Origin of the sequence: Streptomyces sp. NPDC088725 (assembly GCF_044751305.1) — a bacterium.
Taxonomy (GTDB): domain Bacteria; phylum Actinomycetota; class Actinomycetes; order Streptomycetales; family Streptomycetaceae; genus Streptomyces.
On record NZ_JBIVLO010000002.1, the window covers coordinates 529,238 to 571,974 of the forward strand.

37 protein-coding genes, 1 tRNA gene and 3 pseudogenes (1 of these 41 cut by a window edge) are annotated in these 42,737 nt (G+C 69.5%); 20 read left to right on the forward strand and 21 right to left on the reverse strand.

Annotation, left to right across the window (positions count from 1 at the left end; genetic code table 11):
- A pseudogene (locus ACIP6N_RS06220) lies at window positions 1-129 on the reverse strand (helix-turn-helix domain-containing protein) (its annotated part extends 171 nt beyond the left edge of the window); the annotation flags it as partial.
- Between the two features lie 350 nt (window positions 130-479).
- Here ACIP6N_RS06220 and ACIP6N_RS06225 point away from each other — a divergent pair.
- The 5 genes from ACIP6N_RS06225 to ACIP6N_RS06245 all read left to right on the forward strand — a co-directional run bounded on the left by ACIP6N_RS06225 (window position 480) and on the right by ACIP6N_RS06245 (window position 6,525).
- Window positions 480-1,154 (forward strand): HNH endonuclease family protein, encoded by a 675-nt coding sequence (locus ACIP6N_RS06225; RefSeq protein ID WP_401813289.1) that lies wholly within the window; start codon window positions 480-482, stop codon window positions 1,152-1,154.
- Between the two features lie 66 nt (window positions 1,155-1,220).
- Window positions 1,221-2,873, forward strand: a complete 1,653-nt coding sequence (locus ACIP6N_RS06230) for an alkaline phosphatase D family protein (RefSeq protein ID WP_401813291.1) — start codon at window positions 1,221-1,223, stop codon at window positions 2,871-2,873.
- A 118-nt stretch (window positions 2,874-2,991) separates the two neighbouring features.
- Window positions 2,992-5,076 carry an FAD/NAD(P)-binding protein gene (locus ACIP6N_RS06235; RefSeq protein ID WP_401813516.1) on the forward strand — a complete coding sequence of 695 codons (2,085 nt, stop codon included), beginning with the start codon at window positions 2,992-2,994 and terminating at the stop codon, window positions 5,074-5,076.
- 63 nt (window positions 5,077-5,139) lie between these two features.
- Complete coding sequence (locus ACIP6N_RS06240) at window positions 5,140-5,604, forward strand: DoxX family protein (protein ID WP_401813292.1); 465 nt, start codon at window positions 5,140-5,142, stop codon at window positions 5,602-5,604.
- Between the two features lie 258 nt (window positions 5,605-5,862).
- Window positions 5,863-6,525: a DedA family protein gene (locus ACIP6N_RS06245; RefSeq protein WP_401813294.1), complete on the forward strand. Its 663-nt coding sequence runs from the start codon at window positions 5,863-5,865 to the stop codon at window positions 6,523-6,525.
- Window positions 6,526-6,590: 65 nt separating this feature from the next.
- On the opposite strand, the gene ACIP6N_RS06250 is transcribed toward ACIP6N_RS06245, so the two are convergent.
- Together ACIP6N_RS06250 and ACIP6N_RS06255 are read right to left on the reverse strand one after the other, a co-directional pair.
- Window positions 6,591-6,818 (reverse strand): DUF2277 domain-containing protein, encoded by a 228-nt coding sequence (locus tag ACIP6N_RS06250; protein ID WP_401813295.1) that lies wholly within the window; start codon window positions 6,816-6,818, stop codon window positions 6,591-6,593.
- A gap of 32 nt (window positions 6,819-6,850) precedes the next feature.
- Entirely contained in the window at window positions 6,851-7,948 is a 1,098-nt protein-coding gene (locus tag ACIP6N_RS06255) for a LacI family DNA-binding transcriptional regulator (protein ID WP_401813297.1), read from the reverse strand.
- 140 nt (window positions 7,949-8,088) lie between these two features.
- Between ACIP6N_RS06255 and ACIP6N_RS06260 the strand changes: the two genes are divergently transcribed.
- From ACIP6N_RS06260 to ACIP6N_RS06275, 4 genes are read left to right on the forward strand one after another with little or no spacing between them, the layout of a single operon-like run.
- Window positions 8,089-9,399, forward strand: coding sequence for an ABC transporter substrate-binding protein (locus ACIP6N_RS06260; RefSeq protein WP_401813298.1), 1,311 nt, complete (start codon window positions 8,089-8,091; stop codon window positions 9,397-9,399).
- A gap of 14 nt (window positions 9,400-9,413) precedes the next feature.
- The gene (locus ACIP6N_RS06265) at window positions 9,414-10,403 is read left to right on the forward strand and encodes a carbohydrate ABC transporter permease (RefSeq protein WP_401813299.1); all 990 of its coding nucleotides are present in this window, start codon (window positions 9,414-9,416) and stop codon (window positions 10,401-10,403) included.
- A complete protein-coding gene (locus ACIP6N_RS06270) occupies window positions 10,403-11,221 on the forward strand; it encodes a carbohydrate ABC transporter permease (RefSeq protein WP_401813300.1) in 819 nt (272 codons plus the stop codon). Before ACIP6N_RS06265 ends, ACIP6N_RS06270 begins: the two co-directional genes overlap by 1 nt.
- A gap of 8 nt (window positions 11,222-11,229) precedes the next feature.
- The gene (locus tag ACIP6N_RS06275; protein ID WP_401813302.1) at window positions 11,230-13,668 is read left to right on the forward strand and encodes a beta-glucosidase; all 2,439 of its coding nucleotides are present in this window, start codon (window positions 11,230-11,232) and stop codon (window positions 13,666-13,668) included.
- Between the two features lie 46 nt (window positions 13,669-13,714).
- On the opposite strand, the gene ACIP6N_RS06280 is transcribed toward ACIP6N_RS06275, so the two are convergent.
- Entirely contained in the window at window positions 13,715-13,984 is a 270-nt protein-coding gene (locus tag ACIP6N_RS06280; protein ID WP_401813303.1) for a DUF4873 domain-containing protein, read from the reverse strand.
- Between the two features lie 49 nt (window positions 13,985-14,033).
- On the opposite strand from ACIP6N_RS06280, the gene ACIP6N_RS06285 reads away from it, so the two are divergent.
- The 3 genes from ACIP6N_RS06285 to ACIP6N_RS06295 are packed head-to-tail and all read left to right on the forward strand — an operon-like array spanning window position 14,034 to window position 15,480.
- A complete protein-coding gene (locus ACIP6N_RS06285) occupies window positions 14,034-14,891 on the forward strand; it encodes a phosphotransferase family protein (protein ID WP_401813304.1) in 858 nt (285 codons plus the stop codon).
- A 50-nt stretch (window positions 14,892-14,941) separates the two neighbouring features.
- On the forward strand, window positions 14,942-15,085 hold the full coding sequence (locus ACIP6N_RS06290) for a hypothetical protein (protein ID WP_401813305.1): 144 nt from the start codon (window positions 14,942-14,944) through the stop codon (window positions 15,083-15,085).
- On the forward strand, window positions 15,082-15,480 hold the full coding sequence (locus tag ACIP6N_RS06295; RefSeq protein ID WP_401813307.1) for a DUF6221 family protein: 399 nt from the start codon (window positions 15,082-15,084) through the stop codon (window positions 15,478-15,480). Before ACIP6N_RS06290 ends, ACIP6N_RS06295 begins: the two co-directional genes overlap by 4 nt.
- On the opposite strand, the pseudogene ACIP6N_RS06300 reads toward ACIP6N_RS06295, so the two are convergent.
- From ACIP6N_RS06300 to ACIP6N_RS06320, 5 genes and pseudogenes are all read right to left on the reverse strand, one after another.
- Window positions 15,470-15,667, reverse strand: a pseudogene (locus ACIP6N_RS06300) (helix-turn-helix domain-containing protein); the annotation flags it as partial. The gene ACIP6N_RS06295 and the pseudogene ACIP6N_RS06300 sit on opposite strands and share 11 nt — an antisense overlap.
- A 221-nt stretch (window positions 15,668-15,888) precedes the next feature.
- On the reverse strand, window positions 15,889-16,632 hold the full coding sequence (locus tag ACIP6N_RS06305) for an ATP-binding cassette domain-containing protein (protein ID WP_401813308.1): 744 nt from the start codon (window positions 16,630-16,632) through the stop codon (window positions 15,889-15,891).
- On the reverse strand, window positions 16,629-17,207 hold the full coding sequence (locus ACIP6N_RS06310) for a hypothetical protein (protein ID WP_401813310.1): 579 nt from the start codon (window positions 17,205-17,207) through the stop codon (window positions 16,629-16,631). The genes ACIP6N_RS06305 and ACIP6N_RS06310 overlap by 4 nt, the downstream gene beginning before the upstream one ends.
- Entirely contained in the window at window positions 17,204-18,484 is a 1,281-nt protein-coding gene (locus ACIP6N_RS06315; protein ID WP_401813312.1) for a hypothetical protein, read from the reverse strand. The genes ACIP6N_RS06310 and ACIP6N_RS06315 overlap by 4 nt, the downstream gene beginning before the upstream one ends.
- 74 nt (window positions 18,485-18,558) lie before the next feature.
- Entirely contained in the window at window positions 18,559-18,981 is a 423-nt protein-coding gene (locus ACIP6N_RS06320) for a hypothetical protein (RefSeq protein WP_401813314.1), read from the reverse strand.
- A 358-nt stretch (window positions 18,982-19,339) separates the two neighbouring features.
- Here ACIP6N_RS06320 and ACIP6N_RS06325 point away from each other — a divergent pair, with 358 nt between their 5' ends.
- Together ACIP6N_RS06325 and ACIP6N_RS06330 are read left to right on the forward strand one after the other, a co-directional pair.
- Window positions 19,340-20,191 (forward strand): transposase family protein, encoded by an 852-nt coding sequence (locus tag ACIP6N_RS06325; protein WP_401813517.1) that lies wholly within the window; start codon window positions 19,340-19,342, stop codon window positions 20,189-20,191.
- 169 nt (window positions 20,192-20,360) lie between these two features.
- Window positions 20,361-21,560 (forward strand): annotated as a pseudogene (locus ACIP6N_RS06330) (transposase family protein).
- A 166-nt stretch (window positions 21,561-21,726) separates the two neighbouring features.
- Here the strand turns inward: ACIP6N_RS06330 and ACIP6N_RS06335 are convergent.
- Window positions 21,727-21,801 (reverse strand) — tRNA-Val (locus ACIP6N_RS06335).
- Window positions 21,802-22,007: 206 nt separating this feature from the next.
- On the opposite strand from ACIP6N_RS06335, the gene ACIP6N_RS06340 reads away from it, so the two are divergent.
- From ACIP6N_RS06340 to ACIP6N_RS06350, 3 genes are all read left to right on the forward strand, one after another.
- Window positions 22,008-22,841 (forward strand): DUF4097 family beta strand repeat-containing protein, encoded by an 834-nt coding sequence (locus ACIP6N_RS06340; RefSeq protein WP_401813315.1) that lies wholly within the window; start codon window positions 22,008-22,010, stop codon window positions 22,839-22,841.
- 71 nt (window positions 22,842-22,912) lie between these two features.
- The gene (locus ACIP6N_RS06345; protein WP_401813316.1) at window positions 22,913-24,286 is read left to right on the forward strand and encodes a hypothetical protein; all 1,374 of its coding nucleotides are present in this window, start codon (window positions 22,913-22,915) and stop codon (window positions 24,284-24,286) included.
- Window positions 24,287-24,345: 59 nt separating this feature from the next.
- Window positions 24,346-24,570, forward strand: coding sequence for a zinc ribbon domain-containing protein (locus ACIP6N_RS06350; RefSeq protein ID WP_401813317.1), 225 nt, complete (start codon window positions 24,346-24,348; stop codon window positions 24,568-24,570).
- Window positions 24,571-24,761: 191 nt separating this feature from the next.
- Here ACIP6N_RS06350 and ACIP6N_RS06355 read toward each other — a convergent pair whose 3' ends face one another.
- The 3 genes from ACIP6N_RS06355 to ACIP6N_RS06365 all read right to left on the reverse strand — a co-directional run bounded on the left by ACIP6N_RS06355 (window position 24,762) and on the right by ACIP6N_RS06365 (window position 29,457).
- On the reverse strand, window positions 24,762-25,616 hold the full coding sequence (locus ACIP6N_RS06355) for an HAD family hydrolase (RefSeq protein ID WP_401813319.1): 855 nt from the start codon (window positions 25,614-25,616) through the stop codon (window positions 24,762-24,764).
- Complete coding sequence (locus ACIP6N_RS06360; protein WP_401813320.1) at window positions 25,613-28,147, reverse strand: phosphoribosyltransferase; 2,535 nt, start codon at window positions 28,145-28,147, stop codon at window positions 25,613-25,615. Before ACIP6N_RS06360 ends, ACIP6N_RS06355 begins: the two co-directional genes overlap by 4 nt.
- Window positions 28,148-28,287: 140 nt before the next feature.
- Window positions 28,288-29,457 carry an HpcH/HpaI aldolase/citrate lyase family protein gene (locus ACIP6N_RS06365; protein ID WP_401813321.1) on the reverse strand — a complete coding sequence of 390 codons (1,170 nt, stop codon included), beginning with the start codon at window positions 29,455-29,457 and terminating at the stop codon, window positions 28,288-28,290.
- Window positions 29,458-29,655: 198 nt separating this feature from the next.
- Here ACIP6N_RS06365 and ACIP6N_RS06370 point away from each other — a divergent pair, with 198 nt between their 5' ends.
- Window positions 29,656-30,612: a TerD family protein gene (locus ACIP6N_RS06370; RefSeq protein WP_401813323.1), complete on the forward strand. Its 957-nt coding sequence runs from the start codon at window positions 29,656-29,658 to the stop codon at window positions 30,610-30,612.
- Window positions 30,613-30,686: 74 nt separating this feature from the next.
- Here ACIP6N_RS06370 and ACIP6N_RS06375 read toward each other — a convergent pair whose 3' ends face one another.
- From ACIP6N_RS06375 to ACIP6N_RS06400, 6 genes are all read right to left on the reverse strand, one after another.
- Window positions 30,687-31,424 carry a Tellurium resistance gene (locus tag ACIP6N_RS06375; protein WP_401813324.1) on the reverse strand — a complete coding sequence of 246 codons (738 nt, stop codon included), beginning with the start codon at window positions 31,422-31,424 and terminating at the stop codon, window positions 30,687-30,689.
- Between the two features lie 287 nt (window positions 31,425-31,711).
- Window positions 31,712-32,857: a DUF475 domain-containing protein gene (locus ACIP6N_RS06380; protein ID WP_401813326.1), complete on the reverse strand. Its 1,146-nt coding sequence runs from the start codon at window positions 32,855-32,857 to the stop codon at window positions 31,712-31,714.
- Between the two features lie 53 nt (window positions 32,858-32,910).
- A complete protein-coding gene (locus tag ACIP6N_RS06385; protein WP_401813328.1) occupies window positions 32,911-33,486 on the reverse strand; it encodes a TerD family protein in 576 nt (191 codons plus the stop codon).
- 142 nt (window positions 33,487-33,628) lie between these two features.
- A complete protein-coding gene (locus ACIP6N_RS06390) occupies window positions 33,629-34,204 on the reverse strand; it encodes a TerD family protein (protein WP_401813330.1) in 576 nt (191 codons plus the stop codon).
- A gap of 178 nt (window positions 34,205-34,382) precedes the next feature.
- Window positions 34,383-34,898 carry a peroxiredoxin gene (locus ACIP6N_RS06395; RefSeq protein ID WP_401813332.1) on the reverse strand — a complete coding sequence of 172 codons (516 nt, stop codon included), beginning with the start codon at window positions 34,896-34,898 and terminating at the stop codon, window positions 34,383-34,385.
- Window positions 34,899-35,051: 153 nt separating this feature from the next.
- On the reverse strand, window positions 35,052-35,495 hold the full coding sequence (locus tag ACIP6N_RS06400) for a DUF3052 domain-containing protein (RefSeq protein ID WP_401813334.1): 444 nt from the start codon (window positions 35,493-35,495) through the stop codon (window positions 35,052-35,054).
- A 482-nt stretch (window positions 35,496-35,977) separates the two neighbouring features.
- Here ACIP6N_RS06400 and aceE point away from each other — a divergent pair, with 482 nt between their 5' ends.
- Window positions 35,978-38,710, forward strand: a complete 2,733-nt coding sequence (gene aceE / locus ACIP6N_RS06405; RefSeq protein ID WP_401813335.1) for a pyruvate dehydrogenase (acetyl-transferring), homodimeric type — start codon at window positions 35,978-35,980, stop codon at window positions 38,708-38,710.
- A 231-nt stretch (window positions 38,711-38,941) separates the two neighbouring features.
- Here the strand turns inward: aceE and ACIP6N_RS06410 are convergent, their stop codons facing one another.
- Both ACIP6N_RS06410 and ACIP6N_RS06415 read right to left on the reverse strand, forming a co-directional pair.
- On the reverse strand, window positions 38,942-39,307 hold the full coding sequence (locus ACIP6N_RS06410; protein ID WP_401813519.1) for a peptidase inhibitor family I36 protein: 366 nt from the start codon (window positions 39,305-39,307) through the stop codon (window positions 38,942-38,944).
- A gap of 286 nt (window positions 39,308-39,593) precedes the next feature.
- Window positions 39,594-41,201, reverse strand: coding sequence for an MFS transporter (locus ACIP6N_RS06415; RefSeq protein ID WP_401813336.1), 1,608 nt, complete (start codon window positions 41,199-41,201; stop codon window positions 39,594-39,596).
- A gap of 116 nt (window positions 41,202-41,317) precedes the next feature.
- Here ACIP6N_RS06415 and ACIP6N_RS06420 point away from each other — a divergent pair, with 116 nt between their 5' ends.
- Window positions 41,318-42,028 carry a TetR/AcrR family transcriptional regulator gene (locus ACIP6N_RS06420; RefSeq protein ID WP_401813337.1) on the forward strand — a complete coding sequence of 237 codons (711 nt, stop codon included), beginning with the start codon at window positions 41,318-41,320 and terminating at the stop codon, window positions 42,026-42,028.
- Window positions 42,029-42,737: the final 709 nt, after the last annotated feature.

The window sequence follows — 42,737 nt, forward strand, 5'->3', positions numbered from 1 at the left end:
CCCGGCCTCGGCGCGGGCCGGGTACTCCTCGGCGGGCTCACCCAGGAGCTTCTCGGTCCGGCGGGTCTTCCACTGGGAGCGATCCACGGCCGTCCCTCCTCGTTCCGGCTCGATCGTCCCGAAATCCACCCCGCCCGCGCATCAGAGGATCCGTCCGGCCCGCGCGGACAACGGCCCCTTCTGACGCACAACTCGGCGCCGCGCCCACCGTCACGCCCCCGCGCGCACGCCGCACCGCGCGCCCCCGACCGCGCGGCGGCCGTCGCCCGGGTGGCGGGCCCGCGCCCCGCCGTACCGCGCGCCCCGGCGCGACCTCCTCGGGGAACGCTTCGAATACGCCCTCCCCGCCCCCTTGATGTGACGTGCACATGTCGCCACGCTGTTACCTGGTGCCCACCCCACGGAAACCGGTCACCACCAGGCTTGTTCGCAGGCCGACCAACGCACGGCCAACATCCCCCCACATCAAGGGAGTTCGCATGTCAGGAATCTACGCGCGTCGCACCTTTCCTTCCCCCAGGAAAGCCGCCCGCACCGCGATCGTCACCGCATCGGCCGCACTTCTCTCCCTCTCCGCCCTGGTCGGCGCCCCCGCCGCGCAGGCCGCCCCGCCCACCCCCGTGACCGCCGCCACCGCACGCACCTACCTCGGCGAGCTGACCGAGGCGGCGGAAGGTTCCACCACCGGTTACAGCCGCGACGCGTTCCCGCACTGGATCACCCAGTCCGGCACCTGCGACACGCGCGAGACCGTGCTCAAGCGCGACGGGACCAACGTCGTGACGGACGCCGGCTGCGCGGCCACCAGCGGGACATGGAAGTCCGCGTACGACGACGCCACCTGGACCGCCGCGTCCGACGTGGACATCGACCACGTCGTCCCGCTCGCCGAGGCCTGGCAGTCCGGGGCGAACAACTGGACCACCGCGCAGCGACAGGCCTTCGCGAACGACCTGACGCGCCCGCAGCTCATCGCCGTCACCGACAACGTCAACCAGTCGAAGGGCGACCGTGACCCGGCGGAGTGGATGCCTCCGCTCGCCTCGTACGACTGCATGTATGCCCGGATGTGGGTACACGTGAAGCACTACTACGACCTGACCGTCGACCCGGCGGAGAAGAGCGCCCTCCAGTCCATCCTGAACGGCTGCTGACCTCCGTCATTTCCGTGCCGTACGGTGCGACGGCGACGCCGTACGGCACGACGGAGGAGGGCACACATGACCGGGCTGCGCCTGGGACCACTGCTGCGGTACGTCGACTGGGACGCCGGAGGAACCGCGACCGTCTGGGTCGAGACCGAGCGGCCGTGCACCGCGGAGGTCCGCTGTGAGGACGGTGCGCGCGGCACGTCGCGCACGTTCCAGGTCGCGGGCCACCACTACGCGTTGATCCTGGTGACCGGTCTGACACCGGGCACCTCCACCGCGTACGAGGTACTGCTCGACGACCGGCGCGTCTGGCCGCCCGAGGACTCCCCGTTCCCGCCGAGCACCATCCGTACGCCCGAGGTCCCGGCCACCGCGGTGCGCGTCTCCTTCGGCTCCTGCCGCTGGGCCGCTCCGGGCGGTCACGAACACGACCCGGTGGGACCCGACGCGCTGGACACCCTCGCGACACGCCTCGCCACCGCTCCCGAGGCCGCGCGTCCCGACGTGCTGCTGCTGGTGGGCGACCAGGTGTACGCGGACGAGCCGTCGCAGGAGACGCGCGACTGGCTGGCGGAACGCCGGGACCTGGAACAGCCGCCGGGCGCGGAGGTGGCCGACTACGAGGAGTACACCCACCTCTACGACGAGTCCTGGCGCGACCCCGAGGTGCGCTGGCTGCTCTCCACCGTCCCCAGCTGCATGGTCTTCGACGATCACGACGTGATCGACGACTGGAACACCAGCGGCGCCTGGCTCGCCGAGATGCGCGAGACGCCCTGGTGGCAGGAGCGGCTGCTCAGCGGGCTGATGTCGTACTGGGTCTACCAGCATCTCGGCAATCTCTCCCCGGCCGAGCTGGAGAGCGACAAGCTCTACGCGGCCGTACGCGCGGAGTCCGACGGCACCGCTCAGGTGCGCGCCTTCGCGGCCGAGGCCGACCGCGACGCCACCGCCGTCCGCTGGAGTTACCGGCGCGACTTCGGCCGCACCCGGCTGCTGATGGTCGACTCGCGCGCCGCCCGCGTCCTGGACGAGCAGAACCGCTCGATGCTCGACCCGGACGAGGAGCGGTGGGTGCGCGAACAGGCCCTGGAGCAGCGGGGATCGTACGACCACCTCCTCATCGGTACGTCACTGCCGTGGCTGCTGCCGCCCGCCATCCACGACGTGGAGGGCTGGGCCAGCGCGCTCAGCGGCGGTGAACGCGGCGCGCGCTGGGCGAAGTTCGGCGAGTGGCTGCGCCGGGCCGCCGATCTGGAGCACTGGGCGGCCTTCCCGCACTCCTTCGAGACGATGGCCTCGCTGATCGCCGAGGTGGGTTCCGGGCCCGAGGCCCCCGCGTCGGTGTGCGTGCTGTCGGGTGATGTACACCACGCGTATGTCGCGCAGGCGGCCTGGCCGCACGGCGGTCCCGACGCGCGAGTCGTCCAGCTGACCTGCTCCCCGGTGCACAACTCCGTGCCCGCGTCGATGAAAATCGGCTTCCGGTTCGGCTGGAGCGGTCTGGGACGTGGCATCGGCCGTGCGCTCAAACGGCACGGCCGTACCCCACTGGCGTCCGTCAACTGGCGCAAGACGGGCGGGCCTTGGTTCGGCAATCAGCTGATGACCCTGACACTGCGCGGCCGTCGCGCCGACCTCGCGCTGGAGCAGGCCCAGGACCGGGAGGGAAGCGCGGAACTGGTGACGGTCGATACGAGAACCCTCACGTCAGGGGCATGATCCTGCACCGCGGGCTCCCGCAATCCCCCGAAATCGGCGTCCCGAAACTGGCAGTGATCCTTCCCACATGGGGTGATCCTCCGCCCTAAGGTTCGACTCTCGGTGGAGCAACGGCATGATGAGCGGACCATCCGCTTCCCGCACCCCCCATGCCCCGGGAGTCACCGTTTTGTCCGATGTACGGCAGCACCTGCCCTACTCACTCGCCGTCGTCGGCGCCGGCCCCCGCGGCACCTCGGTCCTCGAAAGACTCTGCGCGTCCGTGACCGAACTGGCCCCGGGCGTGCCCGTGACCGTGCACATGATCGACCCCTCGCCCGCGGGCCCGGGCCGGGTCTGGCGCACCGGCCAGCCCGCCGAGCTGCTGATGAACACGGTGGCCTCACAGGTCACCGTGTTCACCGATGAGAGCGTCGTGTGCGAGGGGCCCATACGCCCGGGGCCGAGTCTGTACGAGTGGGCCGCGGACCGCCCCGGGGAGCGGCTGGGCCCCGACGACTATCCGACGCGGGCCGGCTACGGCCGCTACCTCGAATGGGCCTTCCACAGAGCCGTCCAGGGCGCGCCGGACGGCATGACCGTCCAGGTCCACCGGGCCCGCGCGGTCGCCCTGGACGACGACGCGTCCGGTTCGGACCAGTCGCGCGATGCGTCCGGTTCAGGCCACTCGCGCGATGCGTCCGTTACGTCCCGCCCTACGCAGACGCTGACTCTCGACGACGGAACGTCGATTTCCGGCCTCTCCGCAGTCGTGCTCGCACAGGGGCATTTGCCTGTTGTCTCCGGTCAGGCGCAGTCTGTACTGGCCGCGTACGCGGCCCGGCACGGCCTGCGTTACGTGCCTCCGGCGAATCCGGCGGACGTCGATCTCTCCGCCGTCGCCCCCGGAGAACCGGTTCTGCTGCGCGGGCTCGGGCTCAATTTCTTCGATCACATGGCGCTGCTGACCGCCGGACGCGGCGGCAGATTCGTCCGCGGTGCCGACGGCGCTCTCGTATACCAACCGTCGGGGCGGGAACCGCGGCTGTACGCCGGTTCGCGGCGCGGGGTGCCGTATCAGGCCCGCGGCGACAACGCGAAGGGGCCGTCGGGCCGGCATCTGCCGCTGACACTGACCCCCGACGTGATCGCGGCGTTCCGCAAGCGCGCCGAGCAGGGCGACCCGCCGGACTTCCTCGGGGAGATATGGCCGCTGGTCGCCAAGGAAGTGGAGGCGGTCTACTACGGAGCCGTCCTCGCGCGCCGCGCCGGGCGGCCTCCGGAGGACCCCGGGACCGCGCGGTTCCCGCGAACCCCGGAGAGTGCCCCCGAGCGCTTCCGGGACCGGTTCCTCGCTGCGCCGCACGGCTCCGCAGAGGAGTCCGCCGTCCTGGACGAGGCCGGGTTCGGCCCGGCCGACCGCTGGTCGTGGGACCGGATGTCGCGCCCGTACGGCGGCGAGACGTTCCACGATCCCGCAGGTCACCGCGGATGGCTGCTCGCGCACCTGCGCGAGGACGCGGCCGAGGCCGCGCTCGGAAACGTCGCGGGGCCCGTCAAAGCGGCCCTGGACGTCCTGCGCGATCTCCGCAACGAGCTGCGCCAGATCGTGGACCACGCCGGTCTGGCCGGGGCGTCTCGGCGCGACCATCTCGACCACTGGTACACACCATTGAACGCGTTCCTCTCCATCGGACCGCCGCGCAGCCGCATAGAGGAGATGACGGCGCTGATCGAGGCGGGAGTGCTCGATGTGATCGGCCCGCGTACGGCAATAGTGGCCCAGGACGGTGTGTTCACCGCCGAGTCCGCCGATGTGCCGGGATCCGCCGTCAGCGCCACGACGCTGGTGGAGGCCCGGCTGCCGGAACCCGACCTCAGGCGCACCCGCGACCCTCTGCTCGCACGGCTCCTGAAGAACGGCCAGTGCCGGCCGCACACACTCGGCGGTTACGAAACCGGCGGTCTTGACGTAACACAGCGGCCGTACCGGCTGATCGACCGGCAGGGAGAGGCACACCCGCGGAGGTTCGCGTTCGGCGTGCCCACCGAAGGGGTGCACTGGGTGACCGCGGCCGGGGCGCGGCCCGGCGTCGATTCCGTGATGCTCTCGGACGCCGACGCGGTGGCCCGCGCCGGCCTGCGCGCACTCGCCGCGGACGCGGCGGGCCGCGCGGCTCGAATTGATCCACGACTGAATGTTGAACTTGCAAGCATTGATTAGGCCTGCCTAACGTGGTGGTCGCCTCATCGGTCCAGACCAATGATCGAAGGAGACCAACCCCCCATGCACACAAGGCTCAACAAAGCTCAGCCGTACACACTCGGGCTGTTCCGCATCGTCGTCGGTCTGCTCTTCGCCTGCCACGGAGCAGCGTCGCTCTTCGGCTACTTCGGCATGCACAGCACCCCTGCGGGCACGTGGCCGGGCTGGTACGCCTCCGTCATACAACTCATAGGCGGCGTACTGGTGTTCTTCGGACTCGGTACCCGGACGGCCGCGCTGGTCAGCTCCGGTTCCATGGCGTACGCGTACTTCACCGTCCACCAGCCCAACGGGCTCTTCCCGATCGAGAACGGCGGCGAACCTTCTGTCTTCTTCTGCTGGACGCTGCTCCTGATCGCCTTCACCGGTCCCGGCGCCTTCGCCCTGGACCGGCTGCTCACCTCACGCTCCCGCTCCCGTGACGACGTCGACAACGACGGCGCGGGGCGGCTCGGCCAGGACCGGCACACGGCCGTAGCGGCCTGAACACCCTCCCGACCGGTTCCGTACGACACGGCCGCCCGGACCTCCCGCCGGAGGCCCGGGCTCCGCTGTGCCGGGGCCAGGCCCTGTCCGGTCGCACCGGGCAAGGACCGTCCTGTCGAAGCCCGCGGACCGCCACATCGGCATGGCGCCGCGGTGAAGATGTGGCGTACGCTGTATGGCTGTAGGCCGCTCCTGCCGCTCCCCCCGCGACGCCGCGGCGTCGCCACCCACTGGGCACGGGATCAGGGAGTCGGATTAGTGCTGGAGAGTCTGGGACCGCTCACGGGCAGCCCATGGATATACGCGGTCGTGGTCGTCTCCGTACTCCTCGACGTGTTCCTGCCCGTACTGCCCAGCGGCGTCCTCGTGATCACGGCCGCGACAGCCGCAGCCGCCGGTTCGACCACCGTGGTGGACGCGGCGGAGAAGGTCACGCAGGTGACCCAAGTGCCGCGTGAGGTGCCCTCGTTGCTGTTGGTCATGCTCTGCGCGGCCGGTGCGTCCGTGGCCGGCGACCTCGTGGCCTTCCGGCTGGCCCGGCGCGGCGGCGACCGGCTCGCCCGGCTCATCGCCCGGTCCCGCAAACTGACCACCGCGCAGGCGCGTCTCGGTGAGGCGCTCAGCGCGGGCGGCGGCGCGCTGGTCGTCATCGCGCGCTTCGCCCCGGCGGGCCGCTCCGTGGTGTCCCTGGGCGCGGGCGCCGCACACCGCAAGGTGAAGGAGTTCCTGCCCTGGTCGGCCCTGGCGGGCGTGGCCTGGACCGTCTACAGCGCGGGCCTCGGCTACTTCGGCGGCCAGTGGCTGGGCGCGAGTTGGGTCGGTACGGTCATCTCCGTACTGGCGCTGTTCGGCGCGGGCGCGCTGGCAGCCTTCGTCGTACGCCGGCCGTCGGCGCGGCGCCAACCGCAGCCGGCCGTATAGTCGTTCAGCGTTCCGGCGACTCCCTGATCTCCGGCGCCACGGCGGCTGTTCACACACCCAGGCCGTCACGAGGCACGGGCGGCCGCGCCGCGTACCTCGATCTGCCGGAGCAGCTTCCCGGTGGCCTCCGCGATCTCGTCGACGGCCCGCTCGAACACCTCGCGGTTGTGCGCGGCCGGGGCGCGGAAGCCGGAGACCTTGCGTACGTACTGGAGCGCGGCGGCCCTGATCTCGTCCTCCGTGGCCTCTTCGGGCTGGACGGGCGGGCGGAGGGTCTTGATGTTGCGGCACATGCTTCCAGTGTGCGCCCGCGCGGGCGGTGCGGTCAGGACGCGGGAGCCGCCGTACTGTCCCTGACGACGAGCCGGGTGCCGAACTCGATGCCCGCCCCGTCCGCGCCCTGACCGCCGGGACCACCCGGACCGCCCTGCGCTTCTCCCTGACCGGAGCGGCGCAGCCGCAGCAGCATGCGCGCCGCCTCCTCCGCCATCTGTACGAGCGGCTGGTGGACGGTCGTCAGGGCGGGGCTCGACCACTGGGCGAGCGGGATGTCGTCGTACCCCACGACCGAGAGGTCAGCGGGGACCCGGAGCCCGAGCACCCGGGCCGCTTCGAGGACACCGAGCGACTGGAGGTCGCTGCCCGCGAAGATCGCGGTCGGCCGGTCGGGGCCGCTCAGCAGGTCCATGGCGTGCTGGTGGCCGGACCGTACGTTGAAGTCGCCGAACCGTACGAGCGCCGGGTCCGCCTCCAGACCCGCCATGGCCAGCGCCGAGCGGAAGCCGTCGAGCCGCGCCAGGGAGCAGAGCATGTCCTCGGGTCCCGTGATGACCGCGATCCTGCGGTGGCCGAGTTCGACCAGATGACGGGTGGCGGCAAGCCCGCCCGCCCAGTTGGCGGATCCCACGGACGGTACGTCGGGCGCGGGATCGCCCGCCGGGTCGATGATGACGAACGGGATGGCCCGGGACCACAGCTTCTTCTTCAGCTCGTCCGGGAGCGTGGAGAAGACGAGGACGACACCGAGCGGGCGCCGCCGCAGCACGCCCTCGACCCAGTCGACGCCCGGGGAGTGCCGGGTGCCCGACTCGGTGAGGACCACGCTCAGGCCGGTCTCCTTGGCGACGCTCTGCACCCCCTTGATGAGCTGCATGGACCAGGTGCTGTCCAGCTCGTGGAAGACGATCTCGATGAGCGGTGCTTCCGGCGGGGTGGGCGAGGAGCGGCGGTAGCCGTGCGCGTCGAGCAGTTCCTCGACCTTGACCCGGGTGGGAGCGGAGACATCGGGCCGGCCGTTGAGGACCTTCGAAACTGTCGACAGGGATACGCCGGCCTGCGCGGCCACGTGGGCCAGCGTCACCCTGCCCGCCCCTCGGCCCTCACCGCTGCCTTCGCGACCGCTGCCACTCCTGCCTTCGCCCATGAACCGAAGGATATGCCACCGGCGTTCGTAACGGTTTGATCGCGCGGCGACCGCACTGTTGACCGCCTTCGAGACGAGTCCTACGGTCTGCTCGCAAGAGGCTTTCGGCAATGGTGCCGATACTTTCGAGAGGTCTGGCGATGAAGACACGCGTACGGTTCGCACGGTTCACCCGGGCCGTCGCCGGCGGCACGGCGCTCGTCCTCGGCCTCGGGGCCCTGGCAGCCTGCGGCGGCGGCTCCTCCTCCGGCAGCGCCGACGAGTTCCACGTACTCGTCTACGGCGATGCCGCGAACAAGGTGGAGAAGCAGATCGTCGCGACGTTCAACAAGACCTCGAAGGTCAAGGCCGTCCTGGACACCGTTCCCGGCGCCGACTACCAGCAGAAGCTGCAGACGGTCATCAACACTCCGCAGGCCCCCGACGTCTTCTTCAACTGGGGTGGCGGTTCCATACAGCCGTTCGTCAAGGCGGACCTGCTGTTGCCGCTCGACGATCTGATCAAGAAGGACCCGGGGCTCAAGTCCAACTTCCTGCCGTCCGTCTTCAACACCGCCGTGATCGACGGCAAGGCGTACGGCGTTCCCATGCGCGGCACCCAGCCCGTCCTGCTCTTCAACAACAGCAAGGTGCTCACCGACGCCGGTGTCCAGCCGCCGAAGACGTGGGACGAACTGCTCACGGCGGTGAAGAAGTTGAAGGCCAAGGGCGTCACGCCGATCGCGCTCGGCGGCGGTGACAAATGGCCGACGCAGATGTGGTTCGAATACCTCTACGACCGGGTGGCCGGGCCGGACCTCTTCCAGAAGGCGCTGTCCGGCGACAAGAGCGCCTGGGCGAGCGCCGACAGCAAGAAGGCGCTGTCCATGCTCAAGGAGCTGATCGACGCGGGTGCGTTCGGCAGCAACTACGACTCGGTGAAGTTCACCGACGGCGGCTCCCCGGCGCTGCTGGCCGGCGGTAAGGCCGGCTTCGAGCTGATGGGTTCGTGGGAGTACTCCACGCAGCAGGACGCGAGCCCCGACTTCGCGAAGAACGACCTGGGTTACACCGCGTTCCCCGCCGTCACGGGCGGCAAGGGCGAGGCGGACGACCTCGTCGGCAACACCAACAACTTCTACTCGGTGCGCAAGTCCACGAAGCACGCCGACGACATCGCGAAGTTCCTGAAGCTCATGTACTCCGACGAGTTCGTGAAGGCGCAGCTGGCCCTCGGCAACCTGCCGACCACGACCAACACCGACGCGTTCCTGAACTCCGCCGACAATCCGGAGTACTTGAAGTACCAGTTCGATCTGGTCGACAAGGCCCCCGCGTTCCAGCTGTCGTGGGACCAGGCCTACCCGCCGGCCGACATGGAGCCCATCTACGTGGCGGTCCAGGGCTTCTTCAACGGCCAGTTGGACGCCGACGGCTTCATCAAGGCCATGCAGGCCCTGACCACCGCGTGAGGGTGACGACGTCCATGGCAAGTCACGGAACGGTCCGCCCACGGGCATCCGGGTCCGGCACGTCGGGTGCGTTGGGTGCGTCGGGCACGCCCGGCGCGTCCGGTGCCTCCGGTACGTCCGGCGCCGGGCGCTCCGGGGTGGCCCGCCCCGGTCTGGGGTGGGCCCTGCCCGCCACGCTCTTCTTCGGGCTGTTCGCGATCGTGCCGCTGGTGCTGGTCGCCGTCCTCTCCTTCACCACCTGGAGCGGCCTGGGATCACCGGAGTTCGCCGGGCTCGGCAACTGGACCAAGCTGTTCCACGACCCGGTGATGATCAAGAGTCTCTGGCTGAGTCTGCTGCTCACCGGGCTCGGTGTGGTGGTCCAGACACCGCTGAGCATCCTGCTCGGCGTCTGGGCCGCCGGGCCGCAGCGCAACAGGGCCGTGCTGTCCGCGGTCTTCTTCGTCCCGCTACTGCTGTCGGCGACCGCCGTGTCCGTGCTGTGGCGGGCGCTGCTGGAGCCGAACTTCGGCATTCCCGCGCAGGCGCACTGGCTCTTCGGCGACGGCAATCTGCTCGGTACGCGCAACGGCGCCATCGGTGTGCTCGTCCTCGTCAGCGCCTGGCAGTTCACCCCGCTGCACGCGCTGATCTACCAGGGCGCGACCCGGGCGATCCCGGTGGTCCTCTACCAGGCCGCCGCGATCGACGGCGCCGGGACCGTACGGCAGTTCTTCCACATCACGCTGCCGCAGCTGCGCAATTCGATCATCACGTCGGTGATTCTCATGGTGGTCGGCGGGCTCACCACGTTCGACACCGTCCTGATCCTCACCCAGGGCGGCCCCGGCACCGACACCACCATCACCGCCTTCTACATGTACCAAAAGGCCTTCAAGGGCTTCGACTTCGGCGCGGGCGCGGCCACCGCGCTGCTGCTCATGCTGGTGGCGACGGCGATCTCGCTCGTCGTCGTGCGGGTCTCCGGCTACGACAAGATGGCCGGCACGAAGGAAGGCCTGTGATGAGGCGCACCCCCAACTACCTCGCTGGTTTCGGTGCGTTCCTGTGGCTGTGCCTGGTCGGGCTGCCGATCTACGTGATGCTCGGCGCGACCGTCCAGTCCCGCGCGCAGTACACGGCGGGCGGTCCGCTGTCGTTCCCCGGCGGCTTCAGCCTCTCCAACTACGTGGACGACTTCAGCAACGGGTTCGGCCGCTACTTCCTCAACACCGTGATCGTCACGACAAGTGTGGTGGCGATCGTGCTGGTACTCGTACCGCCGCTGGCCTTCTCGATCGTCCGGGGCCGGGCGCGCTCGACGTCCCGGGTCTTCCGGCTCTTCCTGCTGGGGCTCGCGATCCCCGCCCAGGCGGTGATCGTGCCGATGTTCTACGTCATCAGCAAGGCGGGGCTCTACGACAACCTCATCGGCATCATCCTGCCCACCGCCGCGTTCTGCCTGCCCGTCTGCACGCTCATCCTCACCGGTTCCATGCGGGACATCACCAACGAACTCTTCGAGGCGATGGCCATCGACGGGGCCGACACCCGGCGGGTCTTCCTGCAGTTGGTCGTCCCGCTGTCCAAGAGCGGGCTGTCGACCATCGTGGTCTTCTCCGCCCTCCAGGCGTGGAACGGCTTCCTCTTCCCGCTCGTGCTGACCCAGTCCGAGAACACCAAGGTGCTCACCCTCGGGCTCTACAACTTCCAGACCCAGTACGGGATCAACATCCCCGGGCTGCTGGCCGCCGTGGTCCTGTCCACCGTGCCCGTCCTTCTCGTCTATCTGTTCGCGCGCCGCGCCCTGGTCCAGGGCCTCATGGGCGTCGGAGGAAAGTGAACGACAACATGACCACCGATACCCGCCCCCTCACTCCGGCCTTCACTCCCGAACAGCGCGCGGCGCGCGTGGAAGAACTGATTTCCGCCATGACCCTGGAGGAGAAGGCCGCCCAGCTGTACGGCCTGTGGGCCGGAGCCTCGGCCGACGGAGCCGAAGTCGCCCCGCACCAGCACGACATGGACGCGCCGCCGACGCTCGCGGAGCTTCTTCCGCACGGCCTCGGCCAGTTGACGCGCCCGTTCGGCACCGTGCCGGTCGATCCCGCGCTCGGCGCGCTGTCCCTGATGCGGACGCAGGAGCGGATCGTCGCGGCGAGCCGCTTCGCCATTCCGGCCCTGGCCCACGACGAGTGCCTGGCCGGCTTCGCCGCGTGGGGAGCCACCACGTACCCCGTCCCGCTGTCGTGGGGCGCCTCCTTCGATCCCTCGCTGGTCGGCGAGATGGCTGCGGCGATCGGCCGCGACATGCGGGCGGTCGGGGTCCACCAGGGGCTGGCCCCCGTGCTCGACGTCGTGCGTGACGCCCGCTGGGGCCGGGTCGAGGAGACCATCGGCGAGGACCCGTACCTCGTGGGCACGACCGCGACCGCGTACATCCGGGGCCTGGAGTCCGCCGGGATCGTCGCCACGCTCAAGCACTTCGTCGGGTACTCGGCCTCCCGCGCCGGACGCAACCTCGCGCCGGTCGGCATGGGGACGCGGGAGCGCGCGGACGTGATGCTGCCGCCGTTCGAGATGGCGGTACGGGAGAGCGGCGTACGGTCCGTCATGCACGCCTACACCGACACCGACGGGGTGCCGTGCGCGGCCGACGAGGAGCTGCTGACCGGGCTGCTCCGTGACACCTGGGGCTTCGAAGGCACCGTGGTGGCCGACTACTTCGGCATCGCCTTCCTCAAGACCCTGCATGGCGTGGCGGCCGACTGGGGCGGGGCCGCAGGCGCGGCGCTGAGCGCGGGAGTCGATGTCGAGCTGCCCACCGTGAAGACGTTCGGGGAGCCGCTGCGGGACGCGGTCGCCGCCGGGGAGCTGTCCGAGGACCTGATCGACCGCGCGCTGCGCCGCGTCCTGACGCAGAAGGCGCAACTGGGGCTGCTCGACCCGGACTGGAGCCCCGTACCGCCGGCGCTGGCGGACTTCGCAGGGCCGGATCTCAGCGGCCTTGAGGGCGCGGACGTCCTGGACCGGCTGCGCGGCACGGTCAGCCTGGACTCCTCCGCGCACCGGGACATCGCGCGCCGTCTCGCCGAGCGTTCCGTGATCCTGCTGAGCAACGACGGCAGCCTGCCGCTGGAGCGGCCCGCGAAAATCGCGGTCGTCGGCCCGCAGGCCGAGACGCCGATGGCCGTCCTCGGCTGCTATTCGTTCCCGGTCCACGTCGGCTCCCAGCACCCGGGCACCCCGTACGGCGTGGAACTGCCCACGCTGCGCGAGTCGTTGGTCGCGGAGTTCCCCGACAGCGAGATCGTGCACGTGCCCGGCTCGGACATCGACACCGCCGACACGCGGGGCTTCGCCGCCGCCGTATCGGCGGCCCGCGAGGCCGATGTCGTCATCGTGGCCCTCGGCGACCGGGCGGGTCTCTTCGGACGCGGTACGAGCGGCGAGGGCTGCGATGCGGAGAGCCTTGAACTGCCGGGCGTACAGCAGCAGTTGCTGGAGGCGCTGCTGGACTCCGGCACACCCGTGGTCGTGACGCTGCTGGCCGGCAAGCCGTACGCGCTCGGCAGGGCGGTGGAGGAGGCGGCCGCGATCGTGCAGTCCTTCTTCCCCGGGCAGGAAGGAACGTCGGCGGTCGCGGGCGTACTGAGCGGCCGGATCAACCCGTCGGGCCGGCTTCCGGTGAGCGTCCCGCGGCTGACCGGCGCGCAGCCCTCCACCTATCTGGCGGCCAGGCTGGGCCGGCGCAGCGAGGTCTCCGACATCGACCCGACCCCGGCCTTCGGCTTCGGGCACGGGCTCACGTACACGTCGTTCGACTGGTCGGACCTGGAAACGGACAGTACGCAAGCACCGACCGACGGCGCGGTGGACCTCTCCTTCACCGTCCGCAATACGGGCCCGCGCACGGGCGTCGAGGTCGTACAGCTGTACCTGCACGACCCGGTCGCCTCGGTCGTCCAGCCGGTGCAGCGGCTGATCGGCTACGTACGGGTCCCCCTGGAGGCGGGCGGGCTGGCGAGGGTCGCCGTGACGGTGCCGGCCGACCTCGCCTCCTTCACCGGCCGCGCGGGCCACCGGATCGTCGAACCGGGCGAGCTGGAACTGCGCCTCGCCGCGTCCAGCACCGACATCCGGCTGACGGCGGGCATCACACTGACGGGCCCGGTACGGCAGGTGGACCACACGCGCGAGCTGCACGCGCGCTTCACGGTCGCGGCGGTCGCGACGGTCGCGGCGGTCGCGGCGGTCGCGGCGGTCGGGCGGGAGGAACCGGCGATATAGGGGACGGATCGTCAGAGCGGCGTCCGGACCTCTTGGGCTCGACCTCCTAGAAGGGAATGGCGCCGCTCCCCGAGACACGCAGCCGGCCGCTGCCGATGGTGGTGTGGGTGACCGCGACCGCACCCTCCCTGCCGTCGGGCAGCCGGATCCTCACGTCGTCCTTCTCCATGGCGGCGAAGAAGTCCGCCGTCGTGCCACCGGTCTGCACACTGCCGCCCCACTGCACCGCACCGGCCCTGCTCCCGCTCAATGTCGCTTCGACTTCGATCTCGGAGTCGCCGGCGACCAGCGTCGCGGGGCCCTGGTAGTTACTCATGGCCCCAGTGTGCGCCCCCGGCGGCGCGGCCCCTGCCAGACTGGCGGTCATGACCTCCGTCCAGTGGAGCACCCACACGGTCGAGCTGCGCCGGGCCACGGTGGTCAAACGCTTCCGGCCCGGGAGCGGGGCCGAACACGCGCGTGAATGGCGCGCCCTGACCCTCCTCGCGCGCTACGCCCCGGACCTGGCCCCGGCCCCCCTGCGCTCGGAGCCCGACGCGGCGCGCCCCACCGTGGTGATGTCCCGTCTCCCGGGCACGCCGCTGCGGGGCGCTCCCATGACCGAACGGCAGACCAGAGCCCTGGCAAGGACGGTGACGGCCCTGCACGCGGCGGTCCCGCCGGAGGTCGCGACGACGCTCCCGGTCCGCCATGACCACCAGGCCGGCGTCATCGCCCGGCTCCACGCCTGGCAGGCGCCGTCCGGCATGCCCGGCGTATCCCGCACGGTGGCGGACGCGATGCGCCACGGCCTGACGTGGCTGGCCGGCTCGGGCCTGGAGAACGGCGCCCAGTCCGGTGTCCCTCAGAACATCCCGGTGATCTTCGGCCCGGGCGACGGCAACCTCGCGAACTGCCTGTGGGACGGAACGCGGGTCCGCGTCGTCGACTTCGAGGACTCCGGCCGCAGCGACCGCGCCTTCGAACTCGCGGAGATCACCGAGCACGTATCGAGCTGGCTGGACGGCACGCTGAACGTCCCGCTCTTCCTCAGCCACGTCCCGCTCACCCCGGCGGAAACCACCCGCCTCCTCGACTGCCGCCGCCTCCTCGCGCTCGTATGGCTCTTCCTGCTGGCACGAGACAACCGCGAGCCCCCAAGAAACCCTCCGACCACCCCGGCCCGCCAAGCCGCCCGCCTCCTGCGCCTCCTGGCCCCCGGCACGACACCGGACACCCACTGACCGCGACAGCTGTGCGAGCCAAGATCGCGAACGCGGCGTAGCATCCCGTCGTGGCCACCGAAGACACCGACGATCCCCTTCGCCCGGAGCACGACGTACGGGCGGGGCGCGCCACGGCCACCGGGCAGGACCGCGCGGACGTCGGGATGGAAATCCACCACATCATCCGGCACGACGAAGAGCTGAACACGTGAGTGACAACAGGGACCTCCTCGCGTTCGTGAGCGCACGCCTGGACGAAGAACAGCAGATCGCCGAGCGCGCGGGCGCCGGATCCTGGCGGTGTCCGCCGGACTTACCGGGAGAGGTCCACGAGGCCATCGGCGCAGTCGCGTTCAGCCCGAGGAACCAGGGCTTCGACCACCACATCGCCTACCAGAACCCGGCCCAGACCCTCCGCCGCATCGAGACGGCCAGGATCCTCCTCAGCGAGTACGCGGAAGTCGCCGCCCTGGACACCGACCGCCCCACGCACGACTTCCCGTCAGGCCGCGCCGTCGGCCTCGGCTTCGTCGTACGCCAGATGGCCGCCGAACACGCGGGCCACCCGGGCTTCAAGGCGGCGTGGCTGCCGAGGTTCACGCGGTAGGGGCGCCCCGGGCCCGGCTGGAAAACGACGGCACGGCCTCGGCCCGGCACGCGAGGCACCAGGCCCGTATGCCGGCGTGGGACGGCGGCGTCCGGGCGTTCTCGATGCGGCTGGACTTGGAGTGCGTCCAGCCACACCGAGCGGCCGGCTCAGAGCCGGTGATGCCGGCGCCTGCCCGGAGTTCACGAAGACACTGAGCGGCGCTCTCGCGAGCGGCCCGGGCCGACGAGGACGGTGATCCGGAACGTGACGCCCGTCGTCCGCCCGGCTTCGGCGTCCGGGCCGACCAACTCCAACGAACTCAACCAGCTTGTTGCAGAGCCGGCGGCAGCGGGCGGAAGCGGAGGGCGCCCGTCATCACCAGAGCGTACCCACCTGCAATCGCATGCCAGTTCGTTACTCAATTGATCAGGCCGCGACTCCCCGGCTCCTGAGCAGGACGGTGTAGGCCGCCTCGGCGGCGCGTCCCTCCAGAGTGCCGGGTGGTGTGTGAGTCAGGAACGTGTGGGTGTTCCCGTGGTGGAGGATCGTCCCGTCATGCACGACGGTGACGTGGTCGGCTTCCTCCGCCAGGTCGGCGACGTCGTGGGTCGAGAGCAGGACCCGTACATCGCCGGTCAGTCCCCGCAGGATGTCACGGAAGACACGGCGCTGATAGGGGTCCATGCCAGCGGTGGGTTCATCCAGAAGCAGGACCCGGGCCCCGTGGACGAGCGCCCCGGCGACGCCGACGCGCCTGAGCTGGCCGCCCGAGAGCTGGCTGGTGCGGGTGTCGGCCTTGTCGGTCAGCTGCACGCGCACCAGGGCCTTACGCGCCTGTTTCCAAGCGTCGGTGCGGTTCATGCCTTTGAGCCAGCCGATGTAGGCGACGTACTCGCGTGCCGACAGGGTGGGCATGGGCACGATGTCCTGAGGCATCCAAGCCACCGCCCGTCGGTACGCAGTGGTACCTGCCTGTTCGTCGTCCAGGGTCACGCCGCCCTTCTGGGGCCTTGTCACCGAAGCCGCCAGTTTGAGCAGAGTGGACTTGCCGGCACCATTGGGCCCTAGCAGGACGGTGAGGCCGTCCGGCAGGGCGTACGAGAAGTTCTGCAGCACCGGCTGCTTCCAGCGTCGGTAACCATAAGTGCAGTTGGTGAGTTCGAGTGTCACGCTGTTTTCCTCGATGAGCGGATCTGGGCGGCAAGGCCGACGATGAACGCCACCAGCGAGGCGGCAGCTGCGGACACGCTGTCCGGAGGGAGGGCGATGACGGTCCAGAAGTACGGCAGGTTCCCCCGGAACCCGATGAGTACCACGGTGACCAGCCAACCGACCGGAATCATCACTGCGGCCTGACCGCCCCAGGCCCGGCCGAGCAGCATCAGCCCGGTCAGGAACATAGCGTTGCGGCCGCCGGTCGTGGCCTGGGCAGAACCCTGGACGGCGGCGACGAGCACGCTGCACAGCACCGCCGCGGCCAAGACCGCGGTAACGAGGGTGTTGTCGAGCCGGGTCATGGACCGGACCCCCGAGACCTCGGCAGCGGGAAGCCGCGATTCCAGAGCAGCCATGAGAAGAGCGAGCAGGGGGATAGGGACGAAGAGGGAGAGCGCGATACGAGGGCTGCCGGTGAGCGATGGTAAGAGCACCGTGTTGCTCTGGACCACGTACAGCCCCACGGCGAAAAGAACCACGGCGAGAGGCAGCAGAAGGTGGCCACGACGGGCCTTGAACCACCATGTCATGGAGTCTTCGCCTCGCAGGTGTCGAGCGTGTGTCTGATCCACTCGGCTTGTTCCGCCCGCTGCTCGGCGAGGATAAGAGCGACATCGGCCTGGACCTGCTTCTCGAGTTTCTGGGCCACAGGATCCCGTCCCTCCGCCTGCCGGCGTTTGAGGTACTGCTTCTCTTGACCGGTCTTTTTGGCCGCCCACAGCCAGGCCGAGTGGGCGCTGCGGGCAGGGACCTGGTCGCAGCGGAAGTGAAGGGACCGGATCATGACCTGGTAGACCGCGTCTCCGCTCTGCAACGGCCCGGTGAGGACCATGTGCCACTCAGCATCCGTGGAACTCTTCTGCAGTCGGCCGTCGACATAGCCATCGGTGATCAGCCGGGGCGAGGCTGAGGTCGCCCCGGCGCCACGCAGCGTGTGCAGTGCGTTGGCGGTGTCTCGCTGGAACTGCGCCAGATAGCGTGCGTTGAACTCCGGCACGCACACGCGCGGCGCGCTGCCTGTGCACTTCATTGCCACATGCCCGGCTGTCAGGGGCGCGGTGGCCGACCACTCGGAGGCCTCACGCTGAGCGCCGAGCACCCCGCCGACGGCAACCACTGCCGCGACCATCACACGCAACGCGAGCCAGCCGCGCGGCAGCCAAAGGATCATCAGCCCTGCGGCAACACCGCCTGCCAGCAGGATGGGCACCCCTATCGTGACGAAGTCCGGCACCTCTCCAAAGCCGATCGAGTCGAACTGACCGGAGACATGGCGCGGCCAATAGGGCAGCACTGCCCTAGTGAAGGCAACGGTGACCCAGTCGGCCACAGCCACGATGGGCGTTCCGATGATCCGCGGGATCCAGCAGCCGACGGCGAATCCGAGTATCGCGTGCGCAACGCAGAGCACCATGCCCGCCAATGGCAGGCGCAGGCTGTCAAGGCTGGGGACGGTCGCTGATCGAGCCAGTGAAATCGCCGCGGGAATGAGCAGGACCGCCCAGGAAAGCACCAACACGGGCGCGAGCGTGTTGGCCGCGATCCGGAAACGCGAGCGAGCGGGCGCCAGAGCCAATATCCGGGCGTTTCGAAGGCCCCCGCTTTCCCAACAGGCCAAAGCCGCCGCTGTCGCATAAGCCAGCGCGTAGAGAGTCTGCAGCGGCTCCGCGACAATACTTGGAGCGTAATGATAAGAGCTTGCGAGTGGCGCCTTTTCTCCCACCACGTAGTAAAGGCCCGTCAAGAAGAGAATAACGGGGGCGGCCCACCGCACGCTTCCACTACGCAAACTGGTGCTGAATTTCATAGAGTCTCACTGACCGCTCGTCGCCCAAGTGAGGGCCGCCCCACGAAAGGGCGCCCCTCACCTCGCCTGGAATCTCAGCCGTCGGCCTTGGTGGTGTCCACGGTCAGCGAGCCCACGGTCAACTGCGGGCCGAAGGTGGAGTCGCCGATCTTCACGATCTTGAAATAGTAGTCGCGCTTGCCGGACGGCAGGTCCGTCCACTCGCCATTGCCGACCTTCCCGTCGAAGCAGGCGGTGAACTTCTTGCTGTCGTAAGCCTTGTCCGGCTGCAGGGAAATGTCATTCCAGATCTGCACATCGGTACTCTTCGACGCACTGGTGCGGCAGTCATGGAAGGTGATCTGCGAGTACAGCTCGTCCGACCAGCGCCGGGACTCGAATCCCACGCTTGCCGCGGTGATGGAGCTAGTCCAGTTGGCCTCGGCTATCGGAGCCAGTGCAAGCGTGATGAAAGCCGCAGCGCCAATCACCGCGGAAATACGTGCATTACGCTTCATTTTCCCTTGTTCCTTACTCGCGAGAGCACGGAAAAGGAATGATTGAGATCCAAAGTCACTAGAAAATCCCCCCGTGCGTCAGGGCCCCCGCCCTGATGCACGGAAGGTATCAATAATTACAACGCGAAGTCAACATGCGGTTAATTAATACTCCAACTGCAGATCGTGATCTTCATGTTGCGGCTTGTCGCCGGTAGTGACTGACGTTTCCTCAGCGAAATGATCTACGCGAAGCGGCATGAACCGCTCCATGCGTGAGCAGGCCGGACGGGCCGGGCCCGGCTGCGGGCAGACGCAAAGCCCCTGGTAGGACAGGTCTCACCACAAGATCATGTCCGTAACCACCAGAGGCTTCACGTTGGTCACCTATGTTGCCGTGCTCGACGTCCCGCGCCACGTCGTGGACCATCTCTCGCGTCTACTGGCCGCGCACCGGCGGCGAATTGGTACTCCGCGCGGCAGCCGGGCGCTCGGCCCGTTCCGCCAGGCGGTGCTGGTCCTGCGCTGGTTCCGTGAGCGCGGATGTGTCCACTGCCTGGCCCGCGACGCCGGCATCTCCCAGGCCACCGGCCACCGCTACCTGCACGAAGGCATCAGCGCCCTCGCCGATCAGGCCCCCGACCTGCACGAGGTCCTGGACCGCTGCCGACGCGAGGGCATGACCCACGTGATCCTCGACGGCACGCTCATCGAAACGAACCGCCTCGCCGGTGTCCGCGACAACGGCAACGACCTGTGGTTCAGCCAGAAGCACAAGGCATCCGGCGGGAACGTGCAGTTCCTGTCCGCCCCGGACGGCACCCCGTTGTGGGTCTCCGACGCCGAGCCCGGCTCCACCACCGATATCACCGCTGCCCGTATCCACGCGCTCCCCGCACTGTACAAGGCGGCAGCCGACGGCCTGCCCACCCTGGCCGACAAGGGCTACATCGGCGCCGGGATCGGCGTCCGCGCCCCGGTCCGCCGCCCGAAGGGCCAGTCAGAGCAGGCCCTGCACACCGACACACGAACCACGAACAGCCTGATCAAAGGCATCCGAGCTCTCGGCGAACGCGCCGCAGCCGAGCTCAAACAGCGCTGGCGCACCCTGCAGTACATCACCCTCAGCCCGAGCAAGATCGGCGACATAGCCCGCGCCGCCCTCGCCCTCGCCCTCGCCCTCGCCCTCGCCCTCGCCCTCGCCCTCGCCCACAACAGAATCTGGAGATGACCACCGCTGAGAAAACGTCACTGATGCGCAATCGGGCTTGATGGCATCGTCTCCACTCGGACCAACTGAGGGACTGTAAAACGATCAGCTCTGTTAGACATCGGTGGTGACGGCAGCTGACGGGCGCCGTTGACGTTGTACCCGAGATGTCAACTCCTTTTTGGCGACGGTGTTTTCAGGGCTGTCAGCGCTGGTCATCGATGAGGTGGTGGGCGACGGCGAGGTAATCCGGGCCTTGGCCCGGACCTGGGGTGTCCCCTTCTCCCTGTCCAATGTGTGGGATGCCGACGGGGAAGGCGCATGGGTACCACGGTCGGACAGTCGCGGACGTGCCGGTGGATGGCCGCCGCGTCGTGCTCAACGTCCAGGTGCGACGTCTGGCCTGCCCGGTCCTGGGCTGCCGGCGGCAGACTTTCCGCGAGCAGATCCCCGGACTTCTGGAGCGCCTTCAGCGCCGCACAACGCGTCTGACCAGCCAAGTTTCGGAGGTAGTCAAGGAGTTATGCAGCCGGGCGTCCGCCCGTCTCACCCGCCTCCTGGCCACCACCTGTCTCCTACGTGACCGCGCTGCGCCTTCTGTGGCGCGTTCCCGTGCCGCCGGCGCGAATTCCCCGAGTGATCGGGGTCTACGACTTCGCGCCACCGCCACCGCCACCGCCACCGCGAGCAGACCACCCGTGAGCCCCGGCACGAAGTCCACACCCTCCTCGACTCCGGCGTCGGCCTGCTCGAACGCTCCCGCAGACTGAACCTCGGCCTGAACACCATCAAGCGCTACGCCCGGATTCCGGAACCGTCCGCCGACCGCGTCGTCCCACGCACCGGTCCCCCTGGCCGACCCCTGCCGCGACCACCTGCGCCGGCACCGCGCAGACAACCCGGCCGTCCCCGTCACCCATCTCCTGCGGAGATCGGAGAAGTGGGCTGCACAGGCAGCGCCAACCCGCTCGTCCGCCACCTCAACCAGGGCCGCGCCGAAGGCGCCCACCTCGTGACAACCCCACGCCGCCCCGCCCGGCTCCTGCTGGCCCACCCGGGCACCTGTGGACCAAGGACACCGACCTGCTCGGCCGTCTCACAGCGGCCTGCCGTGAGATAACCGCACTCACCGGCGAGTTCGCAACGCTCCTGACCCCGGCCCAGGCCAACTAGACAAACTCGCCCAGTGGATCGCCACAGTCCGCACCACCGGCCTGCCCCACCTGGACAGCTTCCGCAACGGCCTCGAATTCGACCGCGCCGCCGCGAACACCGGCCCCACCACAACAGCCGCACCGAAGGCGTCCATACCTGAACCACGAAGATCATGCGACAGCTGCACGGCCGAGCAGGATTCGACCTCCTCCGCCACCGCATTCTCCCGCAATAAAGAGAACGCACCGTCACCACCGGCTACGGAACAGAGACGCTCGTTTGACGGACCCACCCCTGAACACGACGTCGGCCCGCACCACCCCCACGGGGTTGTACGGGCCGACGTCGCGTGGGCCACCGAATCACCAACTGTGTCCATGATCGGTCGAGGCCCTACGTACTGGTGGGCGCGGACGGTTTCGAACCGCCGACATCTGCTTTGTAAGAGCAGCGCTCTACCCCTGAGCTACGCACCCGTGGATGAGGCAACAGCGTACATGGCCTGCGGCCCTGTGCAGTAAACCGGCCATGGGACGGGCTGCGGGCCAGGGGCGAACCGGGGGAAAACCCCACCTCGCAGACGGTGGACGGCCGGATCGGACGCCGGTGGCTTCGTTCGTACGGTGGCAGCACAGCGGCGCCGAGTCGGCGGGGCCGTCGACTGCCTGGGGGAACGATTACCGTGGCCACGACCCGCAACCGCGCGCACGCCCGCACCCTGCTCGCCGCAGGCGGTGCCGCGCTTGTCGTGTTCGGTGTGGCGGGGTGCGGGGCAGCGGACGCCTCGGACGCGCCTGTGGAGAAGCGGTCGTTCGCCTTCAGCGGGAAGACGCTGACGATCGACGCGGAGAACTCCGCCGTCCGGCTCGTGCCCGCCGACGTGACGGATGTCGAGGTGACGCGGCAGGTGGACGGCTGGGTGTTCTTCGGGAACGGGCCCGACGCCCGCTGGAAGATGTCCGGCAGCACCCTCTCGCTGCGGTTGAAGTGCGGCGCCGTGATCAGCAGCTGCGAGGCGAGGCATCAGATCAAGGTGCCGCGCGGGGTCGCCGTGACCCTGCGCGGGGACAACGGGAGCGTGACCGCCTCCGGATTCAGTACAGCGCTGACGCTCGGGTCCAGCAATGGAGCGGTGACGGTCCGGGACTCCAGCGGGCCGCTCGATCTGGACAGCGGGAACGGAAACGTCACGGCTGAGGGAATCTCCGCCCGGTCCGTCGCCATGAAGTCGGGGAACGGCTCGCTCAGCCTCCGGCTCACCGCCGTGCCCGCCACGGTGGAGACGCGGACGGACAACGGGCCCATCCGGATCGATCTGCCCAGGTCTGCCCGTTCTGCAAGCTCTCGCGGGTCTGCCGGGTCGGACACGTCAGGCACGTCGGACACGTCGTACGCGGTGACCGCCACCAGCGGCAACGGCAAAGTCCAGGTCGACGTACCGACGGACAAGAACAGCGCCCACCGCATCGCGGCGCACAGCGACAACGGGGAAATCCGCGTCAGAACCGCGAACTGATCAGCCCGTGTGTTCGTTCGTACCTGGTGGGAGAATGTACCGGGCAGGGCGGACGACCACGGGAGAGGCATGTGAGGGCGACACAGGCGCAGCCGCACGCGAAAGTGAAAGCGAGCGCCGTCCGTGATGTCTTCACGCTGATGTTGCTGCCGGTGCCGCTGCTCGTGGCCGTGCTGCCGGGGGCGTTCACCGGCGGGGGGACGCGGCGGTGGTTCGGCGGTGGTGGCCGCGGTGAGAGCCAGCGGGCCGCCGCGCAGGCCGCGAAGGACGACGCGGCCGCCGCCTTCTACGAGCTGGACACGGCCCAGCGCGACCTGCGGATCTCCATCGAGACGATCACGGCGGTCGACAGCTCGCCGGCCGCCCGCAAGGTGGCGGCCGATTTCGCGGCGCTGGGGCACAGGATCGACGAGGCGAGCGGTACGTACATCACCGCGGTGGACGCCCATGACCTGGACAAGCACGATCTGGATCTGGCGGCCGCGACCAAGGCGCACAACGACCTGACCAAGGCCAAGGACGAGCTGAAGCGGGTCAAGGGCGAGCTGGACCGCTTCGAGCAGGGGCTCGCGCCACTGCTGGACAAGGCCGAGACGCAGCTGGCCCGGCTGGCTCCCGCCGTGGAGCGGGCGCGCCAGGCGCTGCTGGCGGCGAGCAACGCGCTCGACGGCGTACGGAGCTCCGGCCTGCGGGCGGACGACCTCGCCGCCCGGCTCGCCGCGCTCGGGCCTGAGCTGACGCGGCTCAACGAGGGCGCGGGCCGGCATGGCGTTCCCGAGACGCTCCAGCGGGCCGATCATGTGCTGCGCGACGCCGAGTCCGTACGGGCCGAGGCGGAGCGGCTGCCCGAGCGGGCGCGGGAGATCGACCGGCGGCTGGTGTCGCTGCGTACCCGCGCGCAGGCCTTGACGAACCGCGCGGATTCCGTGGAGCCGGTGCTCAGCGAGTTGCGCAGACGATTCACGGCGGCCTGCTGGCAGGACCTCCAGCAGGTTCCCGAGCAGGCGGCCCTCAGTGTCCGGCAGGCGGAGCAGAAGCTGAAGGAGGCGGGCACAGCCCGCGAGGAGCAGCGGTGGCCGGACGCGACGGCGCTGCTCAGCACGGTCAGGGCCCTGCTGAACGGGACGGACGAGGCGGTCTCGGCCGCCGGTGACCGGTTGCGGCGCTTGAACGCCGTGTCGAAGGACCCGCAGGACGAGATCGACCGCACGCGCTTCGCGATCCGCGACGCCCAGCGGCTCGCGATGGCCGGACGCCACACCCCCGAGCCCCGCCATGCCCGTCCGCTCGACGAGTCCGTAGCGCGGCTGGACCGCGCGGTGGCCGGGCTGGAGGGCCGCCATCCCGATTACTGGCACTTCCTGACGGAGACCGAGGCGGTACGGGCCACCGTGGCGCGCGTGGTCTCCGACATCCGCGAGGCGCGCGGGGCCGGGGCGGGGTAGGGGCGGGCCGGGGTGGGATAGTTGACACGGCGTGGGGGACGGGGCATTAATCTGGCGCCATGCCTCGCTATGAGTACCGCTGCCGGTCCTGTGGAGACACCTTCGAGCTGAGCCGGCCGATGTCGGAGTCGGCCGCTCCCGCCGCGTGTCCCGCCGGGCACGACGACACCGTGAAACTGCTGTCGACCGTCGCCGTGGGCGGCACGGCCAAGGGCGGCGCCCCGGCCCCGGCGGCCGGTGGCGGTGGCGGTGGTGGTTGCTGCGGCGGGGGCTGCTGCGGCTGACGCGTCAGGTACGCCGCTCAGGCACGGCGGACGTACGGCACTCCCACGCCACGGGCCGTACGCGGTCTCACGCCCACGCCCCGCCCCCGTACGCGCCTCACACCCCCGTACGAGCCTCACAGCCACGCGGACGCCCAGCGCCCCGTACGAGCCTCACGGCCACGCGGACGCCCAGCGCCCCCGTACGAGCCTCACGCGAGCGGCCGCGCCGCGTGGGCGCCGTGCGCGGCGGCGGACCGGGTGAGGCCGCGCAGGATCTCCTCGCCCGCCAGGACGCCCGTCCGCGCCAGCGCCTGGACGTGCGCGGCGTTCCAGCCCACGTCGGCCAGTTCGCCGTGGCCGGGGCGCCAGCCGCGGTCGGCGGCCAGCAGCAGGTCGGCGTCGAGTAGTGAGTCACCGGCGGCGAGGGTGAGCCCGGCGTCCGTGCGGCGGGCCACCTCGCGCATCGCGGCGCTCTTGGTGAGCGGGCGGGGTACGGCGTAGATCTTGCGGCCCTGCAGGGAGACCGTCCAGCCGCGCGGCTCCGCCCACTCCGCGAGTTCTTTCACCCAGTCCGGCGGCAGCAGCGCGCGGTCGACCACCAGATACGCGAACAGGTCCTCGGCGACCCGTTCCTTGAGCAGCCACGCGGGGTCGGCCGCGGCCAGCAGATGGGCCCGGACCTCCGCCAGGGAAGCGCACTCGCCGGCGATCCTGCGCTCCACCACGGCCTGCCAGCCGGGGTCGGGCATACCGTCGACCAGCAGATGACCGCCGTTGGCGCAGATCGCGAACCTCGGTGCGGGACCGGGCAGTCGGATGCGTCCGTACTGCTCGCGGGTGCGGGTGGTCGTCGGTACGAAGACGGTGCTGCGGGCGAGCGCGTCGAGCAGTCCCGCCGCCGTCTCCGTCAGGTAGGACAGCGGGCTGCCCTGGTAGATCTCCACGCAGAGCAGCCGGGGAGCCTCGGCGTCCGGCATCGGGAGCCGGAGCGCCCCCGCGGAGTAGATGAGGGTGCGGTCGAGGTCGCTGGCGACAAGCACCGGCGAGGTGGCGGCGACGCTCATTTCGCGGCCACCGCCGTGCCGTCCGCACCGGTCGCGCCCCGTGTGTAGCGCGGGTGGATGAGGCCGACGCAGGTGTACGGGAGGCCGTCCACCTCCTCGACGGGCACGCCGCGCTGTTCGGCCAGCAGCCGGACGTGGTCGAGGTCGGCGCCCGCGTCGCGCCGCGCGAGGATCTTCCAGGGGACGCGGCGCAGCAGGACGCGCGTCGTCTCGCCGACGCCCGGCTTGACGAGGTTCAGGTTGTGAATGCCGTACTCCTGGCTGATCCGCTCGACGGCGGCCCAGCCCTCCCAGGTCGGTTCGCGGTCCGCCGAGAGCAGTTCCTTGGCCTCGGCCTCCACCGCCCCCGCCACCTCGTCGAAACGGGCCGCGACGGTGTCCAGGAAGAGGCCGGAGACGTCGTTGTCAGCCAGTTCGCGGTAGTACTTCGCGCCGTGGAAGTCCTGCGGTCCGACCAGGTCGGACCGCAGGACCGTACGCGAGATCAGCCCGGAGACCGTCGAGTTGAGGCAGGCGGACGGGATGAGGAAGTCGTCGCGGGTGCCGTAGGTACGTACGCAACCGCCCGGGTCGGCGAGTACCGCGATCTCCGGGTTGAAGCCGTCGAACGGGGCGAGCGCGTCTGCGAGTTCGCGGGTGATGGCGCCCTTGCCCGTCCAGCCGTCGACGAAGACGATGTCGGCGGGGTCGTGATGCGCGGCGAGCCAGCGCAGCGCGTTGGTGTCGATGCCCCGGCCGCGCACGATGGAGACGGCGTAGTGCGGCAGGTCCAGGCCGTGCCGCTGCTGGGCCCACCGCCGCATCAGGACGCCGACGGGCGTACCGGCGCGGGCCAGTGAGACGAGCACCGGGCGCGGGGAGCGCTCGGCGAGCACGGTCTCGGTGACGGTGCCCACGGCCTTGGCGGTCCTGGCGGCCGACGTCTCCAGGGCGGACTTGAACAGCTCCTGGTACCGGGCGCTCGGCTGGTACTCGACGGGCAGCGACTCGGCGTAGTGCGCGCCACCGCTCTGGATCGCTTCCTCGCGCTCCTCCGTCGGAGCTTCCAACTCGACGCCGGACAGGTCCTGGAGGAGCCAGCCCACGTCGTCAGGGGCGTACGAGGAGAAGGCGGGACCGCGCAGGGGATCGGGCAGAGACAGCGGCTCGGAGGAAGACAGCGGCTCGGGCAGCATGGAGGATTCCTGCCGTTCTGATATGTGCGAGGAGGTCACGACGGCCGAACCGCCCGGGGCAGCGGGCGCGTTGGGGACGTACGAAGGTATGACGGCCAGCAGGACGCGCGGAACATGCGCGGCGAGCTGCGCCAACAGGCCGTCTTCCGCGTGCAGTTCAGGCGAGTCGGCCGGGGAATCGACCACCGCGACGACGGCGTCGAATCCGGCTCCCGCGACGTTGTAGGCGTACCGGTCACCGGAGTTGGACGCGTCGGAGGCGGAAAAGGCCGCGGTGTCGTGTGCCGGGAAGACGAGTCGGCTGCGTATCGCGTATCCCGGGTCGTCCACGGCGAGCACCGGCGAGCGGGTGGTGGTGGAGTAGCGGATCTCCGCGTCGACGGTCCGTTCCAGCGCCTCCGCCAGCCGCAGCGGCGCGTACATCAACTCTTCGAAGCCCAGCACCAGTACGCGGCGCGCGGCCCCCAACTCGGCCGCGACGGCGGCCGTCATGCCGGGCAGCGCGGCCTCCAGCCGGGCCCGGTGGGCCCGGGTGAAACCGTGCCTGCCACCGTCCGGCAGACCGGCCGGCCAGTCGAGCCGTACGCGCGTGACAGCGGCGCCCGGCACCTGCGGAGAAGCAGCGGCCCCAGGAGCCTCCGTGAGAGCTCCGGACTCGTACTCCGCCACCAGCGCCTGCCCCTTGGCGAGAACGCCGTCCGGCAGCAGGACCGTGCCGGAGGCCAGGGCGACCAGATCGACCCGGGCCCCGATCTCCTCGGCGAACCGCGTCAGCCTCTCCTGGTCCGCGGCCGAACGCATGTCCACCAGCGCCACGATCACGTACCAGGACCTCGGCGCGCGCTCGTGCAGGGCGCGGATCGTGTTGAGAACGGTGTTGCCCGTGGAGAATTCATCGTCCACGAGCACCAAGGGGCCTTCCCCGGCGAGCAGTTGCGGGTCCTCAGGCAGCAACAGGTGCGAGGTGGCGTGCGAATGGGACTCCTCGAAGCCGCCCGCACTCGCGACGCCCTCGACGGGCCTGCGGGTGGAGTGCAGGTACGGCGCGCCGCCCACCCCGTCGGCGACGCTGTGGCCGAGGCCGGTCGCCGTCTCCGCGTAGCCGAGCACCACCGCGCGCTCCACGTCGGGGCCCAGCAGCTCCCGGACACGCTCGCCGAGCGCGGTCCCGGTTCCGTGGACGACTCCCGGGCTCTGCGGCACATGTTTGCCGAGCACGTTGGAGACCAGGAGATGGGCGCGCCTGGGGTTGCGGCGCAGGGCGAGGCCCAGCAGCTCACGCAGCCCTTCGCCGCCGGCGATCTCGACGCCGAGACGCTCGGCCACCCATGTGCCCGACCACACCATTTCCACCATGTTCCTCTCCACCGATCCCCCGGACCACCCGAACGACCCGGGCCACCACCTCTGAAATGACACGCACGGTCCCGGCGCGCCGAGCCGTTACGCCCCCTGCCACCGCACTCTCCGCCCGAACGTGCTCTCCCGCGACGCACTCACTCCGCGAGACCGGCGCTCAGCAGGTCCACGAAGCCGACGTTCTCCCGCGCGACGCCGAACGCCTCGGCGCGCCGAAGCGTGCGCTCGGCCCAGGCGCGGTGGGGCTTCACCTCGTTCATCTTGTTCGTGTACGCCGAGCGCAGCACGCCGCCTCCGCCGCGCTCGGGCCGCAGGATGTCCTGCGCGTCGCTGAACTCCTCGTGACTGACGACCGACAGCGCGTGTACGGGCATCACGTGCGAGGGGTGGATGCAGGTCTTGCCCTGGAGGCCGTTGGCGCGGTCCAGCGCGATCTCGCGCAGCAGACCGTCGAGGTCGTGCTCGATCAGCGCGGTGCGCAGCCCCTCCGCCTCCCCTTCGAGGAACGGGCTGCGGCGGAGCTGCGGTTTGAACATGCGCTCCTGGACCGGGAAGTACTCCCAGACAGGGCCGGTGATCGTGAAGCCCGTGCCGTCGGCTCGCCCCAGCACGTTCACCACGTCGGCGATGACCGCCGCGATGATCCGTACGTCGTACGCCGTCATGTCCGGCGCCCGGCGGAGTCCGTACGCCGAGCAGAGGTCGGTGACGCCCAGGCGCAGCGCGAGCACGCGGTCACGGTACTTGTCGACGGTGTCCGCGACGCCGGTGAGCGTGTCCGCCCTGGTCTCCCGGTGCATCAGCTCGGGTGATTCGAGCACGGGCATCGCGAAGAGCCGGCGGCCGCTCGCACGCTCCGCCTCGGTCAGCGCCTCGAGGAAAAGCGCCCCGCGCTCCGCGGTGAACTTGGGGAGTACGAACCCGGACAGCAGCCGGCTCGCCGGACCGAGCCTGCGGACGAGGTCGGGTATCTGCTCCGGCTCCCGGACGCGGATGAAGAGCAGCGGCAGATCGGCGCCGGTGGCCCGTGCGTCCAGGTCGGCGAAGTGCGTGACGAGGTTGGCCTCGGCGCCATCGACCTCGGAGTCGTCGATGGAGTCCTCCAGGCACAGCACCATGGAAACGACACCTCGCGCCGCCCGCTTCAGGACATCGTCGGCGAGCCGGGGCCTGGTCGCCGGGCTGTAGAGCGTGGCGCCCAGCGCGACCGACAGCAGAGGAGCCGGGGAGTCCACGGTGAACTCGCACGGCTCCTGGAGAAACAGACCGGCCCGGTCAACCGCCGAAATATGTCCGAAATGACGCATGTGGCTCTCCCGCTACTGCCGCCGTGGCCGGTGTTAGCCATAAGGTCAGGTGGCCGGTAATAGTACGTATGGACGGGTGTCACGAGTTCCCTGAGCGCGTGAAATTCTGGTGACCGGGCCGGTTCGGCTCCATCGCGTCGGGTACGGCGACCTGGACCCACGTTGTCCGTCCAGGTCAGGGGAAGGCAGGATGCACGCATGACGCACGCCATGCTGAAGGGCTCGAACGTCCCGCTCGACGCCACGGTCGTACGGGCCGTGCTGCACTGGTCGCCCGGCGAGGGGGTTCCCGATGTGGACGCCTCGGCCCTGCTGCTCGGCCAGGACGGCCGGGTGCGCTCGGACGAGGACTTCGTCTTCTACAACCAGCCGGAACATCCCTCGGGTGTGGTGCGACGGCTGTCGAAGCAGGAGGTCGACGACGGGCTGACGGACGCCGTCGAGGTCGATCTCGACGCGCTCGACCCGTCGGTCGACGAGGTGGTCCTCGCGGCCTCCTCCGACGGCGAGTCCTTCGGGCAGGTGAGCGATCTGCGGATCCTGCTGTACGACGCGGCCGCGGACGACGAGGAGCCGCTGGCGGTCTTCGACATCCATCCGGAGACCGGCGAGGAGACCGCGATCATCTGCGGGGAGCTGTACCGGCGCGGCGACGCCTGGAAGTTCCGTGCCGTGGGCCAGGGATATCCGACCGGTCTGGTCGGCCTGGCCACGGCGTTCGGCATCTCGGTCGAAGACGGCGAAGAGACGGACGAGGCGCAAGGGGCGGACGAGGATCAGGCGGCTGACGGGACGGACGAGGCCGACGGCCAGGGCCCGGCGGCCGACTCCTCCTCCGACGAGACCTGGGCGATGGACGAGCCCACGGCCGACCCCTTCGCGGCGACCGTCGCCGGCCCCCCGCCCACGACGGGACAACTGCCGCCGGAGATGCCGCTGCCCCCGGAGTTGCGGCTGCCTCCTCGTCCCTCACAGCCGCCCGCCTACGGCTACCCGCAGCCCTCGTACGGCTACCCGCACGCCGCGTCCTCTCCGCCGTCACCGGACGGCAACCAGCCGGCGTACGGCTACCCCCAGCCCGCGGCGGCGGCCGCACCGGCCCCGGACCCCAACTTCCAGCTGCCTCCGATGGGCCCGCAGTTCATCCACCCGTAACCGTCGGACCAGGCGGTGGGTGGCCTGAACCGCGATCCCGGCCACCCGCCCGCCTCAGGCCTTCGACGCTCGCCTCAGGCCTTCGACTTGTAGCCGCGCCCCCACTGGAGCCCCCAGCCGTACAGCCGGTCCAGGTCCGCCTGGAAGCCGTAGACGAACTTCATCTCGCGGCGGACCACCAGCTCGCCCTTGATGTTCTCCATCAGGAACACCGCGCAGGACCTGGCCTGCGGCGCCCGTTCGTCGAGTTCGATCTCGACGGTCGGACCGCTGCTCGGGTAGAGCGTCACCTTGGCGTGCGTGCGGTCGAAGGCGGGCGTCTGGTCGTAGATGTAGACGAAGAACAGCAGTCGCTTGATCAGATCCCGCTGGTCGAGGTTGATGAAGACCGTCTCGCCCGAGGGGGCGCCGAACCGGTCGTCGCCGCTGAGCTTCACGTACGGCACCCCGTTGAGGTCCCCGAGCAGGTCCCCCAGCGGCTGCACGACGCCTTTGGTGCCGTCCGCCATCTCGTACATGCAGCCGAGGTCGAGGTCCACGTTGACCACGCCCTGGGTGTGCGCCTGCACCGGCTCGGGCTGGAAGATCTTCAGCGGGTGCCGCAACAGCCCCCGCTGCCTGGACCGGCCGCCGAAGTCGGACGTGCGCATCCGCCAGGAGAGGTTCACCCGCATGTTGCCGGTGTCCGCGCCCTGCTTGGAGAGCGAGACCGATCCGTGCCGCTTGGTCAGTTCGATGGAGTTGGACCCGGCGTTGCCCACATCGAACTGCGACGCCCGTCCGCCCTGCAACAGGTTGTCCCAGAAGGCCATACCCACCCCACCTCAGTCCTTCATCACTGTCGTCACTGCCGTCACCGTCGCCAACACCACGCCACCCCACGGGACATGGACATGGAAGAGCGGGACGGCCCGGAGGCTTACGCCTCAAGCCGCCCCGCTCAGAGCGTTCCCACATTCGCTTCGGCGTCACCCTCCGGGACCGGGAAGGTCCGGGGAGTGAGCCGGGTCCCAGAGACTCAGTCCCGGAGGCTCGGCCCCAAAGGCTCGGTCCCGGGGGCTCCCGGAGGCTCAGTCCCAAAAGCTCTCAGCCCGCAGGCTCAGACGGACAGCGTCGTCTTGTCCTGCGCGTCGCCGCTCCCCGCGCCCTCACCGGCCGCCTCGAGCGCCTTGTTCCGGCGCACGGAGGACCAGAAGGAGAGTCCGATGAGGACGATACCGACCAGACCCGTGATGATCTCGTGGATCTGGTACTGGATGGTGACCAGCAGGATCACGGAGAGCGCGCCGATCGCGTAGTGCGCGCCGTGCTCCAGGTACACGTAGTCGTCCAGGGTGCCCTGGCGGACGAGGTAGACCGTCAGCGAACGGACGTACATCGCGCCGATGCCGAGGCCGAGCGCCATCCAGAAGATCTGGTTCGTGATCGCGAAGGCGCCGATGACCCCGTCGAACGAGAAGGAGGCGTCGAGGACTTCGAGGTACAGGAAGAGGAAGAACGCGGCCTTGCCGGCCAGGCCGACCGCGGAGACCCTCTTGCCCTCGGCCCTGGCCTTCTCCGCCTCTTCCTCCTCGCGCTCCTCGTCCTCTTCGAGCTTGTTCTCGAAGTGGCCGGAGAGACCGCCGACGACGAGGTACGTGATCAGCCCCGCGACCCCGGCGAGCAGTACGGTGCCGGACTTGTCCGCGTGGCCCGTGCTGGTGTGGGCGGCGGTGGCGAACGTCAGTGCGGAGACCAGAAGCAGGATGAGCGCGATGCAGACCGACAGCATGTCGATCTTGCCGAGCTTGGCCAGCGGGCGCTCCAGCCAGCCGAGCCACTTGATCTCCCGCTCCTCGAAGATGAAGTCGAGGAAGATCATGAGCAGGAACATGCCGCCGAAGGACGCGATCGCCGGGTGGGCGTCGGTGACCAGGTGCTCGTAGCGGGTGGGGTTGTCCAACGCGATCTGAACCGCGTCGATGGGACCGACCTTGGCGCTGATGGCGACGATGATGACCGGGAAGACCAGCCGCATGCCGAAGACCGCGATGAGGACGCCGACGGTGAGGAAGATCTTCTGCCAGAAGGCGTTCATCTTCTTCAGGATCCCGGCGTTGACAACGGCGTTGTCGAACGACAGGGAGATCTCGAGGACGGACAGGATCAGGACGATCCCGAACGCCTCCCAGCCCCATTGCCAGGCCGCGAAGGCCAGGCCGATCGCCGTGATGGCGATCGACCAGCCGAAGGTTTTCAGGATCACTGCTACCCCATCTGGTGACGAGCGGGCTTGCTCCCGCGCACTGCTACCGCTTTTTACGAAACGTTGACCCCGAAGTCTAGAGCGATACCCCGGAGACCGGACGCGTACCCCTGGCCCACCGCCCTGAACTTCCACTCGCCGCCGTGGCGGTACAACTCGCCGAAGATCATCGCCGTTTCGGTGGAGGCGTCCTCACTGAGGTCGTAGCGCGCCAGCTCCTGTCCGTCCGCCTGGTTGACGACACGGATGAAGGCGTTATTGACCTGCCCGAACGCCTGGCCGCGGTTCTCGGCGTCATGGATGGAGACCGGGAAGGTGATCTTGTCGCACTGCGCCGGCACCTTGGAGAGATCGACCAGCAGCGATTCGTCGTCGCCTTCGCCCTCGCCCGTCAGGTTGTCGCCGGTGTGTTCAACGGAACCCTCGGGGCTCGTGAGGTTGTTGTAAAAGACGAAATATTCATCGCCGAGCACCCGGCCGTTCTGGCAGAGAAGCGCGCTGGCGTCGAGGTCGAAGGGTGCTCCCGTGGTGGAACGCGCGTCCCAGCCGAGCCCGACCAGCACCTGGGTGAGATTCGGTGCGGCCTTGGAGAGGGAGACATTGCCTCCCTTGGCGAGTGTGACGCCCATGATGTGAGTCCTCCCCGAGGTGTGTGGTGACACGGCACGACGCGCCTGACGTCATGCCCAGTGATGCCCTGTTCATGCCCCTGAGCCGCGTCCGGCGCCGCACTGAGAGCGTGCGGCGCCGGACGCTGGTGCGAGGGACGGCTCAGACGTTGACGCCGAAGTCCTGCGCGATGCCGCGCAGGCCCGAGGCGTACCCCTGGCCGATGGCGCGGAACTTCCACTCCGCGCCGTTGCGGTACAGCTCGCCGAAGACCATCGCGGTCTCCGTCGAGGCGTCCTCACTGAGGTCGTACCGGGCCAGCTCGTTGTTGTCGGCGCGGTTGACGACGCGGATGAACGCGTTGCGCACCTGGCCGAAGGACTGCTGGCGGCTCTCCGCCTCGTAGATCGAGACGGGGAACACGATCTTGTCGACGTCGGCGGGGACGGTGGCCAGATCGACGTTGATCGCCTCGTCGTCGCCCTCGCCCTCACCGGTCGTGTTGTCACCGGTGTGCTCGACGGAGCCGTCGGGGCTCTTCAGGTTGTTGAAGAAGACGAAGTTCCCGTCGACGGCGACCTTGCCCTCGGCGTTCACCAGCAGCGCGCTGGCGTCGAGGTCGAAGTCACTGCCGGTGGTCGTACGGACGTCCCAGCCCAGTCCCACGGTGACCGCGGTCAGGTTGGGCGCGGCCTTGGACAGCGAGACGTTTCCGCCCTTGCTGAGGCTGACTCCCACGAGTGCTCCCTAATTGTTTTTCCCGAGGCCGGCGCAGCGAGGCCGGCGACTGACCAACCGTGGTCAGCGGCCGCCCTCGCGGGCGCCGCGCCCCCTGGTGCGTTGGCATCGGATCAACGAATGGATCCTAGTGACCGGTTCCCCGTCAACGCGCGATTTACGGCGGGTCATGACGGATTCAGAGGGTGTCGAGCACCTTGAGGTACTCGTTGAGGTCCCTGGCGTCCGGCAGATCGTTGACGACGGCCCACCGGACGATGCCGTTCCGGTCCAGGATGAACGTGCCGCGCACGGCGCACCCCTTCTCCGCGTCGAAGACGCCGTACGCCCGCGCCACCTCGCCGTGCGGCCAGAAGTCCGAGAGCAGCGGAAACTCCAGGCCCTCCTGGTCGGCGAAGACGCGCAGCGTGTGGATGGAGTCGGTGGAGACGGCGAGCAGCTGGGTGTCGTCGTTCACGAACGCGCCCAGCTCGTCGCGGAGCGCGGTCAGCTCGCCCGTACAGACGCCGGTGAAGGCGAAGGGGTAGAAGAGGAGCACCACGTTCTGCCCGGCGTCCCGGGACTCCTCGCCCGGATCGCCACGGGGGCCGTCGCCGGGACCGGGGACGGCCCGGAAGTCGGACAGCCGTACCGTCCGCCCGTGGTTGTCCTTCAGCTCGAAGTCCGGGGCGGGGGCACCGACCTCGATCGCCATGGATATGTCCTTTCCTGGGCCACGCCTGGCGCGGGCGCCGGGCCCGGCAGGTCCTGGCCACCCTGCGCACAGGGCCCCCGCCGACACCGTCGGCGGGGGCCTCTCAAAGGTTCTGGCTGCTGTGGCTTGCGCGCTCGGATGCGGCGCTCGTGGTCAGCGCTTGGCCTTCGCCGCCCTGGGATTGGGTGTGACGAGCCGGCTTCCTGTCCAGTCCTTGCCGGCGTTGACGCTCTTGGTCTGCGCCAGACCTGCGGTCTGGGCGGCCTCGTTGATGTCGCTCGGTTCGACGTAACCATCACGGCCGGTCTTGGGCGTCATCAGCCAGACCGCACCGCCTTCGTCGATCAGACCGATGGCGTCCACCAGCGCGTCCGTAAGGTCGCCGTCCTCGTCCCGGAACCACAGGATGACGGCGTCGGCCACGTCATCGTAGTCCTCGTCGACGAGCTCCTGGCCGATGACGGCCTCGATGGACTCGCGGAGCTCCTGCTCGACGTCGTCGTCGAAGCCGATCTCCTGGACCACCTGTCCGGGTTCGAACCCCAGCCTTGCGGCAAGGTTGGTCCGTTCCTCCGCGTGGTCCGCGGTCGCGCTCACGGATTGCCTCCTGATCATGTTTTGGAAAATGCTTCAGCCGCGCGCGTACGCGGGGCATTGGCCGTAGTCCACACGGACGGGGCGGATCGCGCAAGTACCCGGCCGCAGAGACCGCCGAAACGGTGACGTTTCGGGCGGCTTCGGCGCAACTCCCGCCACTTCGACATGGCCCTCGGTGACACACACCATAAAGTTCCTCCTTCTTTGCCATGTTATGCGTCTTCGGTGCGTGATTCAGGTCCGTACGGCGTAACCAAACAGTTGGACGGGTTGAGCGTAAGGTGCCGATTTGACCGTCGCGGGGTCCCGGTTCGGCGGGCGATTTCCCGGAGAGTGTGAGTTACCCCTCGGTAGAGATGACGTTTCCGCCGTCGCGGTACACGATGGAGGCGCCGTATGTGCCCATTCCCTGGGAACCCTCGCGGGACACCCTTGGAGGGCGACCGCGGTTCCTCCCACGACCCGACCAGCGAAGGACAAGCGTGGCTTCCGGATCCGAGCGCAGCCCGATCATCATTGGCGGCCTTCCCAGCCAGGTCCCGGACTTCGACCCCGATGAGACCCAGGAATGGCTCGACTCGCTCGACGCCGCGGTGGACGAGCGCGGCCGTGAACGCGCCCGTTACCTGATGCTCCGGCTGATCGAGCGCGCGCGTGAGAAGCGCGTCGCCGTGCCCGAGATGCGCAGCACGGACTACGTCAACACCATCGCCACCAAGGACGAGCCGTTCTTCCCCGGCAACGAGGAAATCGAGCGCAAGGTCCTCAACGCCACCCGCTGGAACGCCGCCGTGATGGTGTCGCGAGCCCAGCGCCCGGGTATCGGCGTCGGTGGCCACATCGCCACGTTCGCCTCCTCGGCCTCCCTGTACGACGTGGGCTTCAACCACTTCTTCCGGGGCAAGGACGGCGGCGACGGAGGCGACCAGATCTTCTTCCAGGGCCACGCCTCCCCCGGCATCTACGCCCGCGCCTTCCTGCTCGACCGGCTGAGCGAGACGCAGCTCGACGCGTTCCGCCAGGAGAAGTCGAAGGCCCCGTACGGCCTGTCCAGCTACCCGCACCCGCGGCTGATGCCGGACTTCTGGGAGTTCCCGACCGTCTCGATGGGCCTCGGCCCGCTCGGCGCGATCTACCAGGCCAGGATGAACCGCTACATGGCGGCGCGCGGTATCGCCGACACCTCCGCCTCGCACGTCTGGGCGTATCTGGGCGACGGCGAGATGGACGAGCCCGAGTCGCTGGGACAGCTGTCCATCGCCGCCCGTGAGGGCCTGGACAACCTGACCTTCGTGGTCAACTGCAACCTCCAGCGCCTCGACGGCCCCGTACGCGGCAACGGCAAGATCATCCAGGAGCTGGAGTCCCAGTTCCGCGGCGCCGGCTGGAACGTCATCAAGCTGGTCTGGGACCGCTCCTGGGACCCGCTGCTGGCGCAGGACAGGGACGGCGTCCTCGTCAACCGGCTGAACACCACGCCCGACGGGCAGTTCCAGACGTACGCGACGGAGACCGGCGCGTACATCCGCGACCACTTCTTCGGCGACGACCAGCGGCTGCGCGCCATGGTCGAGAACATGTCCGACGAGCAGATCCTGCACCTGGGACGCGGCGGCCACGACCACAAGAAGGTCTACGCGGCGTACGAGGCGGCCAAGGCCCACAAGGGCCAGCCGACGGTGATCCTGGCGCAGACCGTCAAGGGCTGGACGCTCGGCCCGAACTTCGAGGGCCGCAACGCGACCCACCAGATGAAGAAGCTCACGGTCGCGGACCTCAAGGGCTTCCGGGACCGGCTGCACCTGCCGATCGCGGACAAGGACCTGGAGGACGGCGCGCCGCCGTACTACCACCCCGGCCGGGACTCCGAAGAGATCCAGTACATGCACGACCGCCGCAAGGCGCTGGGCGGGTACGTACCGACCCGCGTGGTGCGTGCGAAGCCGCTGGCGCTGCCCGAGGACAAGGCGTACGCGGCGGTGAAGAAGGGCTCGGGGCAGCAGTCGATCGCCACCACCATGGCGTTCGTCCGGCTGCTCAGGGACCTGCTGCGGGACAAGGAGATCGGCAGGCGGTTCGTGCTGATCGCGCCCGACGAGTACCGCACGTTCGGGATGGACTCGTTCTTCCCGAGCGCCAAGATCTACAACCCGCTGGGCCAGCAGTACGAGTCGGTGGACCGCGAACTGCTGCTCGCGTACAAGGAGTCGAAGACCGGCCAGCTGCTGCACGACGGCATCTCGGAGGCCGGCTGCACGGCTTCGCTGATCGCCGCGGGCTCCGCGTACGCCACGCACGGCGAGCCGCTGATCCCGGTGTACGTCTTCTACTCGATGTTCGGTTTCCAGCGCACCGGTGACCAGTTCTGGCAGATGGCCGACCAGTTGGCGCGCGGCTTTGTACTGGGCGCGACCGCCGGACGTACGACGCTGACCGGTGAGGGCCTTCAGCACGCGGACGGCCACTCCCAGCTGCTCGCCTCGACGAACCCGGCGTGCGTCGCCTACGACCCCGCCTACGGCTTCGAGATCGCGCACATCGTCCAGGACGGCCTGCGCCGGATGTACGGGCCGGACAGCGAGGACATCTTCTACTACCTCACCGTCTACAACGAGCCGATCCAGCACCCGGCCGAGCCTGCCGACGTGGACGTCGAGGGCATCCTCAAGGGCATCCACCGCTTCAAGCGGGGCGAAAGCGGCTCGATCCCGGCGCAGATCATGGCGTCCGGTGTTGCCATGCCCTGGGCCGTCGAGGCGCAGCGGATCCTCGCGGAGGACTGGGACGTCAAGGCCGACGTCTGGTCGGCGACGTCCTGGAACGAGCTGCGCCGCGAGGCGGTCGAGGTCGAGCGGCACAACCTGCTCAACCCGGAGGAGGAGCAGCGCGTCCCGTATGTGACACGGAAGCTGTCCGGCTCCGAGGGACCGTTCGTGGCCGTTTCCGACTGGATGCGTTCAGTTCCCGACCAGATCGCGCGCTGGGTGCCGGGTACGTACCAGTCACTGGGCGCCGACGGTTTCGGCTTCGCGGACACGCGGGGAGCGGCCCGCCGGTTCTTCCACATCGACGCGCAGTCGATCGTCCTCGGTGTGCTCACCGAGCTGGCGCGGGAGGGCAAGGTCGACCGTTCGGCGCTGAAGCAGGCGCTGGACCGCTACCAGCTGCTCGACGCCGCGGCGGCCGACCCGGGCGCCGCGGGCGGCGACGCGTAAGAGGTACGGGCCGTGAGCCGTACCGCGCGTAAGCGGTACGGCGGATACGGCCGGTACGGCTGATACGGCAGAGGGCGGCGGGACCCGTGAAAGGTCCCGCCGCCCTTCGCGTTCCCGGCCGCGTACGGCGGTCCCGTACGTACGGCGGTCCCGCCCGGTCCGCCGCCGTCTTCGGTTGCGGACCGGGGGCTCCTGCCCGTACGGGTGGTGCGCTGGTTCGCCCGCCCCCGCTCAGTGCTCCCAGACCTTGAAGGCCCTGACGCGGTAGGGCGAGCGCGGCAGCCACGTACCGCCGCCCGGATACGTCTCGAACTCGCCGGTCTCCGCGCACTCCTCCGACTGGTAGGTGGTGACGGGCCGTCCGGTGCGGTTGGCCAGGGCCGAGGCCGTGGCGCCGGCCGGCAGCGGGGTACAGCTCTCCATATCCATGCCCGCCAGCTCATGGGTCCGCTTGGTGCCGCGGAAGTCGTCCTTCTCCCAGAGGCACAGCTCGCCGGACCCGCACTCACCCATGCGCGGCGGAGAGGCGTCGGCGACGGACCCCGGCAGCAGAGCGGCGGCGACGGCGAGCGCCCCGGCGGTGACGGTCGTGCGCATGGTGGCGGTCTTGCCGGTCTTGACTGTCTTGCGCATAAGGATTCATCCCCCGTGTCGTAACGAAATCGTCCGGCCCCACACTGAGCCGCGGATCCCGCCCGGGGAAAGAGTCCTTGATCATCTCCACCCGGATAGGCGACAGCCCCGCCGGATCGTTCCGGCGGGGCCGATGGATGTACGGAGTTGACGCCGGACGCCGGATGCCGGGCGTTTTCGTATGCCGGACGATGTCCGATGCCGGACCTCGAATGGCGCGCCTCAGATGCCGGACCCCGGACACCGGATGTCAGATGTGAACGCCACCGCCCGCGGCGTCCGCGTTCTCGCCGCGCTTCGTCAGCAGGGCGACGAAGACGGCCACGGTCGCGACCCCGCCCGCTGTCAGGCAGGCAAGGCTCATGCCGGACATGAACGTGTCGTGCGCGACGTTCGTGATCTTCTCGGCGATCGCGGCGGGAGTGTTCGGCTGGAGCGGCGGGATGCCGACCTGCACGGCTTCCGCGGCCTGGCCGGCCTGGGTGGGCGTGAGCGGCGGAAGTCCCGCCGAGGCCCAGTTGCCCGGCAGGTCGTTGGAGACCTTCGAGGCCATGACCGCGCCGAGTACCGCCGTACCGAGGCTGCCACCGATCTGCATGGCGGCCTGCTGAAGACCGCCGGCCACGCCGGAGAGTTCCATCGGGGCGTTGCCCACGATGACCTCGGTCGCGCCCACCATGACCGGGGCGAGCCCCATGCCGAGCAGGGCGAACCAGATCGACATGGTGCCGGTGCCGCTGTCCGTGGAGAGCGTGGACATGCCGAACATGGCGACCGCCGTGAAGATCATGCCGCCGGCCAGCGGAATACGCGGGCCCACCTTGGTGATCACGAAGCCGGCCAGCGGCGAGGCGACGATCATCATGCCGGTCAGGGGCAGCAGGTGCAGTCCGGCGTCGATGGCCTTCATGCCGTGCACGTTCTGGAGGTAGAAGGTGACGAAGAAAAGACCGCCCAGGAAGGCGATCGCCATCAGCACCATCAGGACCACGCCTGCGGAGAGCGGTATGGAACGGAAGAGGCCCACCGGCACCAGCGGTTCCTCGACCTTCGTCTCCCAGAAGACGAACAGGCCGAAGCAGACCAGCGAGACGACGATGAAGAGCCAGGTCATGCCGTCGCCCCAGCCCCAGGTCGGGGCCTTGATGATGGCCCAGACAAGGCAGAACATCGCGGCCGACAGCAGCAGGATGCCCAGGATGTCGAAGGACTTCGGGGCGTTCTGCGCCCGGTGATCCCTGAGGATCAGCGCGCCGAGCACCAGCGCGAGCACGCCCACCGGCACGTTGATGAAGAAGACGGACTGCCAGCTGACGTGCTCGACCAGCACGCCGCCGAGGATCGGACCGCCCGCGGTGGAGGCGCCGATGACCATGCCCCAGACACCGATGGCCATGTTCAGCTTCTCGGCGGGGAAGGTGGCACGCAGCAGACCGAGCGCGGCCGGCATCAGCAGCGCGCCGAACAGCCCCTGGAACACGCGGAACACGACCACGAGGCTGATGCTGTGGGAGAGGCCGATGACGCCGGACGCGGCGGCGAAGCCGGTGACGCCGATGAGGAAGGTCTGCCGGTGGCCGAAGCGGTCACCGAGCTTGCCGGCGGTGATCAGGGCGACGGCGAGAGCGAGGAAGTAGCCGTTGGTGATCCACTGGACGTCGGCGAAACTCGCGCCGAGGTCCTTTTGGATGGCAGGGTTCGCGATCGCGACAATGGTGCCGTCGAGCGCCACCATCATGACGCCGATGGCAACGGAGAAGAGCGTCAACCAAGGATGGCCACGCAGTCCCTTGGCGGGCGTCCGGGCCGGGGATTCCGGCGACTGAGACGCTTCCTTGACGGTGGTCTGACTAGTCATACCGTCACGCTAGTGTCAGCCACTGACAGTTGACAAACCCTTTCATAAGTCAGTAACTGTCATGTAACTCACAGAAACATTCGACAAGGTGAAAGCAACCGAATGAGCATGGTGCCGTGACCGCCGCGCAGGAACCTGCCAGCGCGTCAGGAACAGCGGGGGAACGTCCGGTCGGGCTGCGCGCGCTGAGGAAACAGCGCACCCGGGACGCCCTTCTGCGGGTCGCGCTCGAACTCTTCACCACCCAGGGGTACGAACGCACGACCGTCGACGAGATCGCCGGCACCGTGGAAGTCTCGCAGCGCACCTTCTTCCGGTATTTCGCCAGCAAGGAGGAGGTCGCCTTCGACGTGGTGCGGATGGTCGAGGGCACGTTCCTGGAGGGACTGCGGAAGCGGCCGGCCGGGGAGGGCCCGTTCCTGGCGATGCGTCAGGCCGTGCTGTCGTCCTGGGACCACGTCGGCGAGGCGATGGAGAGCGTCGTACCGGTCGCGCTGCACATGCGGACGTACCAGATGATCGAGTCCACACCGGCTCTGCTCGCCGTGCACCTGCGCCGATCGGCCGAGCTGGAGGACCACATCGCGGAGCTGATCGCCGCGCGCGAAGGCCTTGACGTGGACGCCGATCCGCGCCCGCGGGCGGCCGTCGCCGCGTTCACGGGCGTGCTGCGGATGACCGGGCGGCTGTGGGGCCAGGGGCAGGACGCGAGCATCGACGCGATACGTGAACTGACGGAGAGATATCTCGACCGGCTGGGTCCGGCGCTCGCGGAGGACTGGCGAGAGCCGCCGTCCGGCGGGGGCGGTTGTCGCGCGTCGCGGTAGTCGCCGGGTTCCGCGGGTCGGCGTCCGCCGGGGCGTTGGGGGCTGGGGGCTCGCCGTCCGGCGCGGTTCGCCGTCCGGCGCGGGGCCGCTGTTCGGCGCGGTTCGCCGTCCGGCGCGAGGCCGCTGTTCGGCGCGGTTCGCCGTCCGGCGCGAGGCCGCCGTCCGGCGCGGAGTCGCCGTCCAGCGCGGAGTCGCCGTCCAGCGCGGGGCCGGGCAGGGTTGCGGTTGGTGCCGGGTTCCGCGCCGCCGTGGCCGGGGCGTTGTGCGTTTCGGTTGTCGCCGGGTTCCGCGCAGGGGAAGTGTCCGCCACTGCATGATTTACGGCGTGTACAGGCGCAGTGGACACCGGGCCCGTGGTGTCCACGCCGCAAAGTCACGCTTTACGTTCTGGACACCACCCCTCCACGGCCCCCTTCCACCCGCGAGCCATCGGTCGCTCGGGAGGTCGAAGTGTTGGCGCGGGCCCGGCAGGGAGTCCGCCCCTCCACGGCCCCCCTCCACCCGCGAGCCATCGGTCGCTCGGGAGGTCGGAGTGTTGGCGCGGGCCCGGCAGGGAGTCCGCCCCTCCACGGCCCCCCTCCACCCGCGAGCCATCGGTCGCTCGGGAGGTCAGAGTGTTGGCGCGGGCCCGGCAGGGAGTCCGCCCCTCCACGGCCCCCCTCCACCCGCGAGCCATCGGTCGCTCGGGAGGTCAGAGTGTTGGCGCGAC

Excerpts from the sequence above, each read along its gene's own strand:
- ACIP6N_RS06265 (WP_401813299.1), top strand. The coding sequence starts at position 9,414 with ATGGCAAGTCACGGAACGGTCCGCCCACGGGCATCCGGGTCCGGCACG.
- ACIP6N_RS06360 (WP_401813320.1), bottom strand. The coding sequence starts at position 28,147 with ATGGTGGAAATGGTGTGGTCGGGCACATGGGTGGCCGAGCGTCTCGGC.
- ACIP6N_RS06280 (WP_401813303.1), bottom strand. The coding sequence starts at position 13,984 with ATGAGTAACTACCAGGGCCCCGCGACGCTGGTCGCCGGCGACTCCGAG.
- ACIP6N_RS06310 (WP_401813310.1), bottom strand. The coding sequence starts at position 17,207 with ATGACATGGTGGTTCAAGGCCCGTCGTGGCCACCTTCTGCTGCCTCTC.
- ACIP6N_RS06235 (WP_401813516.1), top strand. The coding sequence starts at position 2,992 with ATGAGCGGACCATCCGCTTCCCGCACCCCCCATGCCCCGGGAGTCACC.
- ACIP6N_RS06225 (WP_401813289.1), top strand. The coding sequence starts at position 480 with ATGTCAGGAATCTACGCGCGTCGCACCTTTCCTTCCCCCAGGAAAGCC.
- ACIP6N_RS06250 (WP_401813295.1), bottom strand. The coding sequence starts at position 6,818 with ATGTGCCGCAACATCAAGACCCTCCGCCCGCCCGTCCAGCCCGAAGAG.
- ACIP6N_RS06260 (WP_401813298.1), top strand. The coding sequence starts at position 8,089 with ATGAAGACACGCGTACGGTTCGCACGGTTCACCCGGGCCGTCGCCGGC.
- ACIP6N_RS06355 (WP_401813319.1), bottom strand. The coding sequence starts at position 25,616 with ATGAGCGTCGCCGCCACCTCGCCGGTGCTTGTCGCCAGCGACCTCGAC.
- ACIP6N_RS06230 (WP_401813291.1), top strand. The coding sequence starts at position 1,221 with ATGACCGGGCTGCGCCTGGGACCACTGCTGCGGTACGTCGACTGGGAC.
- ACIP6N_RS06415 (WP_401813336.1), bottom strand. The coding sequence starts at position 41,201 with ATGACTAGTCAGACCACCGTCAAGGAAGCGTCTCAGTCGCCGGAATCC.
- ACIP6N_RS06370 (WP_401813323.1), top strand. The coding sequence starts at position 29,656 with ATGACGCACGCCATGCTGAAGGGCTCGAACGTCCCGCTCGACGCCACG.
- ACIP6N_RS06395 (WP_401813332.1), bottom strand. The coding sequence starts at position 34,898 with ATGGCGATCGAGGTCGGTGCCCCCGCCCCGGACTTCGAGCTGAAGGAC.
- ACIP6N_RS06270 (WP_401813300.1), top strand. The coding sequence starts at position 10,403 with ATGAGGCGCACCCCCAACTACCTCGCTGGTTTCGGTGCGTTCCTGTGG.
- ACIP6N_RS06375 (WP_401813324.1), bottom strand. The coding sequence starts at position 31,424 with ATGGCCTTCTGGGACAACCTGTTGCAGGGCGGACGGGCGTCGCAGTTC.
- ACIP6N_RS06350 (WP_401813317.1), top strand. The coding sequence starts at position 24,346 with ATGCCTCGCTATGAGTACCGCTGCCGGTCCTGTGGAGACACCTTCGAG.
- ACIP6N_RS06410 (WP_401813519.1), bottom strand. The coding sequence starts at position 39,307 with ATGCGCACGACCGTCACCGCCGGGGCGCTCGCCGTCGCCGCCGCTCTG.
- ACIP6N_RS06320 (WP_401813314.1), bottom strand. The coding sequence starts at position 18,981 with ATGAAGCGTAATGCACGTATTTCCGCGGTGATTGGCGCTGCGGCTTTC.
- ACIP6N_RS06255 (WP_401813297.1), bottom strand. The coding sequence starts at position 7,948 with ATGGGCGAAGGCAGGAGTGGCAGCGGTCGCGAAGGCAGCGGTGAGGGC.
- ACIP6N_RS06285 (WP_401813304.1), top strand. The coding sequence starts at position 14,034 with ATGACCTCCGTCCAGTGGAGCACCCACACGGTCGAGCTGCGCCGGGCC.
- ACIP6N_RS06365 (WP_401813321.1), bottom strand. The coding sequence starts at position 29,457 with ATGCGTCATTTCGGACATATTTCGGCGGTTGACCGGGCCGGTCTGTTT.
- ACIP6N_RS06240 (WP_401813292.1), top strand. The coding sequence starts at position 5,140 with ATGCACACAAGGCTCAACAAAGCTCAGCCGTACACACTCGGGCTGTTC.
- ACIP6N_RS06385 (WP_401813328.1), bottom strand. The coding sequence starts at position 33,486 with ATGGGCGTCACACTCGCCAAGGGAGGCAATGTCTCCCTCTCCAAGGCC.
- ACIP6N_RS06315 (WP_401813312.1), bottom strand. The coding sequence starts at position 18,484 with ATGAAATTCAGCACCAGTTTGCGTAGTGGAAGCGTGCGGTGGGCCGCC.
- ACIP6N_RS06275 (WP_401813302.1), top strand. The coding sequence starts at position 11,230 with ATGACCACCGATACCCGCCCCCTCACTCCGGCCTTCACTCCCGAACAG.